A 57,132-nucleotide genomic window follows, 5' to 3' on the forward strand; every position below is an offset into this window, starting at 1 on the left:
CTGGTGAAGCGCCTCGAAGTCGAGGGGCTCGTCGCTCGACAGCGCAGCAGCGAGGACGAGCGACGCCTGGAGATCACGCTCACCGCGGCGGGCGCTGCGCTGCGCGAACGTGCTGTCGAAGTTCCGCGCCAGGTCATGGCGGCGGTGGGGATGGACATCGACCAGATCACTGCGCTCCGAGACGGCCTCGGTCCCTTCGCCGGGCGGCGTCCCGACCTCGCATGAGGATCTGCTGACCGATATCCGCGCCACAGAGCTGGCTCGTGCTGCCCCGCGCCTAGGGTAAGAGACATGTCGCGCACTGAAGCCCCGGTCGAGGTCGACCGCCGCGTCGTGGGTCTCGGTGTGATGCGTGTCCTGCTTCCGCTGATCGCCGTGGTCGGTCTGTTCGCGATTCTGATGTTCGCCGCCGCACAGCAGGGGCGTCCGCAGTTCGGTGTCCTGCCAGACGCCGAGCCGGAGCCCATCGATGCCGAGATCATCGAGCCCCTGCCGTCGGAGACCACACCGCCGCCGATGGTGCCTACCGAGGATTCGCCGCTGCTCCGCATCATCGGCATCGTCCTGGCGGTCCTCGTCGCGGTCGCGGTGCTCGCGTTGCTGTTCTCGGCCGCGCGCATACTCGTCCGCTTCCTGAGGGGACTCTGGCGGGATCGCCCCTTGACGCGGCGCGAAGCATCCGAGGTCGAGGCGACGACGGGGATGGTCGCGACGCCGGAGCCCGAGCCCGATGCGGAGACGATCAGGCGGGGGATCGACGAAGCGATCCGCACGATCGATGCTCGCCCGTCGCCGGGCGACAGCATCGTCGCAGCCTGGGTCGGACTCGAGGAGTCGGCAGCGGATGCCGGGGCAGGCCGCGGCGTGAACGAGACGCCGTCGGAGTTCACTGCTCGCATCATCGGACGTCGAGCCGGCATCGGCGCCGAGGTCGTCACCCTTCTGGGCTTGTACGAACAGGTGCGCTTCGGCGGCGTCGACGCGGATGAGGGCGATCGTGCGGCGGCGGCGTCGTGTCTGCGCGGCATCCAGGCGGGATGGCGATGAAGCGACGGTTCCTCCTCGTCGCCCTGTGCACTGCCGTCGCCGTGGGCGGAGTGGCCGCCCTGGGAGCACTGGGTGTACCGGTCGCGTTCGCCCTGTCCTGGGCGATGATCGTGCTGACGATCGTTCTCGTGAGCCGTCAGGTCTTCTTCGACGAGAGCTCGCTCTGGCCACCCGAACGCGCCCGACGTCCCGAACGCGGCTCCGAGGTGTCGCGCCTCGCCTGGTCCATCAACTCCCGAACCGGAGTGGCCGGACACGTCGTGGTGCGTCGAGTTCAGAACGTCCTCCGACGCCGGCTCGCGCTTCGCGGCCTCGACCTCGACGACCCCGATGCGCGCGATGACATCGACGCCCTCCTCGGTGCGGGGGTGCGTGACGCGCTCCACATGCGCGAGGTGCGGGCCGATGACCTCGAACGCGTGCTCGATGCGATCGAGCGCCTGCACCGCCGACCCGCTTCAGGACACGTCCCCGACCCCCGACACGCCGTCCACCGACCGGAGGAGTACCGATGAACACTGACGAGATCACGCAGATCGCCGCTCTCGGACGTCGTGTCCGAGAAAGTGTCGGCACCGCTGTCGTCGGGATGGAGGAGCCGCTCACGCTCGCCCTCGGGGCCATCCTCGCCGGCGGTCACGTCCTGTTCGAAGACGTCCCAGGGCTCGGCAAGACCCTCGCGGCCCGGAGCCTGGCGGCGGCGCTCGGACTCGACTTCCGGCGGCTGCAGTGCACCCCCGACATGCTTCCCGGAGACGTGACGGGCTCCTACGTCTATGCACCGACGACGGGAGAGTTCCAGTTCCGCCCCGGACCCATCTTCACCGGTCTCCTGCTGGCGGACGAGGTGAACCGGACCACGCCGAAGACGCAGTCCGCGATGCTCGAGGCCATGGCGGAGCACCAGGTCACCGTCGAAGGGAACAGTTTCCCGCTCCCGCAGCCGTTCCACGTCATCGCCACGTCGAATCCCATCGAGTACGAGGGCACCTATGCGCTTCCGGAGGCACAGCTGGATCGCTTCATGGTGCGACTCTCCGTCGGCTATCCCGTCGTCGAGGACGAGACGCGCATCATCCTCGATCGCGTGCGGAGAGAGACGGCGGATGTCGTCGTCGAGCAGGTCGTCGATGCGGACGGCCTTCGAGCGATCCAGCGTGCCGTGGAGCGCATCCACGTGGACGAGGATGTCGCACGGTATTGCGTGGAGCTGGTCAGAGCGACGCGAGTCGCGGCCGATGTCTCCGTGGGCGCGTCGCCTCGCGGGTCGCAGTCGTTGGTGCTGCTCGGCCGTGCTCTCGCGGCCCTGGACGGCCGCGCCTACGTCCGGCCGGATGACATCAAGCGCATCGCTGAGCCGGTACTCGCGCACCGGCTGACCCTCACACCCCAGGCCTGGGCGCAGGGCGTCGATCCGCGCTCGGTGGTCGCGAGGACCGTAGCGACCACCCCGGTGCCCCCGACCGTGTCGGCGGCCCGGTGACCGACACGCTCCGCACCACACGGCGCGCCACGCTCCATTGGCAGCGGACGCCGGTGGTGGCGGTCGGACTCGCCGGCGTCGGCCTGCTCGTGGGCGCGGGACTCGCGTTCTCCCGGCCGGACGTCATCGGCATCGCCCTGCCCCTCGCCCTCACGACGGTGTGGATGCTGCTGCGCCGACCGGAGAGTGCCGACCTGCACCTGGAGCTGCGCGCGCGGCCCGGTGGACGTGAGGGCCAGCCGGAGGCGCGGGCAGACGTCGACGTCCGCGTGGACGCGGATTGGGTGCAGCTCGCGATCGATCAGGACAAGGGCCCTGCTGGTCTCGCCGACGTCCGCCCCGGACATGCCGTGCTCGAGTCGACGACACGTCTGCAGCACTCGGGCCCGTTGGAGCTGCTGGCCGTCACAGCCCGCTGCGCCACGCTGGACGGCGCCTGGATCACGGAAGACGCGCCGCGTGTCGGGATCCACTGGAACACGCCGCCGCGGCTTCGGCGCATCAGACGGCTTCCCGTCGCGCCGCGCCTCGCGGGTCTGCACGGCTCCCACGAGGGAGGCCGACCCGGTCAGGGCGGCGACTTCCGCGACATCCATCCGTTCGCTCCCGGCGACGAGCTGCGCCGGGTGGACTGGCGTGCGACGGCACGGACCGCGCGGCGCCAGGGCGAGCTGCTGGTGCGGAGGACCAACACGCTGAGCGAATCGTCGGTCGCGATCGCCGTCGACACGATCGAGGATCTGGGCACGGCGGTGGCGAGCTGGGATGCGGCGGACCCCGACCGGTCGGGGGTCACGTCTCTCGACCTCGCCCGCGAAGCAGCGCTCGCCATCGCGACAGCGGCGGTCGAAGAGGGAGATCGGGTCACGTATCACGCACTGGCGGTAGGCGGGCGGAGCGTGCCTTCCGGGGGAGGAGCACGTCACCTCGCGCGAATAAGGGATGTCATCGCCGCGACCGGGCAGAGCGCGGACGGCACGAGCTATCGCCGGTCGCCGGTCGTGCCGGCAGGTTCCATCGTGTTCGTGCTCTCGACGTTCTTCGACGGGGTCGCCGCGCAGCTTGCGACACGATGGCGCGCAGCCGGTCATGCGGTGGTCGCCGTCGATGTGCTTCCGACGCCCGACACGGCGCGCCTCACGCGCGAACAGCGGATCGCCTTTCGGACAGTCCTGGCGGAACGCGCAGACATCCTCGTCGAACTGCGCAGGACGGGAATCGAGGTGGTGTCGTGGGCTGAGCCCGATGCGGACGCCGCGATGCGGGTGGCGGCGCTCCGTCAACAGCGGATGCGAGCGGTGCGCCGATGACCCGCCGCGTCCGCTCCATCCGGGTGCCTGGCGCGGTGCGCGGCATCACGCTCCGACTGCTCCTCGTCGCCGTCGTGGGTGTGGGGGCGGCGGTCCTCGTACCGTTCCCCCTGTGGCAGGGCGTCGCGCTTCTCGCCGCCGTGGTGTCGGTGATCATCCCTCGGTCGCTCGCCGCGTGGGCGTCGGCCGCGTGTCTCGTGTTCGGAGTTCTCCTCACAGAGCCTGCGCCCGGACGCACGGCGGTCGCGGTGCTGCTGGTGCACGCCGTGCACATCCTCGCGTCGCTGAGCCTCGCGGTGCCGATGGCATCACGCCTTGCACTGCAAGCGCTGCGTCCCACCCTCGTGCGTTTCGCGGTCGTCCAGGCGCTCTCGCAGCCGCTGGTGTTCGCTGCGTGGCTCCTGGCGCCGAGCGGCGTCGACCGCGGCATCGCCTGGCTCGCGCCGGCGGCGGCGGCTCTCCTGCTCTTCGGCGTGCTGCTCGAATTGCGCGCGGCGAAGCGGGCGGACGCGGGCGTGGAGGCGGAGTCTGAGAGCCCATCCGGAGCCGATGTCCGTGGCCCCTCGTAGACTTGTTCGGTGCCCATCGTCCCCGTTGCTTCCCCAGGAAAACTCAGTGTCCGCGGTGCCCGCGTCCACAATCTCAAGAACGTCGACATCGACATCCCCCGCGACTCCCTCGTCGTGTTCACCGGCCTGTCCGGATCGGGGAAGTCGAGTCTCGCGTTCGACACGATCTTCGCCGAGGGGCAGCGTCGCTACGTCGAATCGCTGAGCGCCTATGCGCGCCAGTTCCTCGGGCAGGTCGACCGCCCCGACGTCGACTTCATCGAGGGCCTGAGTCCTGCGGTCTCGATCGACCAGAAGTCCACGAACCGCAACCCGCGATCCACGGTCGGCACGATCACCGAGATCTACGACTACATGCGCCTGCTCTGGGCGCGTATCGGCGTGCCCCACTGTCCGGAGTGCGGAGAGCGTATCCAGCGCCAGACCGTGCAGCAGATCGCCGACCAGCTCATGGAGCTGCCGGAGCGCACCCGCTACCAGGTCGTCGCTCCGATCGTCTCGCAGAAGAAAGGCGAGTTCGTCGATCTGTTCCGCGAACTCGGCGCGAAGGGCTACTCGCGCGCGATCGTCGACGGTGACCTCATCCAGCTCGCGGAACCCCCGACGCTCAAGAAGAGCTACAAGCACGACATCGCCGTGGTCGTCGACCGCCTGGTCGCCTCCGACGACATCCTCGGCCGCGTCACCGACTCCGTCGAGACGGCCCTGGGGCTCGCCGGTGGCGTCGTGCAGATCAACTACGTCGACGGTGAGGGCGACGACGCGTGGCAGACGTTCTCCGAGAAGTTGGCCTGCCCCAACGGTCACGCCCTCACGCTCACCGAGATCGAGCCGCGCACGTTCTCGTTCAACGCACCGTTCGGCGCCTGCCCTGCATGTTCCGGACTCGGCACGCGCATGTCCGTCGACGTCGACCTGATGCTCGGCGACGAAGACCTCTCGATCCGCGAGGGCGTCATCATCCCCTGGACCACCCAGGGCAAGGGACTCTTCCAGTACTACGAACGGCTGCTCGAGGGACTCTCGCGCGACCTCGACTTCTCACTCGACACTCCCTGGCGTGAACTGCACTCCGACGTGCAGGATGCGGTGCTGCGCGGCGAGAACTACAAGGTCACCGTCAAGTGGAAGAACCGCTACGGCCGCGAGATGCGCTACGCCTCCGGGTTCGAAGGCGTCGTGCCGTACATCGAGCGCCAGTACCTCCAAGCGGAGTCCGACAACCAGCGCAGCCGATGGGGCGAGTACCTCCGCGAGGTGCCCTGCCCGGTCTGCGACGGCAACCGCCTCAAGCCCGAGGTACTCGCTGTGCAGGTGCACGGTCACTCCATCGCCGAGGTCTCGCACCTGAGCCTGGCCGACGCGCGCGCGTTCATGGAGACCCTCACGCTCACCGATCGTGAAGCGCAGATCGCGGCGCAGGTGCTCCGCGAGATCCGACTGCGCCTGGACTTCCTTCTCCAGGTCGGGCTCTCCTACCTCAACCTCAGCCGTTCGGCGGGCTCGCTCTCGGGCGGGGAGGCGCAACGCATCCGCCTGGCGACGCAGATCGGCTCCGGCCTCACCGGGGTCCTCTATGTGCTCGACGAGCCGTCGATCGGACTCCACCAACGCGACAACCGCCGTCTCATCGAGACGTTGCTCACGCTCCGCGACCTCGGGAACACGCTGATCGTGGTCGAGCACGACGAAGAGACGATCGAGGCGGCCGACTGGGTGGTCGACATCGGTCCGGGTGCCGGCGTCAACGGCGGCGAGGTCGTGCACTCGGGGCCCTACTCGGCGCTGCTCAGCGACAGCGACTCGATGACGGGCGAGTACCTCTCCGGGCGCCGTGAGATCCCGATGCCGAAGAAGCGTCGCAAGATCGACAAGAAGCGCATGTTGAGCGTCGTCGGCGCGCGCGCGAACAACCTGCGCAACGTGACCGCCGACTTCCCGCTCGGCGTGCTGACCGCGGTCACCGGCGTGAGCGGCTCCGGCAAGTCCTCGCTCGTGAACGACATCCTGTACCAGGTGCTCGCCTCGCGGCTGAACGGGGCGCGGACGGTCCCCGGCAAGCACACGCGCGTGACCGGTCTCGACAACCTCGACAAGGTCGTCCACGTCGACCAGGCTCCGATCGGCCGCACTCCGCGGTCGAACCCGGCGACCTACACGGGCGTGTTCGACCGCATCCGCACCCTCTTCAGCGAAACACCGGAGGCGAAGGTCCGTGGCTACCAGCCGGGTCGCTTCAGCTTCAACGTCAAGGGTGGTCGCTGCGAGGCGTGCTCGGGCGACGGCACGATCAAGATCGAGATGAACTTCCTCCCCGACGTGTACGTGGACTGCGAGGTCTGCCACGGCAAGCGCTACAACCGCGACACGCTGGCCGTGCACTACAAGGGCAAGAACATCGCCGAGGTGCTGGAGATGCCGATCGAGGAGGCCGCGGAGTTCTTCGAGCCGATCCAGGCGATCCACCGCTACATGAAGACGCTCGTCGACGTCGGCCTGGGCTACGTACGGCTCGGGCAGTCTGCGACGACGCTGTCGGGGGGAGAGGCCCAGCGCGTCAAGCTCGCGACCGAGCTCCAGCGGCGCAGCAACGGCCGCAGCATCTACGTGCTCGACGAGCCGACGACCGGTCTGCACTTCGAAGACGTCCGCAAGCTCCTCGAGGTGCTCAACGGTCTGGTCGACAAGGGCAACACGGTGATCGTCATCGAGCACAACCTCGATGTCATCAAGTCGGCCGACTGGGTGATCGACCTCGGTCCCGAGGGCGGCTCCGGCGGAGGCCAGATCATCGCCACCGGCACCCCGGAGCAGATCGCGCGTGTCGAGGAGAGCCACACCGGGCTGTTCCTCGGCGAGATCCTGGGTGAGGGGCGCGCCGCGCGGAAGGCCAGCTGATGGCCGACGTCCTGCCGTACAAGCCACGGCCGGGGGAGATCCCCACCGATCCTGGGGTGTATCGCTTCCGCGACGCCTCCGGCCGGGTGCTGTACGTCGGCAAGGCGAAGAACCTCCGGCAGCGACTGTCGAACTACTTCGCACCGCTGCGGACACTGCACGAACGCACACGCCGCATGGTCACCACGGCGGCGTCGGTGGAGTGGACCGTCGTACCGACGGATGTCGACTCCCTCCAGCTGGAGTACATGTGGATCAAGGAGTTCGATCCGCCCTTCAACGTCCGGTACAAAGACGACAAGTCGTATCCGTTCATGGCGGTGACGCTCGCCGACGAGGCACCTCGCGTGATCGTCACCCGCAATCGCCGGATCCCCGGGGCGCGGTACTTCGGTCCCTTCCCGAAGGTGTGGGCGGTGCACGAGACCATCGACCTGATGATCAAGGTGTTCCCGATCCGCACGTGCAGCGACTCCAGCTACCGTCGCGCCATGCAGACCGGGAGGCCGTGCTTCCCCGGTCAGATCGGCAAGTGCGGCGGACCGTGCTCGATGACCGTGACGATCGAAGAGCACCGCGCGATGGTCGACGACTTCGTCGCGTTCATGGCCGGCGGCGACGAGCGCTTCACGCGAGACCTCACGAAGCGGATGCTGGCCGCGTCCGCGGCGATGGACTACGAGGCCGCGGCGAAGTACCGCGACAAGCTGTCCGCGATCGAGGCCGTGCTCGGCAAGAGTGCGCTCGTGCTCCCCTCCGACGAGGATGCCGACCTGTTCGGCATCGCCGAGGACGAGCTGGCCGCCGCCGTGCAGCACTTCGTGATCCGCGGTGGGCGAGTACGCGGCGTCCGCGCTCTGACGATCGAGAAGGAGATCGACATCTCCAGCGGTGAGCTCGTCGAGCAGGTCCTGCAGCAGGCGTATGGCGAAGCGCAGGATGTTCCTCGACGGATCCTGGTGCCCACGCTGCCCGAGGACGCCGTCGAACTGGAGCTGTGGCTGCGCGAACGACGCGGCAAGAAGGTCGAGATCGCCGTCGCACAGCGAGGTCAGCGAGCCGATCTGATGCGCACCGCTACCCTCAACGCCCAGCAGGCGCTCATCAGATACAAGACGCGGCGCACGACGGACTACGTCGCACGCACCCAGGCGTTGACGGATCTGCAGGAGGCGCTGGGGATGACCGAGGCTCCGCTGCGCATCGAGTGCTTCGACATCTCGCACCTCGGCGGAACGAACGTCGTCGCGTCGATGGTGGTCTTCGAAGACGGGCTTCCTCGCAAAGACCAGTACCGTTCGTTCAACATCGCCGAGACGACCGACGACACCGACTCGATGTATCAGGTGCTGCGTCGTCGGCTCGCCCATCTCGACCGCCCCGAGGAGATCGAGGTGATCGACCCCACCACGGACGAGATCGTCGGAGAAGACCTCGGTGAGGCTACCGTGCGGCGCAAGCCCCGCTTCGCGTACCCGCCGCAGCTCCTCCTCGTCGACGGCGGCAAACCTCAGGTCGAGGCCGCGGCCAGAGCGCTCCGAGACGCCGGGCACACCGAGATCGCCGTGTGCGGCATCGCCAAGCGCCTCGAAGAGGTGTGGCTGCCCGGCGAGGATTTCCCGGTGATCCTGCCCCGCACGAGCGAGGCGCTGTACCTGCTCCAGCGTCTGCGTGACGAAGCACACCGATTCGCGATCACCCACCAGCGCAAGAAGCGGCGGAACGACATCGGCTCGATCCTGTCCGAGGTGCCGGGGCTGGGGGCGTCGCGCATCAAGGTCCTGCTGAAGCACTTCGGCTCGGTGACCGCGCTCCGCGCGGCGGAACCTGGCGAGATCGAACAAGTCCAGGGAATCGGGCCGGTACTCGCCCAGAACATCCATACGCACCTCTCCACTCGCTAGGCTGGAGCCAGAGGGGGAGAGGGAGCGCTGAGAGAGATGGCTGACGGGGAGAAGGGCGAGTTCCTCATCGTCACGGGGATGTCCGGCGCGGGTCGGACCACGGTGGCGAACGCGCTCGAGGATCTCAGCTGGTACGTCGTCGACAACCTGCCCCCGCAGATCCTGCGCCCGCTCCTCGACCTGACCGACATGGGCGGCGACGCGCTTCCGAAGGTCGCCGCCGTCGTCGATGTCCGTGGGCGAAACCTGTTCGACGACTTCCCCGGCGTGGCGCGGGCGCTGCGCTCGCGTGGATCCGTCCGGGTCCTGTTCCTCGATGCGTCCGACGACGTGTTGGTGCGCAGGTTCGAATCCGTGCGTCGACCGCATCCGCTCCAGGGCGGGGGCACGCTGCTCGACGGCATCCGCACCGAGCGGACCAGGCTCGCGCCGATCCGCGAGGCCGCGGATCTGGTCATCGACACCTCGGGCCTGAACATCCACCAGCTGGCCACGAAGGTGTCCGACATCTTCTCCGAAGAGGGCGAGGCCCGTCATCGGGTCACGCTTCTCAGCTTCGGGTTCAAGTACGGGCTGCCAACCGACGTCGACATCGTCGCCGATATGCGGTTCCTCCCCAACCCGTTCTGGAACGAGGAACTGCGCGGACTCACGGGCCAGGATGAGACCGTCCGGGATTACGTCCTCTCGCGCGACGGTGCGATGGAGTTCCTCGACGCCTATTCCACGGCCCTCGTGCCCGTGCTGGAGGGCTACCAGCGCGAGAACAAGAGCCACTCCACGATCGCGATCGGGTGCACGGGCGGCAAGCACCGCTCCGTGGCGATGTCGGAGGAGCTCGCTCGGCGGCTCGCCGCCATCCCCGGGGTGGCCGTGACCGTCCGTCACCGGGACCTCGGCCGAGAGTAGCGGGCCGCCCGGCCGAGTAAGCTGGACGTTTGCGCCGCGATCCGGCGCGTGAACGTGAAGGAGTGTCGTGGCACTAACCACCGACGTCAAGGCCGAGCTGGTCAGCATCCGCAACGCACCCCCGACGGTGCGCGTCGCGGAAGTGACCGCGATCCTCCGGTTCGCCGGCGGGCTGCATTCGATCGCCGGTCGCGTGGCCGTCGAGGCGGAGGTGGACGCGGAGACGCTCGCGCGGCGGGTAGCCAGGGACCTCGCGGAGATCTACGGCGTGCGCCCCGAGATCGCGCAGGTGCAGTCGAGCACCGCGAACGAGGGGGCACGCTGGGCCGTGCGCGTCATCGCCCAGGGGGAGACGCTCGCCCGCCAGACCGGACTCCTCGACCAGCGTCGTCGCCCCGTGCGTGGACTGCCGAATCGACTCACCACGGGCTCCCGCGCGGAAGTCGCGGGTCTGTGGCGCGGTGCTTTCCTTGCCGCAGGCACGCTCAGCGAGCCGGGCCGATCGGCGATGCTCGAAGTCGTCTGCCCCTCGTCGGAGGCCGCGATGGCGCTGGTGGGCGCCGCCCATCGTCTCGGCGTGGCGGCCAAGGCGCGGGAGGTGCGTGGCATGCCCCGCGTCGTGGTCCGTGAGGGTGAGGCGATCCGCACGATCCTGAACGAGATGGGCGCGCAGAAGACCGCCGTCGCGTGGGAAGAGCTGCGCCAGCGACGCGAGGTGCGTGCCGGCGTCAACCGCCTGGTCAACTTCGACGATGCGAACCTGCGGCGCTCGGCGCAGGCCGCCGTTGCCGCATGTGCGCGCGTGGAGCGCGCACTCGAGATCCTCGCCGACGAGGTGCCGGATCACCTGAAGGTGGCGGGAGAGCTTCGTCTCGCACACCGTGACGCCAGCCTCGACGAGCTCGGGCACCACGCTGACCCGCCGCTCACGAAAGACGCCGTTGCGGGACGCATCCGTCGCCTGCTGGCCATGGCCGACAAGCGTGCGCAGCAGGAGGGCATCCCCGGCACCGAGGCGGCTGTCCCGGTCGGTCTCGACGTCTGAGGGCACGGCGTCCGGCGGGCTCGGCATCCGGTCGATGAGCTCGGATCGCAGCTCTCGCCGACCAGGATGACTCGATGTGTCAACCCCTGGAAGGATCCCGTCCGACGTCGCGTTGTCGTCAGTAGGATGAGAGACGTCCGCTCTTCGTCGCACATCGGCGGCGCGGAGGATCGGCAAGCGCCGCGGCGCGGCGCGGATTGGATGAAAGCGACATGGCGACCTACACGCTCCCCGACCTTCCCTACGACTTCGCAGCCCTCGAGCCGCACATCAGCGGCAAGATCATGGAGCTGCACCATGACAAGCACCACGCGACCTATGTCGCCGGCGCGAACACCGCGCTCGAGCAGCTCGCCGAGGCCCGTGAGAGCGGCAACCTCGCGAACGTCAACAAGCTCGAGAAGGATCTCGCCTTCAACCTCGGCGGTCACGTCAACCACTCGATCTTCTGGACCAACCTGTCGCCGAACGGCGGCGGTCAGCCCGAGGGCGAGCTGAAGGCCGCGATCGACGAGTACTTCGGCTCGTTCGAGAAGTTCCAGGCGCACTTCACTGCTGCGGCGACCGGGATCCAGGGCTCCGGCTGGGCGGTGCTCAGCTGGGACTCGATCGGCTCGCGCCTGATCATCCAGCAGCTGTTCGACCAGCAGTCGAACACCGCGCAAGGCACGATCCCGCTGTTCCAGCTCGACATGTGGGAGCACGCCTTCTACCTCGACTACCTGAACGTGAAGGCCGACTACGTGAAGGCCGCGTGGAACATCGCCAACTGGGAGAACGTGGCTCAGCGTCTCGAGGTTGCCCGCAAGCAGACGAACGGCCTGCTGGTACTGTCGTAATCGGGTCGCGTCCCGACGGGCCACGGCTCGTCGGGACGCCCTCTCAGCCAAAAAATCCGCGTATGACGCATGCTGCCAAGCTGCGCACAGCGCACGAGAAACAGGGAGACCTGAGTGTCTGTCAAGATCGGTATCAACGGCTTCGGCCGCATCGGACGCAACTACTTCCGCGCGGCTCTCGCGCAGGGCGCAGACCTTGAGATCGTCGCGGTCAACGACCTCACCGACAACAAGACCCTGGCGCACCTGCTGAAGTACGACTCGGTCGGCGGCGTCCTCGACGCCGAGATCAGCTACGACGACGACAGCATCACCGTCAACGGCAAGGCGATCAAGGCCTTCGCCGAGCGCGACCCCGCCAACCTCCCGTGGGGCGAGCTGGGCGTCGACATCGTCATCGAGTCGACCGGCTTCTTCACGAAGGCGGAGCTGGCCAAGAAGCACATCGAGGCCGGCGCCAAGAAGGTCCTCATCTCGGCCCCCGGCACGGGCGTCGACGGCACGTTCGTCATGGGCGTGAACGAAGACACGTACAACCCGGAGACCGACCACATCATCTCCAACGCGTCCTGCACCACCAACTGCCTCGCGCCGCTGGCTCAGGTCTTCAACGACGCGTTCGGCATCGACCGCGGCTTCATGATGACGGCACACGCGTACACGGCCGACCAGAACCTGCAGGACGGTCCGCACAGCGACCTCCGTCGTGCCCGAGCAGCCGCGATCAACATCACCCCGGCTTCGACCGGTGCGGCCAAGGCCATCGGCGAGGTGCTCCCGGAGCTCCAGGGCAAGCTGAGCGGCTCGTCGTACCGTGTTCCGGTTCCCACCGGATCGATTGTCGACCTCACCCTCATCACCGACCGCGAGAACCTGACGGTCGACGAGGTCAACGAGGCCTACAAGAAGGCCGCTGCCGAGGGCCGCCTCGCCGGGTACCTGCAGTACAACGAGGACCCGATCGTCTCGAGCGACATCGTGCACAACCCGCACTCGTCGATCTTCGACTCGACGCTGACCAACGTCAGCGGCAACCTCATCAAGGTGTCCAGCTGGTACGACAACGAGTGGGGCTACTCCAACCGTCTCGTCGACCTGACCGAGTACGTGGCCGAGCGCCTCTAAGCTCAGACACATGACTCTGCGCACCCTGGACACCCTGGGGTCGCTCGAGGGCAAGCGCGTCATCGTCCGTTGTGATCTCAACGTCCCCCTCCGGGACGGGATCATCACGGACGATGGCCGCGTTCGCGCCTCGTTGCCGACCCTCAACGCACTCATCAACGCGGGCGCCCGCGTCGTCGTGTGCTCTCACCTCGGGCGACCGGATGGCGCGCCCGATCCGCAGTACAGCCTCGAGCCGGTCGCTCAGCGGCTCTCCGAGCTGCTCGGCGCTCCGGTCGCGTTCGCGCGCGACACGGTCGGCGAGTCGGCGCAGGAGGCTGTGGCCTCGCTCGAGGACGGCGGGGTCGTCGTCCTCGAGAACCTGCGCTTCAACCCGGGGGAGACCTCGAAGGACGAGACGGAGCGAGGCGCGTTCGCGGCTGAGCTCGCGAAGCTCGGCGACGTGCTCGTCTCGGACGGTTTCGGCGTGGTGCACCGCAAGCAGGCCAGCGTCTACGAGCTCGCCGAACTGGTGCCATCGGCGGCCGGCCTGCTGATCGCGACCGAACTCGACGTGCTCGACCGCCTCACCGAGAACCCCGAGCGTCCGTACGCGGTCGTCCTCGGCGGCTCCAAGGTGAGCGACAAGCTCGGCGTGATCTCGCACCTGCTGCCGCGGGTCGACAAGATCCTCGTCGGCGGCGGAATGCTGTTCACCTTCCTCAAGGCGCAGGGTCACGACGTGGCCTCGAGCCTGCTGGAGGAGGACCAGCTCGACACCGTTCGCGGTTACATCGCAGAAGCGGCCGAGCGTGGTGTGGAACTCGTCCTCCCGACCGATGTCGTCGTCGCAGCCTCGTTCGGCGCTGATGCGGCACACGAGGTCGCTGCAGCAGACGCGATCGGGTCGACTCCGTTCGGCGCCTCCGGCATCGGACTCGACATCGGCCCGGAGACGGCTGCCCGTTTCGCCGAGGTCATCCGCGCGTCGAAGACGGTGTTCTGGAATGGCCCGATGGGCGTGTTCGAGTTCCCGGCGTTCGCGGCGGGCACCAAGGCCGTGGCGCAGGCGCTCACCGACGTCGATGGTCTCAGCGTCGTCGGCGGCGGCGATTCCGCGGCTGCAGTGCGTCAACTGGGCTTCTCGGACGACCAATTCGGTCACATCTCGACCGGCGGCGGCGCGAGCCTCGAATTCCTCGAGGGCAAGAAACTACCTGGGCTGGAGGTCCTCGGATGGGCGTGAACTCCCGTACCCCGCTGATCGCGGGAAACTGGAAGATGAATCTCGATCACCTTCAGGCGGTCGCATTCGTGCAGAAGCTGCACTGGACGTTGAAGGACGCGAAGCACGAAGACGGTTCGGTCGAGGTGGCGGTCTTCCCCCCGTTCACTGACATCCGGAGCGTGCAGACGCTGATCGACGCCGACAAGATCCCCTTCGCGCTGGGTGCGCAGGATGTGTCGGCACACGACTCCGGCGCATACACGGGCGAGGTCTCCGGGGCGTTCCTGGCGAAGCTCGACGCGAAGTACGTCATCATCGGGCACTCGGAGCGTCGCGAGTATCACGCCGAGGGCGACGACGTCGTGGCGGCGAAGGTGCAGGCGTCGCTCAAGCACGGCCTCGTGCCGGTGATCTGCGTCGGCGAGACCGCCGGCGACCTGGAGAAGTTCGGAGCCAGCGCGGTTCCGGTGTCGCAGCTCGAGGCTGCGCTCCAGGGCGTCTCGCCGAAGGCGGACATCGTCGTGGCGTACGAGCCCGTGTGGGCGATCGGATCCGGTCAGGCGGCGACGCCGCAGCAGGCGCAGGACGTCTGCGCCGCCCTGCGCGCCGTCGTCGGGAAGGTCCTGGGCGACGAGGCCGCCGCGCGCACGCGCATCCTCTACGGCGGTTCTGTGAAGGCGGCGAACATCGCCAGCTTCATGCGCGAGCCCGATGTCGACGGCGCTCTCGTCGGCGGGGCGAGCCTCGTCGTGGACGAGTTCGCCGCGATCATCCGCTTCGAGAAGCACGTCGGCGTGTGAGTGCAGCGGGGCTGCGGCCCCGCTGCACCGTATACTTGACCGTTACGGGGGCGCTCCGGCCCCAGCGAAAGGCTCTTTCTCGTGGCAATTCTCGAGTTCGTCCTGCAGGTCGTGCTGGGCATCACCAGCGTTCTGCTGACCCTCCTCATCCTTCTGCACAAAGGTCGCGGCGGTGGTCTGTCCGACATGTTCGGCGGCGGCATGACCTCCGCGGTCGGGTCCTCCGGGCTCGCGGAGCGGAACCTGAACCGCTTCACCGTCATCCTGGCTCTGACGTGGTTCATCTCCATCGTCGCCCTGGGCCTCATCACGAAATTCGAGGTCATCTGATGGCTACCGGTGGAAACGCGATCCGTGGAACCCGCGTGGGTTCCGGCCCCATGGGCGAGCAGGACCACGGCTACCACGCCGACCGCATCGCGGTCTCCTACTGGGACGGTCTCGGCAACGAGACCGTGCGCTACTTCGCCGCCGGCCTCCCGGAAGACGAGATCCCCGAGATCATCGATCACCCGCAGAGCGGTCTCCCGGCAGGTCGCGACAAGGAGAACCCTCCTGCTCTCGCGAAGGCCGAGCCGTACAAGACGCACCTCGCCTACGTGAAGGAGCGTCGCACCGACGAGGAAGCCGTCCAGCTGCTGGACGACGCGCTGACCCAGTTGCGCGAGCGCCGGGGGCAGTGACCTCCACCTGACGTCGAAGAAGCCGCCGCGAGTAATGTCGCGGCGGCTTCTTCCGTCCCGGCATGGCGTCTCAGCGGCAGCCGGCTGCCGCGTCGATGTAGTTCTGGGGCGGGTAGCCGTATGCCCACACCCCGTTGGCGTCGTCCGTGAATCCCATGCTGATGGCCCAGGCCGTCGCCCATTTCTCGATGCTGTCCTGGGTCGACGAGTCGTACATGCCCTCGCATTTCACGCTGATCGCATGACCGACTTCATGCGCGACGAGGGCCCTGCTCCGTTCTGCCGGCCACTGCTCGGCGACGGAGTCGGAGAGTTCGATCGTGGCGCGCCCTGGATCATCCCACCACCACGTCGTGTATCCGCCCATGCTGCCGTCGTAGCCGGCGCCGTTCACGACGGGAGACCAGTCGAACTCCAGCAGCACCCCCGGCGCGAGCGAACGGGCGAACGCCTCGATCTCCAACCGCTGGGTCTTCAGCGGCCCCGACTTCTCCGCCATCTCCTCCGCCTCGGTGGAGACGACCTGTGCCGCCGCCGCCTGAAGGGCGAGGTATGCGGTGGCCGCGGTGTCGTCCAACACCGTCGCCTCCATCGCGTCGGAGGCCGCACTCCGTAGAGCGATCACGGCCTCGTTGCGGGCCGAGCGATGAGCTTCCTCGAAACCGGGGGCGGCCTCCGCCGCTGCGGAGACGAGCGAAAGACCGCCCTGCGTGACGCGGTCGTCCGCCGAGGTCAGGTCGGTGATCGCCGTCCGCAGGTCGTCGTCGAGCTTCTCCACCTGGGTGAGACGTCGCTCCCAGAGCTCGGTGGCGCCGAACAGCTCCCAGAACCAGACGGGCTTCTCTTCCATCGTCGGCACGTCGCTTGCGGAGGCGGCCTCCGCACTCGTCGCTGCGCTCTCCGCATCGGCCACGGCTTCGCTCAGCGCGGACTCGAGTTCCGGATCGATGGGGATGGGGCGCGTCTCCGTGCTGAGGATCTGCGATGCGGCGCCCGTGGTGACGCGCAGATCGGCCGCTTCCCGTTCGGTCTGCGTCGTCGTTCCTCTCGCGGTCGTCGCGGCGTCGTCGTACCGCGCTGCCACGCTGTCGTACCCGAGGTTAGCCGTCACCTGTGTCACCACGATGGCGGCGATCACCGCCAGGCCGCAGAGCAGCCCGATGACGAGGTTCCTGGCGGGCCTGCGGCGCGTCCGCAGCCGGGCGGGGGAGTGCGCGCCGGAAGTGAACCGCTGCGGCAGTGCGTGGTCGCCAGCGGGCGGGAGCGATGGCTCGTCGCCCTGGCGCGGACGGGATGGGGCGATCACGTCGTGCCCATTCGGAGTGCCTTCCGGTCGGAGACTGCGTACGTCAATGCTGTCAGGCTTTGCGACCACCCGACACCGGAATGCGAGAAGGCCCCCACCGTGTGGTGGGGGCCTTCTCGAGCGGAGGGGCTGACGGGAATCGAACCCGCATCATTAGTTTGGAAGACTAAGGCTTTACCACTAAGCTACAGCCCCGCGTCCCCGCGAAACTCCGGGGAACTGGCCGGAATCTCATCTCCGGACTCATCGATCATAGCGGACTGTCAGGGGTGTTCACGTCCGTTAGACTCGGTGGGGCTGAATCCGCGTGCGGATTCCCCGGGGCGTAGCTCAGTTTGGTAGAGCGCCCGCTTTGGGAGCGGGAGGTCGCAGGTTCAACTCCTGTCGCCCCGACACGGCCCCCACGGACCTTACAGCCGCGATACCGCGCGGAAATCACGAGGAGAACACACCAGCATGGCGAACAGCACCGTCGAGAAGCTGACCCCGACCCGGGTCAAGCTCAGCATCACGGTCACCCCTGACGACCTCAAGCCCAGCATCGCTCACGCGTACGAGCACATCGCTCAGGACGTCCAGATCCCCGGCTTCCGCAAGGGCAAGGTCCCGGCGCCCATCATCGATCAGCGCATCGGGCGCGGCGCCGTCATCGAGCACGCGGTGAACGAGGGCCTGGACAAGTTCTTCCGGGATGCGACCGCGGAGCACAAGCTGCGCGTGGTCGGCCGTCCCTCCGCCGACATCACTCAGTGGCCGAACGAGAAGGACTTCTCGGGAGACCTGCTCGTCGACGTCGAGGTCGATGTCCGCCCCGACATCGAGCTTCCCTCCTACGACGGGATCACCGTGACGGTCGACGCCGTCGAGGCCGACGACGCCGCGCTCGACGCCGAGCTCGACAACATGCGTGCGCGCTTCGGCACGCTGGTCCCGGTCGACCGCCCCGCAGCGAAGGGCGACTTCGTCGAGCTCGACCTCGTCGCCACGATCGACGGCGCCGAGATCGACCGCGCAGAGGGCGTCTCCTACGAGATCGGCTCCGGCGAGCTGCTCGAGGGCATCGACGACGCGATCGAGTCGCTCACCGCCGGTGAGGACACCACGTTCCGCTCGGCTCTCGTCGGCGGCGACCACGCCGGCTCCGAGGCCGAGGTCTCCGTGACCGTCAAGGCCGTCAAGGAGCGCGAGCTCCCCGACGCCGACGACGACTTCGCGCAGATCGCGAGCGAGTTCGACACGATCGCCGAGCTCCGCGCGAGCCTGGCCGAGCGGGTCGCCCAGCAGGGCGTCTTCACGCAGGGCTCTGCCGCGCGTGACAAGCTCGTCGAGGTGCTCCTCGAGCAGATCGAGATCCCGGTCCCGCCGCAGCTGATCGAGGACGAGGTGCACAACCACCTCGAGGGTGAGGGTCGTCTCGAGGACGACGTGCACCGCGCCGAGGTCACCGAGGCGAGCGAGAAGCAGTTCCGCACGCAGGTGCTGCTCGACACGATCGCCGAGCAGGCCGACGTGCAGGTCTCGCAGGAGGAGCTCAGCCAGTACCTCATCCAGTCCGCTGCCCAGTACGGCATGGCGCCGCAGGAGTTCGTCGAGGCACTGCAGTCCTCCAACCAGCTCCCCGCGCTGGTCGGCGAGGTCGCCCGCAACAAGGCGCTCGCCATCGCCCTCGGCAAGGTCAAGGTCGTCGACAGCAACGGCAAGGCCGTCGACCTGTCCGACTTCATCGTCACCGACGATGAGGCGGCTGACGCTGAGGCTGAGACCGAGGAGAAGCCGGCCAAGAAGGCCCCCGCCAAGAAGCCCGCTGCCAAGAAGGCTCCGGCGAAGAAGGCCGCTGACGCTGCTGACGCCGACGAGGCTGCCGCCGAGAAGCCGGCCGCGAAGAAGCCCGCTGCCAAGAAGGCTCCGGCCAAGAAGGCTGCCGACAAGGCCGAGTGATCGACACGATCCAGTGAAGAGGGCGGGTGCTGCGGCATCCGCCCTCTTTTCCATCCGAGGAGAGAGCAGCGATGAAGACGTGGGATGAGCGCATCGACGAGGTGTGGGACGATGCGAGCGGCGAAGAGGTCGGCGACGACACGATCGCGCGCATCGACGCACTGGCGGCCGAGCGCGGTGTGGACGACGCCCGCGCGGAATTCGAGCGTGCGGGCGCGCGGGACTCGGCAGGGCGGCCGGCAGAGGCCGTCGTGCTGTATCGGAGGGCCCTCGAGCTCGGACTCGACGACGAATACCGTCCGCAGTGCGTGATCCAGCTGGCGAGCTCGCTGCGCAACCTGGGGCAGTACGACGATGCCCTCGCCGTGATCCGGGCGGAGGAGGAGCTGTCGGCTGACGGGCCGTACCGTGACGCGGTCGCGACGGTCCACGCGCTCATCCTCGCCAGCGCCGGCCGGCCCGCGCAGGGTCTCTCGGTGGCGCTGCTGGCGCTCGTGCCGCACCTCCCGCGCTACCACCGGTCGATGACCGCGTATGCCCACGAGATCGCCGACGCCGACACCTGATATGCCGACGGCGAACACGGCCTGGGTGCTGCGTTGTCGCCGGTAGATTCGAAATCACTGAAACACGGAACCAGGAGCTGACATGGCTGAACCCCTCGTCGCGACAAGCGTCTTCGACAGGTTGCTGAAGGACCGCATCATCTGGCTCGGCTCGGAGGTGCGAGACGAGAACGCGAACGAGATCTGCGCGAAGATCCTTCTTCTCGCCGCAGAGGACTCCGAGCGAGACATCTACCTCTACGTGAACTCACCCGGTGGCTCGATCACCGCGGGCATGGCGATCTACGACACGATGCAGTTCGTGCCCAACGACATCGTCACGGTCGGCATCGGAATGGCCGCCTCCATGGGGCAGCTGCTGCTGACGGCCGGCACCAAGGGCAAGCGGTACATCACGCCGAACGCGCGAGTGCTGCTGCACCAGCCGCACGGCGGCTTCGGCGGTACCTCGAGCGACATCCAGACCCAGGCGCAGCTCATCATGTCGATGAAGAACCGCCTGGCCGAGATCACCGCCGCCCAGACCGGCAAGTCGGTCGAGCAGATCAACGCCGACGGTGACCGCGACCGCTGGTTCACCGCCGAAGAGGCGCTCGAATACGGCTTCGTCGACCACATCCGCGAATCGGCCTCCGACGTCATCGGCGGCGGCGGAACCGACCAGGACACCGAGTAACGGAAAGCGAAAGGACACTCATGTACACACCCACCTTCCGCTCAGCCGGCGACCTGCCCTCCAGCCGCTACGTGCTCCCGCAGTTCGAGGAGCGCACGGCCTACGGCTTCAAGCGTCAGGACCCGTACAACAAGCTGTTCGAAGACCGCGTGATCTTCCTCGGTGTGCAGGTCGACGACGCTTCGGCAGATGACGTGATGGCGCAGCTCCTCGTGCTGGAGAGCCAGGACTCCGAGCGCGACATCACCATGTACATCAACTCGCCCGGTGGCTCCTTCACCGCGATGACGGCCATCTACGACACGATGCAGTACGTCGCGCCGCAGATTCAGACGGTCGTGCTCGGTCAGGCGGCGTCGGCGGCGTCGGTGCTCCTCGCCGCCGGTGCTCCGGGCAAGCGCCTCGCTCTGCCCAACGCCCGCGTGCTGATGCACCAGCCCGCGATGGGGGAGGCCGGTCACGGGCAGGCCTCCGACATCGAGATCCAGGCCGCGGAGATCCTCCGCATGCGCACGTGGCTCGAGGAGACCATGGCTCGTCACACCGGCAAGCCGGTGGAGCAGGTGAACCGCGACATCGATCGCGACAAGATCCTCTCGGCCAAGGAAGCACACGAGTACGGCATCGTCGACCAGGTGCTCACCTCGCGCAAGCGCGCCTGAGCCCGTTCGATCCCGAAGGGCGTCCGTCATCTCGACGGGCGCCCTTCGTCGTACCCGGCGGATGTGCAGGGCATCCCGTCTCAATGCGCATATGAGCAACATGATGCGCGAACGCGAGATCGGGCTTACGCTGGAACGAGGAAGGAGGCTGCCGTGGAAGATGATCTGCTCATGGTCCGGGTCGCCGAGCTCTACTACGACGAGGACAAGACCCAGGATGAGATCGGCGGGCTCCTGAAGGTCTCCCGGTGGAAGGTGGGCCGTCTGCTCACGCAGGCCAAGGACCGCGGCATCGTGCGCATCGAGATCGTGCATCCGCGGGCGCGTCGACTCGGCCTGGAACGGCTCCTCGTGGAGCGGTTCGGCCTGAGGGACGCCGTCGTCGTCCCGGCTCCCGACGGAGACGACGGAACTCTGGAGCGGGTCGCGCAGGCCGCAGCAGACTTCCTGACTGCGTTGCGGCCCGTCCCACGGACCCTCGGAGTCAGCTGGGGTCGCACGCTCCGCGCGGTCGCCGAAGCGCTCCCCGACGGCTGGGCCAACGGCGTCACGGTGGTGCAGCTCAACGGGGGAGTGAGTCTGAACCGGCGATCCGGTGGCGCAGCAGGGCTCGCCGTCACGATCGCGCAGCGGGCCTCGGGCCAGGTCTCGCTTCTCCCGAGCCCCGCCATCCTCGAACGCGTCGAGACGAAGCAGGCCATCGAGTCCGACCGCACCGTCGCCGCCGTGCTCGAGGAAGCTGCCGAGGCACAGGCCTTCCTCTTCACCGCCGGCCCGTGCGACGCCTCGTCCGCGCACGTCGAGAACGGCTACCTCACCACGGAGGAGGTCGAAGAGCTCGCGCGTCGCGGCGCCGTCGGAGACGTCCTCGGGCGGTACGTCGACGCCGAGGGCAACATCGTCGACTCGCAGCTCGACGCACGCACCGTCGGCGTCTCGCTCGACAGGTTGCGGGGAGCCCCGCGAGCGATCTTCGTCACGGCGGGCCCCGCCAAGCACGACATCGCACGGACAGTGGTGACCAGTGGCCTGTGCGGCGTACTGGTGACCGATGAGACCACAGCACGAGCATTGTTGGAGGAACAGTGACCACCACAGCACTCAGCCGCAGGACGGCGGTGGATGTCCTCGGCGGAGAACCTGACGACGCCACTCTCCGGCGTTTTCTGCACGGACTCCCCGGCGTGGACGCCGTCGGACTGGAGCAGCGCGCAGCCGGACTCGGAACCCGGTCGATCAAGACCACCTCGAAGGCGTGGGCGCTCGACACGATCATCAGACTGATCGACCTGACCACACTGGAAGGGGCCGACACCCCCGGCAAGGTGCGCTCGCTCGTCGCGAAGGCGAAGACTCCGGATGCCGCCGACCCGTCCGCGCCTCGCGTCGCGGCCGTCTGCGTCTACGGAGACATGGTCGGCGACGCGGTCTCCGCGCTGGGCAGCCTGCACGGGGATCCCGACGACGGCCTCATCTCGGTGGCGGCCGTAGCCACGGCGTTCCCTAGTGGGCGCGCGTCCCTGGCGATCAAGCTCGCAGACACCGCGGAGGCGGTGGCCGCGGGCGCCGACGAGATCGACATGGTGATCGATCGCGGCGCGTTCCTCTCCGGCCGCTACGGCATGGTGTTCGATCAGATCGCACAGGTCAAGGAGGCCTGTCGCCGTGCGGATGGCTCGTACGCCTCGCTCAAGGTGATCCTCGAGACCGGTGAGCTCAACACCTACGACAACATCAAGCGCGCGTCGTGGCTCGGGATCCTCGCCGGCGGCGACTTCATCAAGACCTCGACGGGCAAGGTGCAGCCCGCGGCGACCCTGCCGACGACGCTGCTGATGCTCGAGACCGTGCGCGACTGGTACCGCGGCACGGGGGAGAAGATCGGCGTCAAGCCGGCCGGCGGCATCCGATCCTCGAAGGACGCCGTGAAGTACCTCGTCACCGTCGCCGAGACCGTCGGTGAGGAGTGGCTGCAGCCGCACCTGTTCCGCTTCGGCGCCTCCAGCCTCCTGAACGATGTGCTCCTGCAGCGGCAGAAGCTCACCTCCGGCCACTACTCGGGCCCCGACTACGTCACGATCGACTGACGGGAAGACGAACATGTCATTTCTGGAATACGCTCCCGCACCGGAGTCCACCGCGATCCTGAATCTCAAGGACAGCTACGGCCTGTTCATCGATGGAGAGTTCGTCGACGGCTCCGGCACTCCGTTCACCACGATCTCGCCGGCGACCGAGAAGCACATCGCCGAGATCGCCTCCGCGAGCGACGAGGACGTCGATCGTGCGGTCGCCGCTGCTCGTCGTGCCTATGACAAGACCTGGTCGAGGATGAGCGGCCGCGACAGGGGCAAGTACCTCTTCCGCATCGCGCGCCTCGTGCAGGAGCGCGCGCGCGAGCTCGCCGTCGCCGAGAGCCTCGACAACGGCAAGCCGATCAAGGAGAGCCGCGACGTCGACGTGCCTCTGGTCGCCTCCTGGTTCTTCTACTACGCGGGCTGGGCCGACAAGCTCGATCACGCCGGACTCGGCGCGAACCCGCAGGCCCTCGGCGTCGCAGGGCAGATCATCCCGTGGAACTTCCCGCTGCTGATGCTGGCGTGGAAGATCGCGCCCGCCCTCGCCGCCGGCAACACGGTCGTCTTGAAGCCCGCGGAGACCACGCCGCTGACGGCTCTGATCTTCGCGGAGATCCTGCAGCAGGCCGACCTCCCCGCGGGAGTCGTCAACATCGTCTCGGGAGCCGGCGCCACGGGGTCGACCCTGGTGCGCCACCCCGACGTCGACAAGGTCGCCTTCACGGGCTCGACCGGTGTCGGACGAGACATCGCGCGCGCCGTCGCCGGCACGAAGAAGAAGGTGACGTTGGAGCTGGGCGGCAAGGCCGCGAACATCGTGTTCGACGACGCGCCGATCGATCAGGCCGTCGAGGGCATCGTCAACGGCATCTTCTTCAATCAGGGACACGTCTGCTGCGCCGGCAGCCGGCTGCTCGTGCAGGAGTCGATCCACGACGAGGTCGTCGACCGGCTCAAGACGCGCCTGTCGACGTTGCGTCTCGGCGACCCGCTCGACAAGAACACCGACATCGGCGCGATCAACTCCGCGGCCCAGCTCGCCCGTATCCGTGAACTCAGCGACATCGGGGAGGCCGAGGGCGCCGAGCGGTGGACCGCGGAGTGCGCGATCCCGGAGCAGGGCTTCTGGTTCGCCCCGACGATCTTCACCGGCGTCGAGGCGTCGCACCGCATCGCCCGTGACGAGGTCTTCGGCCCCGTGCTCTCGGTGCTCACCTTCCGTACACCGGCGGAGGCGGTCGCGAAGGCGAACAACACGCCGTACGGCCTCTCCGCGGGCATCTGGTCGGACAAGGGATCGCGCATCCTCGCCGTCGCCGACCGCCTGCGCGCGGGAGTGATCTGGGCCAACACCTTCAACCGCTTCGACCCGTCGAGCCCGTTCGGCGGCTACAAGGAATCCGGATACGGTCGCGAGGGCGGTCGTCAGGGACTCACCGCCTACCTCAAGGGAGCCGCAGCATGAGCAAGCGTCTGACCGTGCCGAAGACGTACAAGCTCGCGATCGGAGGCGCCTTCCCGCGCAGCGAGTCCGGCCGCACGTACGAGGTCCTCTCGCCGAAGGGCGCATTCCTCGCGAACGCCGCCAAGGGGTCGCGCAAGGATGCCCGCGACGCCGTGGTCGCCGCCCGTGCCGCGGTCAAAGGCTGGTCGGGTGCGACCGCCTACAACCGCGGGCAGGTGCTCTACCGCGTCGCCGAGGTGCTCGAGGGTCGCCGTGCCCAGTTCATCGACGAGATCGTCGCGCAGGAGGGACTGTCTTCCTCCGCCGCAGCAGCGCAGGTCGACGAGGCCATCGACCTCTGGGTCTGGTACGCCGGCTGGTGCGACAAGTACGCACAGGTCGCCGGCAATGCAAACCCTGTGTCCGGTCCGTACTTCAACATCTCGGTCCCCGAGCCGACCGGCGTCGTGGCGATCGTCGCGCCGCAGGACTCCGCACTGCTGGGGCTGGTCTCGGTCGTCGCCCCCGCGCTGGTCGCCGGGAACACGGTCGTCGTCATCGCGAGCGAGCCGCATCCGCTCTCGGCCATCAGCCTCGCGGAGGTGCTCGCCACGAGCGACGTTCCCGGTGGTGTCGTCAACGTGCTGACCGGTTCGCCCGCCGAGATCGCCCCCTGGCTGGCCTCGCACCAGGACGTGAACGCCCTGGACCTGGCGGGAGCGGGCGATCTCGAGTGGGTCGACATGCAGATCGCGGCCGCCGACACCCTCAAGCGCGTCCTCACTCCTGGTGATGTCGTCGCCTCTCCGGAGCGTATCGGCGCCTTCACCGAGGTGAAGACCGTCTGGCACACGAAGAGCATGGTCTGACGCGTTCCGCCGATCTCGTGAGGGGTCGGGAATCGTCGCCCCGGAACCGGAGACAGCGGCGGTTCCTGGCCCCTCACGTGTCACGACCCGATGTCGAGTGCCTCCAATGCGGCCCGGTGTCGTATGCAGCGGTTAGGCTCGAAGGACGATCTCTGATCCCCCATAGGAGGACGCGCATGGCCCGCATCGGTGAAAGCGCTGACCTGTTCAAATGTTCTTTCTGCGGAAAGAGCCAGAAGCAGGTGCAGCAGCTCATCGCCGGCCCCGGCGTGTACATCTGCGATGAGTGCGTCGAGCTGTGCAACGAGATCATCGAGGAGCGGATGGCGGAGTCGTCCGCCGACGGCGTCGCCGAGTTCGAGCTGCCGAAGCCCCGAGAGATCTTCTCCTTCCTGGAGGAGTACGTCGTCGGCCAGGAGCCGGCGAAGCGCGCTCTCTCCGTCGCCGTCTACAACCACTACAAGCGCGTGCGCGCGCACGGCACGCTGCAGACGGCGGAACAGCGCGCCGAAGAGGTCGAGATCGCGAAGAGCAACATCCTGCTCATCGGTCCGACCGGCTGCGGCAAGACGTATCTCGCACAGACCCTCGCCAAGCGATTGAACGTGCCCTTCGCGGTCGCCGACGCCACCGCGCTCACCGAGGCCGGCTATGTCGGTGAAGACGTGGAGAACATCCTTCTCAAGCTCATCCAGGCCGCCGACTACGACGTCAAGCGCGCCGAGCAGGGCATCATCTACATCGACGAGGTCGACAAGATCGCCCGCAAGGCCGAGAACCCCTCGATCACCCGCGACGTGTCGGGCGAAGGTGTGCAGCAGGCTCTCCTGAAGATCATCGAGGGCACGGTCGCCTCCGTGCCGCCGCAGGGGGGTCGCAAGCACCCGCATCAGGAGTTCCTGCAGATCGACACCTCCAACGTGCTCTTCATCGTCGCCGGGGCCTTCGCGGGTCTCGAAGACATCGTCTCCGCCCGCGTCGGCAAGCACGGCATCGGTTTCGGGGCCCCGCTGCACGACAAGGGCAAGGATCTCGACCTCTTCAGCGAGGTTCTGCCGGAAGACCTGCACAAGTTCGGGTTGATCCCCGAGTTCATCGGCCGTCTTCCCGTCGTCACGAACGTCTCGCCCCTCGACCAGACGGCGCTGATCGACATCCTCACCGGACCGCGGAACGCGCTCGTGAAGCAGTACCAGCGCATGTTCGAGATCGACGGGGTGCAACTCGAGTTCGAAGAGGAAGCCCTGCGTTCCATCGCCGACCTCGCAGTCGAGCGCAAGACCGGGGCGCGGGGTCTGCGGGCGATCCTCGAAGACGTCCTCGGCCCGATCATGTTCGAGATCCCTTCGGCGGAGGACGTCGCGAAGGTCATCGTCACCCGCGCGGCCGTCGACGAAGGCGCACCGCCCACCATCGTGATGGAGCGCAAGCGCAAGAGCGCATGACCTCTCGCCGTTCGCCGGGGCAGGGAGTCGCGACACTGCTTGCGATACCGGCGGCGGCGATCGTGCTCGCGGGGATCGTGCTCGTCACCGTCTTCCTGGTCTCGACGCGGGACAAGGACGGCGATGATGTGGCCGACGGCACCGTCGAGCACGTGGCGGGTGCACTGGCCGATGACCTGCGCGGCGCGCGCGACCTCACGGATGCCGCGACCGTCGCTGCCGAGATGTTCCACTCCCGAAGCGCGACCGTGGAGCCGCTGACCTGGAGCGGCACGCTCAGCGACGACGGCGGCATCGTGATCGAAGCCCGCATCAGCGCCGTCGTCGAGGAGAGCAGCAGTGGGGCGCTCTTCGCACCGTCGACGTCGGCGGGATCCTCCGAGCGGTGCTACCGGTACGTGGTGACCGCGTCGGGGAAGGTCGCCCACGAGGAGGTCCCGTGCGCGGGGATCGCGGAGCCGGTGGCTCCGCCCGCGTCGACCCGTCCCGAACTGCCGCCGGACACGGCGGAACGCGTGGATCGGGTGCTCGCCGCCTCGGGCGGAGCCGACCCGACCGATGCATTGCGGGATGAGTTCCCCGACGCCCACGTCACCGTGCAGGTCGAGCAGAGCGCCGACGGCGAGTGGGTCGCCGCGGTCGGTGTGACCCCCGGGACCGACTGCGTCCTCCGCGTGTGGCGGACGACGGGAGACGTCGTGTCGCCCCCCTATGATCGGATCTGGCTCGAGCCAGGGGAGACCGGATGCTCGCCGGCGCTGTACACCGCACCGCCGCGCTGACGCGGCCGTGGCAGAGCCACGGTACCGCGCCAGGATCGGTCACCTGCGTGTCGACCCGGAGCTGACGAGTTCTCTCTCAGGTGTCGAGTCCACGGCGTTTCAGCAGTGGCTCGATGGCGGCGTCGCGACCGCGGAAGTCCCGATACGCCTCGAGCGGATCCTTCGAACCGCCGACTCCGAGGAGACGCTCGCGGAACCGGTCGCCGTTCGCCCTCGTCAGCCCGCCGTTCTCTCGGAACCACTCCACCGTGTCGGCGTCGAGCACCTCACTCCAGATGTACGAGTAGTAACCGGCGCTGTAGCCACCGGAGAAGACGTGTGCGAAGTACGTCGACGAGTAGCGCGTGGGTACGGCGGGATCGTCCAACCCGATATCGGCCAGCGCGGCAGCCTCGAACGCGGCGACGTCGTCGATGTCCTCGTCGGCCGTCACCCGGTGCCATGCCTGATCGAGCCAGGCTGCGGCGAGGTACTCGCTGGTCGCGTGCCCTTGATCGAAGGTCTCGGTCGCACGCAGCCGTCGTACGACGGCCGGGTCGAGCGGAGCGCCCGTCTCGAAATGACGCGCGTAGTTGTCCAGCACCTCCGGCCAGAGGATCCACATCTCGTTCACCTGGCTCGGGAACTCCACGAAGTCACGGAACACGTTGGTCCCGGAGAAGTGCGGATACGTCACCGTCGCGAAGAGACCGTGCAGCGCGTGACCGAACTCATGGAAGAGCGTGGTGACCTCGTCGAGCGTCAGCAGCGTCGGTTCGCCCTCGCCGGGCAGGGGCACGTTGAGGTTGTTCACCACCACGGGGGAGGTGCCGCGCAGCCGGGATTGGCTCACCATCGCGTTCATCCAGGCCCCGCCGCGCTTGGAGTCGCGGGTGTAGAGGTCGAGCACGTAGAGGCCCACCGGCGAGCCGTCCTCGTCGCGCACCTCGAACACGCGGGCGCCGGGGTGGTATGCGACGAGGTCGTCCCTCTCCGAGAAGGTGATGCCGTACAGTCGGGTCGCTGCGAAGAAGACGCCGTCTCGCAGCACCCTCTCCGCCTCGAACCACGGGCGCAGTGCGCTCGCGTCGAGGTCGTATCTGGCGGTGCGGATCCGCTCGGTGTAGAACGCCCAGTCATGGGACTCGATCTCGAAGCGTTCGGCTTCGGTGTCGTCCACGATGGCCTGAAGGGCCTCGCGCTCGGCCCCGGCGTTGCGAGCCGACGGTCCAGCCAAGCGTCGCAGCATCTGCTCCACGGCTTCAGGAGCCCCCGCCGTCTCGTCGGCGGTGACGTAAGCGGCGTGCGAGTCGTAGCCGAGAAGGCGGGCGCGCTCAGCCCGCAGCCGCACGATCTCGCGCAGCACGGCGCGGTTGTCGTTCGTGTTGCCCCGCGAAGCCCGCGCGAGCGAGGCCGCCATGATGCGCCGCCTCGACTCCCGCACGCGCAGTTGAGCGAGGGCGGGATGACCGGTGAACAGGGGGAGCGTGAGGAGGAGTCTGCCGTCGAGCCCGCGGTCCGCCGCCGCACGTGTCGCGGCCGACAGCTCGCCGGCGCTGAGCCCGTCGAGCTCGTGGGCGGAGTCGAAGACCACGGCCAGATCGTTCGTGTCGTTCAGCAGGTTGCGCTCGAACGTGTTGGTCAGCGTCGAGAGTCTCTGGTTCAGCGCGGTCAGCTTCGCTTTGGCATCGTCACCGAGCCCGGCCCCGGCGTGCGTCATCTCGCGGTGGTGGCGCTCCACCAGATATCGCTGTTCGGCGTCGAGGTCCAGGGCGTCCCGCTGCTCCCACACCTGCTGGACCCGCCAATACAGCGCGCCGTCGAGCGTGATCGCGTCCTGATGCGCAGCCATGAGCGGCGCAAGGTGCTCATCGATCTCCTGGATCTCGGGCGTCGCGTCCGCCGAGCTGACGGTGTAGAACGTGTGCGCGACGCGATCGAGCAGCTCGCCCGATCGTTCCAGCGCCTCCAGGGTGTTCTCGAACGTCGGCATCGACCGCACCATCGTGATGCGGGCGACCTCGCGCAGCTGCTCCGCGAACCCCGCCTGGAAAGCAGGGAGATAGTGCTCGGGGCGGATGGCTCCGTAGTCGGGGAGCCCGAAGGGGAGGTGCGACGGCTGCAGGAGAGGGTTCGTGGCGTCGGTCATGCTCCGAGCCTAGCCACCCGCCCCTCCCCGAATCCGGGGCGAGGCGCATGCGGAACGAGGATGTCGACATGATGCAGAGAAATCCTTGCAAAGAGTTGTTTGCAAGAGTATCTTTGCATTCATGGACAACGAGACCCAGGTGCGGACACTCGACGCCGGAGCCCTGAAAGCGCTGGCGCATCCGTTGCGCGTGAAGATCTTCGACCTTCTTGCGGCACGCGGACCACAGACCGCCAGTTCGCTGGCGGCGCTCGTCGGCGAGAACTCGGGATCGACCAGCTACCACCTCCGGGCCCTCGCTGCGCATGACCTCATCCGCGAGGTCGAGGGAAGAGGCACGGCACGGGAGCGGTGGTGGGAGCGTCCCAAGGGGCGCATCGACGTGCCGGGGCCCGATGAGATGACATCGCCGGCGAACCGCGCCGCGGCGCAGATCGTGACCTCGGAGTTCTTCCGCCTGCGGCACGAGACGCTGATGGCCTATCTCAACCGGTCGAGCGCCGATGTCCCCGAAGAGTGGCGAAACGTCGGCATGACGATGACGACACATCTCGACCTCACACCCGCTCAGGCCCTGGCGCTCAGGGAAGAACTGGAGACGACCATCGAGCGGGCCATCGAGCGCTTCCGTGGGCAGACCGGTTCCGACGTGCGGCGGGTCTCCCTCCGCGCCGAGCTCTTCGACCTGCCGACGCCTCAGTCAGCGCCTGCCGGGACGCCGGACGACGAGCGGACGGCATCATGACCAGCGCAACACTTCAGCTGTCCTCTCCGACCCAGGCGGAGCGCGGTCTGCTGCGCCTGGCCGCACGCCTCACGGTGTACGTGGAGCACCGCATCGCCCGGCGTGCCACGAAGCGGACTCTGGCGCTCGACCTGCTCCGCGAGCAGCAGGCGCGCCGAAACGACCCGCGGGCCGTAGACCATCTGCTCGCGCAGATGGGACTGAACCGGCGCTGACGAGTCGCTCGACGGCGGGAGATCAGTCTTCGAAGGGACGAGCCACCACGTCGCCCGAGGCGGTCTGGAAGACCTCCCAGCCCGCATCGAGTTCGGCGATCGGCCGCCCCTCGAGCCAGGTCAGGGTCCAATGCCCGGTGAGGCCCTTCGACTCCACGTCGGCGATCGCGGGTCGCAGCGACGCGGGGACCGAGGCCGGAGCCTCCGAACCCGTCGCCCACCTCGTGCCGAGCTGCATCAGGAGGCCTCGACCGGGGCGAGCTCGATCGCGGTGACCGCGAACTCCTCGGCCTCGGTGATCTCGAGCTCTGCGATCCGGCCGACCGCGCGGAGGTCGTCGGCCGCCGCGCGGAGAGACTCGACCTTCGCCGCCGGAGCCGCGATCGCTGCCAGGGAGACCGGGGTCTTCTGCGACGCCTTCGCCTCGGTCTTCGCGCGACGGATGCCGATGAGCGCCTCGCTCGCCACCGCCAGCACGGCAGGGTCGCCCTCGATGCCGAGCGCCTCCGGCCAGGCGGCCGTGTGCACGGAGCCCTCCTCGAACCACGACCAGGCCTCCTCCGTGGCGAAGGAGAGCACCGGCGCGAGCAGTCGGAGCAGCGTGGACAGCGCCAGACGCAGCGCGAGAGCGGCCGACGCCTGACCCACGTCGGTCTGGTTGTAGGCGCGCTCCTTCACGAGCTCCAGGTAGTCGTCGCAGAACGTCCAGAAGAACGCCTCGGTCACCTCGAGGGCACGGGCGGCGTCGTAGCGGTCGAAGGCCTTGGTCGCCTCGGCCACCACACCGTCGAGAGCCGCGAGCATCGAGGCATCGAGCGCGTGGGTGACCTGAGCGCCGGCGGGCACGGGGAACGACAGCACGAACTTCGCCGCGTTGAGCACCTTGATCGCCAGGCGGCGGCCGATCTTCACCTGCGTCGGGTTCTGCGGGTCGAAGGCCGCGTCCATGCCCAGACGACTCGACGCCGCCCAGTAGCGCACCGCGTCCGAGCCGTGGGCGTCGAGCACGTCGGCCGGAGTGACCACATTGCCCTTCGACTTCGACATCTTCTTGCGGTCGGGGTCGACGATGAAGCCGGAGATCGCGGCGTTGCGCCACGGAGCACGGCCGTCCTCGAGCGTCGAGCGCAGCATCGTGGAGAACAGCCACGTACGGATGATGTCCTGTCCCTGCGGGCGCAGATCGAACGGAGCGATGAGCTGCCACAGTTCCTCGTCGCGCTGCCATCCGCCCGCGAGCTGCGGAGTCAGCGAAGAGGTCGCCCAGGTGTCGAGGATGTCGGCCTCGGCGTCGAAGCCGCCAGGCACGCCGCGCTGGTCTTCGGTGTAGCCCGCGGGGACATCCGTCGTGGGGTCGATCGGCAGCGCAGCCGCATCGGGGGTCAGCACCCGCTCGTAGTCGCGGTCGCCGTTCTCGTCGAGGCCGTACCAGAGCGGGATCGGCACACCGAAGAAGCGCTGGCGGGACACGAGCCAGTCGCCGGTCAGGCCGCCGACCCAGTTCTCGTAACGCACCCGCATGAAATCGGGGTGCCAGGCGAGCTCCTGTCCGTGAGCGAGGAGCCGATCGCGCAGCTCGCTGTCACGCGCACCGTTGCGGATGTACCACTGGCGGGTGGACACGATCTCGAGCGGCCGATCGCCCTTCTCGAAGAACTTCACTGCGTGGTTGAAGGGTTTGCCGACGGCGGTCATGTCGCCGGTCTCCTGCAGCTTCTCCACGATCGCCTTGCGGGCGCTGAACACGGTCTTGCCCGCCACGTTCTCGGCATACCAGGCGCGCGCGTCGGCGTCGGCGACGATCGACGGCGCCCCGGAGAGGAAACGACCGTCGAGGCCGATCGCGGTCATGTTCGGCAGCGACTCGCCGCCGGCCGTGCGCAGCTCGCGCCACCAGATGATGTCGGTCACGTCGCCGAAGGTGCAGACCATCGCCGCACCGGTGCCCTTGTCGGGCTGTGCGAGGTGGTGACCGTGGATCTCGATCTCGGCGCCGAAGAACGGCGTACGCACCTTCGTGCCGATGAGGTGCTTGTGCGGTCCATCGGGGTGGGTCACGATCGCGATGCACGCGGGGAGGAGCTCGGGGCGCGTGGTGTCGATCGCGATGGAGCCTGAACCGTCTGCGAAGGGGAACTCGATGGTGTGGTACGCGGCCTGCTGGTCGCGGTCCTCGAGCTCGGCCTGCGCGATGGCGGAGCGGAAGTCGATGTCCCACAGCGTCGGGGCGAGCGCCTGGTACGCCTCGCCGCGCTCGATGTTGCGCAGGAATGCGAGCTGGCTCTGGCGGATGGTGTCGTCGGAGATGGTGCGGTACGTCTGGGTCCAGTCGACGCTGAGCCCGAGCTGGCGGAACAGCGCCTCGAACTGCTTCTCGTCCTCGATCGTGAGGCGCTCGCACAGCTCGATGAAGTTGCGGCGGCTGATCGGCTGCTGGTCGGCGGCGCGGCTCGACTTGTTGTCACCGCCCTCGAACGGCGGCGTGAAGTCCGCGTCGTAGGGGAGCGAGGGGTCGCAGCGCACCCCGTAGTAGTTCTGCACGCGGCGTTCGGTCGGGAGTCCGTTGTCGTCCCAGCCCATGGGGTAGAACACCGTCTTGCCGCGCATGCGCTCGTACCGCGCCTTCACGTCGGTGTGCGTGTAGGAGAACACGTGACCGATGTGCAGGCTCCCCGAGGCCGTGGGCGGCGGGGTGTCGATCGAGTAGACGCCCTCACGGCCGAGTTCGGCGGCGCGCAGACGGTCGAACAGGTGCGTTCCCTGATCCGCCCACGCCGCGTCCCACTTCGCTTCGAGACCTTCGAGTGCGGGCTTGTCGGGAATCGGGTTCTGGGCCGTTTCGTAAGCAGGCATGGAGGTCTCCTCGAGCGATGTATGCGGCACTGTGTGAGCGTGCCTGAGTGTGGGTGGTGCCGCCCAGTCTACCGAGCGGCACGGCGGCACGCTCGACCGGCGCCGACCACGCGGCGCGGCGCCGGTGAACGCCGTCGCACGACTGGGAGGATCGGAGCATGACGTCGTCGTCGCCCTCCTCCTCCCGTGCCCGCCTCGCCGACCTCGGTGTCCCCTCCGGTGCATTCGCGCGCGGCGCGGAGAACGCCATCACCGATGTCGTGGGAGTGCGTGTCGGGCACGCCACCGTGCACGGCGACGGCCTCCACACGGGCGTCACCGCGATCGTGCCCGATGCGCTGGACGCCGAGCGCCGCAGCCTCCCGGCGAACCTCGCGGTCGGCAACGGATACGGCAAGCTCGTCGGCGCCACACAGCTGCAGGAACTGGGAGCCATCGAGACGCCGATCCTGCTGACCTCGACGCTCTCGGTGTTCCGCGTCGCCGACGCGTTCCTCGGCCACCTGCTGGCGACGCCCGCCCACCGCGCCACCACGACCCTGAACCCCATCGTCGGAGAGACGAATGACGGTTTCCTGTCGGACATCCGGCGTCGTGCCGTGGGGGAGGAGCAGGTCGAACAGGCACTGGCCTCGGCCTCGGCTGGCGCCGTCGCGGAGGGAGGCGTCGGCGCGGGTGCCGGCACGGTCGCCCTGGGTTACAAGGGCGGAATCGGCACGGCGTCACGCGTGCTGACGCTCGACGGGGTGCAACGCACGGTCGGGGCTCTCGTGCAGACGAACTTCAGCGGGACGCTGCGCATCGCCGGTGTGGCGCTTCCTGCCGAAGAGCTTCTCGCCGGCTCGCCCGCGGTCCCGGTCGGCAACTCCTGCATGATCGTGGTCGCGACGGACGCCCCGGTCGACGGGCGTCAGCTCGGGCGTGTGGCCAACCGCGCCGTGTTCGCCATGCGCGGGGTCGGGGCGGACTATGCGCAGGGCAGCGGCGACTATGCGGTCGCCTTCTCGGTGCACGACCTCGCCGACGCGGGGCCCGTGCCGGACGATGCCCTGTCGCCGCTCTTCGCTGCCACGATGGATGCCGTGGAGGAGGCGCTGATCAACTCGGTCCTCGCCGCGGAGACCACGGTCGGCCCGGAAGGGCGCACCGCTCACGCCGTGCCCCTCGACCTCGTGCGCGAGCGGCTGACGGCAGCGGGAGTCCGCTGAGGGAACGCCTCGTCCTGCGTGACGAATCGTGTTCCGGGTTCAGTCGACGAGCGCCGTGCGGATGCCGTCGCCGATCGCGCGCATCGCGGCGAGCACCGGGCCGCGGCCGTCTGCTCCACGGTCCCAGGTGGCCAGCACCGCGTAGGCGATCCTGCGGGTAGGTGACATCACGATCCCGGTGTCGGCGCGGACGCGGGAGATCGTCCCGGTCTTGTTCAGCAGCCAGATGCCACGGTCGAACCCCCAGTGGGCCAGCGGGTCCAGCTCGAAGGCCGACGCGACCATCGACAGGTCCATGCCGGCGCCGAGCCAGCGGCGCAGCGTGTCGGCCGACGCCGGGGAAAGATCGGCGCCGTCGGCGAGACGCGACATGAAGCGCACGAGTTCCGTGGCGTTCGCGTGCGACAGCGTGCGCGGGGCGCCGGGCGGGATCGGCCAGCGCACGATGTCGTCGAGCGCGGAGGCGGAGTACCCGAGAGCGCGCGTGTGCTCCTGTACCTGGGGGATGCCGATGACGCGGCCCAGCGTGTTGGTCGCCGCATTGTCGCTCACAGCGCCGATGAGCGCGGCCACGTCGTAGAGGGACAGCTCGTCGGCCTGCAGCAGGTACCAGAGGCCGGAGTCCTCGATCGCCTCGACCGGGCGGCGCGTGACGCGCTCGTCGAGTGTGCGTGTCCCCGCGTCGACCTCGGTCAGGAGCCGATGCAGGAGGAAGATCTTGCCCACGCTCGCCGTGTCCTGGACGAGTTCCGGATCGTGGCGCAGCAGCACCTCGCCGGAGTCGATGTCCTGAACCAGCACCGACCACACGGTGCCGTTCTCGGCGGGCAGTTCGACCTCGATCGCGCTCATCCGGCTGCCTCGTCCCTGGCGCGCCCGGTGACGTGGGCGCGGATGCGTTCGCCGATCGCCCGCATGCCGTCGAGCACCGGTGCGCGGAGATCCACCGGCGACCCCTTCCAGTTCGCGGCCACCGCGTAGGCGATCGCGGCCTCCGGGCCGCGCAGGAGTCCCACGTCGACGCGCGCGAAGCTCACGCTGCCTGTCTTGTGGCGCAGCACCAGGCCCTGGTACTCGGCCTCGACATGGGCGAGGGGATCGAGGAGGAACGCGTCGGCGGTCATCGAGGTGTCGGTGTCGGCGGCGAGCCAGTCCAACACGCGCGCGCTCACCGCGGGAGAAAACGCTTCACCGGTGCCGAGGCGCCGCATGATGTCGGAGAGTTCGGCCGCAGTGCCGTATGACGGGGTCCACGGCAGGTCGGGTGTGCGCTCGTTGCGGATGTAGTCGTGGAGCGAGGTCTCGCGATAGCCGAGCGCCTGGGCCACGGACCGCACCTGCTCGAGGCCGCACAGATGGATCAGTGCGTTGGTGGCGAGGTTGTCGCTCACCGCGCAGACGAGCAGGGCCGCGTCGTGCACCGTGACGCGCTGGTCGTGCATCCGGTACAGCAGCCCCGAATCCTCGACACGGTGCTCGTCGGGGATCTCGATGCGGTCGTCCGGTGCGAGGGTGCCGTCCTCGAGCCGCCTGGCGACCTCGAGGAGCAGGAAGATCTTGCCGATGCTCGCGGTCTCGCACTGCGTGTGCGGATCGTGCTCTGCCAGGGTGTCTCCGGTGTTCGCATCCAGCAGCCGCACCGACCACGTGGCACGCGGATCGAGGGGCGGCAGCGCGATCATGCGGCGAGCCCGACGGTCAGGCGCGGCACGTCTCCGGTCGCGTCCAGCACCCCGTCCACACCGAGCGGGATCGTCAGCGCGTTCGGGTCGTGCCCGAAGCCCTGCTCCCAGAGCACCGGTACACCCGCGTCCTCGAACTCCTCGCGCATCAGCGCGTGCACGAGCTCCAGGTCGCCGCATTCGTGCCAGGAGCCGAGCACCACGCCGGTCGCCTGCGCCAGGCGCCCCGCCCGCCGCAGCTGGGTCACGAAGCTGTCGAGCCGGTACGGCTCCTCGGTGATGTCCTCCAGGAACAGGATGCCGGGTGCCGCGACGCCCGCCTCCGGTGCTCCGAGCCCGGCCGCGAGCAGGCTGAGGTTGCCACCGGTGAAGCGGCCTTCGGCCCGACCCCGGGTCATGATCTCGGTCTTCGGGCCGACGAGCTCGCGTGCGCGCCAGGGCTCGAACAGCCACCGCTGCACGTCGTCGCGCACCTGCCCGGAGTCGCGGAACACGTTGTTGCCCGCCATCGGGCAGAACAGGGTCGCGACGTCGAGGTGCGCGCGCCACGTCTCGTGCAAAGCGGTCACGTCGGATGAGCCCGTCAACAGCTTGGGTCGCCCGTCGCGACGGAGGGCGCCGCGACGCATCTCGGTCCAATCGATGCCGTCGAGCAATCGCAGCGCACCGTATCCTCCGCGCGCCGCGACGACCGCATCGACGTCGGGATCGGTCCACGCCGCGACGAGGTCTGCGCGGCGCAGGTCGTCGGGGCCGGCGAGGTACAACGCGCGGGGATGCGGCGTGAGCACGTGCTCTCCGACGCGGACCTTCAGGCCCAAGGACTCGTAGTACCCGACGGCGCGCTGCGTGTTCTCCTCGTTGCCCGGCCCGGACGGCGACACGATCGCCACCGTGTCGCCGGGCTGCAGGGGCGCCGAGTCGAGGTAGGGCGAGACCGTGCCGCTCACGCCGACTTCTCCTCGATGCGGGGCGCCGCCGACAGCAGGTGCTTGGTGTAGGCGTGCTGCGGGTTCAGGAGGACATCTTCGGTGCTGCCGTGCTCGACGATCTCTCCGTGGTACATCACCGCCACGCTGTGCGCGATGTTCCATGCGAGTCCGAGGTCGTGCGTGATGACCAGGGCGGACAGCCCGAGGCGACGACGAAGGTCGAGCAGGAGGCCGAGGATCTCCCCGCGCACCGAGGCATCGAGAGAGGCGACCGGTTCGTCGGCGATCAGCATCTGAGGCTGTACGGCGAGCGCGCCCGCGATCACGACGCGTTGCCGTTGGCCCCCGCTGAGCTCCTGCGGGATGGCCCCGAAGTAGCGCTCCGGCGGTGTGAGCTCGGCATCGGCCAGGCTCTGCGCCACGCGCTCCCGCTCGTCGCCGGCGAACCGCTGCACCCGAAGCCCCTCGGCCACGGACTCGTACACGCTGTGCTTGGGGTTCAGCGCCGCCCACGGGTCCTGCAGCACGAGCTGCACCTGTGACCGGAAGTGCGCGAGGTCGCGTCCCTTCGTCGGGATGGGGGTGCCGTCGAAGAGGATCTGCGACCCTGCGTCTGCGGGTTGCAGGCCCATGAGCGCGCGCGCGAGCGTCGACTTCCCCGACCCGGACTGCCCGACAAGGGCCACGATCTCGCCTCTGCGCACCGAGAGGTCGACGTCGCGCACCGCATGCACAGGCCTGCCGCCGGAGCGATAGGTGACGTTGACGCCCCTCGCCTCCAGGAGCACCGCGTCTTCGTGTGCGATCTCGGGCACCTCATCGGCGCCACGGCCATGCCGGGTCACGGGGGCCATGCGCGACGCGGGGTCGCCGATGGTCGGGAACGCGTCGGCGAGCTGGCGGGTGTACGCCTGCGCGGGCGTCGTGCACACCGCGTAGCTCTCACCGACTTCCACGAGCTCGCCGTCACGCATGATCGCGATGCGGTCGCAGGCCGTCGCGAGGACGGAGAGGTCGTGGCTGATCATGAGCATGGAGATGCCGCGCTCCGACACGAGTCGGGAGATCATGTCGAGGATCTGCTTCTGCACGATCACATCCAGCGCGGTGGTCGGCTCGTCCGCGATGATGACCTCGGGGTCGCACGCGAGCGCCATGGCGATCATGACGCGCTGCTTCTGCCCTCCGGAGAGCTCGTGCGGGTACGACTCCGACTTCTGCGCCTGGAGGTCGACGATCTCGAGGAGCTCCAGGGCGCGCGCCTTGCGCGCCTTCTCGGTCTTCCACCGATCGCCGGCGTGCAGCTCGAGCGCTTCGAGCAGCTGCCACCCGACCGTGCGCACCGGGTTGAGCGAGTGCATCGCGCCCTGGAAGACGATCGACGTCTTCGCCCAGCGCACGGCTCGCAGCTGTCCGAACGAGAGCGTCGCCACGTCCTGATCTCCGAGCAGCACGCGGCCGCTCAGCGTCGCGTTGCGGGGCAGCAGCCGCAGCACGCTCATGGCCAGCGTGGACTTGCCGGAGCCGGACTCGCCGGCGATGCCCAGGGTCTGGCCGGCCGGGAGGGTCAGGGAGACGTTGCGCACGGCGGCGACTTCATCGCGCCCCGACCGGCCGGAGGTGCGGTACGTGACGGAGACGTCGTCGAAGGTCAGATCGGGCATCTCAGCGGCTCCTCAGCGTCGGGTTGGTGATGTTCTCGACGGCGCGGCCCATCAGGGTGAACGACAGTACGACCAGGACGATCGCGACACCCGGGACGAGCACGTACCACCAGTACCCGCTCGTCGCGGCGGAGACATCCATCGCGTTCTTCAGGATCGACCCCCAGGACTGCAGGGTGGTGTCTCCGAGCCCGAGGAACGCCAGGGTCGACTCGGAGATGATCGCCGACCCCACGGTGAGCGTGGTGTTGGCGAGCACCAGGGGCAGGACGCCCGGGAGCAGATGCTTCATGATGATGTGCCAGTGCCCGGCGCCGAGGGCCCTGGAGCGCTCGATGTAGTCGCGCGACTCCACGGACAGCGTCTGGGCGCGCACGACCCTGGCCGTGCCGGCCCACGACGTGAGTCCGATGGCGATGATGATCGTCCAGACGCCGCGGCTCAGCACCGACGACAGCACGATCGCGAGGATCAGGGACGGCAGCACGAGGAAGAAATCGATGATGCGCATCATCAGGCCGCCGAAGAAACCGGTGAAGTGGCCCGCGGCGATGCCGACCAGGGTGCCGATGATCATCGACATCGCGGTGGCGGCGAGTCCGACGAGCAGGGACACGCGCGCTCCCCACACCATGCGCACCCAGATCTCGCGACCCTGATGATCGGTGCCGAGAGGGTGCTCCCACGATGGCGGGGCGAATCGCTGGACGTCGACGAGCTTCGTCACGTCGAGCATGCTCGAGGGGGCGATCACCGGGGCGAAGATCGCGACCAGGGCGACGACGGTCAGGAAGACGAGCCCGACCATGCCCGCCCTGTGGTGGGCGAACTGGCGGCAGAAGTCGGCGAAGGCCGTACGGCGACGGTGCCAGGCCAGGGCTCTGGGGGAACGGATGGTCGGGGATGCCGTGGTCATGCGCGCCTCACCCTCGGGTCGAGCTGACGGTAGATGAGGTCCGCGACGAGGTTCATCGCGATGATGATGGTCGAGAACACCACGAAGGTGCCCTGCAGGAGGGGAAGGTCCGGTCCCGAGATGGCTTCGAACGTGAGCTTGCCGAGACCGGGCCATGAGAACACGGTCTCGACCGTGACCGCCCCGGCGATCAGACCGCCGATGTGCATGAACACGAGGGTGACCGTGGGCAGCAGGGCGTTCGGCACCGCGTGGCGACGGCGCACGAGGTCTTCGCGGAGCCCCTTGGCACGGGCGGTCGTGAGGTAGTCGGCGCCCATCTCCTCGAGCAGGGAGCTGCGCATGACCATGAGGTACTGCGCGTACACGACCGCGACCATGGTGATCACCGGCAGGACCATGTGCGAGATGACGTCGAGCACCGCGCCGACCGGATCGGTGGGTGGGTTGGGGGAGACCATGCCGCCCGTGGGGAACCAGTGCAGCGTCCCGCCGAAGATCATGAGCAGCAGCAGTGCGAGCCAGAACGTCGGGACCGACCAGAACACGAGCGAGGTGCCCGAGACGATGCGGTCGAACGTGGAGCCGTGCTTCCATGCCGCCTTCTGGCCGAGCCAGAGGCCGAGGGCGATGGCGATGACGGCTGCGGTGCCCGTGAGCAGGATCGTGTTCCAGAAGTAGTCGCCGATGAGTTCGGACACCGACGTGCGGTAGACGTAGCTCGTGCCGAAGTTCAGCGTGAACACATTGCCGAGGTAGTCGAAGAACTGCTGCCACAGCGGCTTGTTCAGACCGAGCTGCTCGCGCAGCTGTGCGGCCTGTTCCGCGCTCATGCCGCGCTCGCGAGCGATCGATGCGACCGGGTCGCCCGGCAGGATCTTGAAGGCGAAGAACCCGAGCAGGATCACCATCGCGAGGCTGATGGCCGCGCCGCCGAGCTTGACCAGGACGTAGCGGAGGGCGCCGACTCCCTTGGGTTGCTCCTCGGCCGCGGCGCTCGTGGCGATGGCGGAGGTGGAGGGGGGAACCGCGTTGGACATGGGGGTCTCCTTACAGCGGACCGGGAGACGCCGCGGGGGCGGTCGCCCGCCACCCGCGGCGTCTCGCTGGGCTCATTCGACGTCGGCGATGTTGCGGCGTCGGATCAGGAAGAAGACCAGTCCTCCGATGAGGACCACTCCCACCACGATGCCTCCGATGATGAGTCCCGTGTTGGTGCCGGTGCCACCGGCGGTCGCGCCCTCGACGGGTTCGACCGTGAGGTAGCCCCAGTACCCCGCCTGGTTGGCGATGATGCCGCCGTCCTTGGGCTGGAGCGTGAAGCCGGTGAAGCGGTCGGAACGGTAGGCCTCGAGCGAGTTCGCGTACCAGGTGGCGACCTGTGCCGTGTCGGTGTAGTTCAGCGCGAGCATGTCGTGCACGATCTCCTGGCGCTTCTCCTCATCGGTCTCGGAGCGCTGCTGGGCGTACATCTCGTCGAACTCGGGGTTGCAGTAGCCGTCCTGCGTGGTGCCGCCGGTGCCGTCGGTCGCGGTCGGGAGGTTCATGCAGGTGTTGATGCCGAGCTGGTAGTCCGGGTCGGGGTTGACAGACCATCCGCTGAAGTACAGGTCGTAGTCGCCGGACGTGGCCTTGGCGCTGATCGTGTCGGAGTCGGTCGATTCGACCGTGATCTCGATGCCGATGTCCTTCATCCACGGGACGAAGAAGTCGGCGATGGACTGCTCGTTCGAGTCGTCGGCATCCGTCAGCAGTCGCAGCGCGAGGCGCTGTCCGTCCTTCTCGCGGATGCCGTCAGCTCCGGCGGTCCATCCCGCGTCTTCGAGCGTGGCCATCGCGGCCTCGGGGTCGAAGCCGACGATCACGTCGTCGTCGTCGGCCAGGTGCCACTTCGGGAACGACGCGGGGATGAAGCTCGTCGCCAGGACGCCCTCGCCGGTGAGGACCTTGTCGAGCAGCGTCTTGGTGTCGGTGCCGAGGCGGATGGCCTGACGCACCTCGAGCTCCTTCAGGGCCGCGTTGCCCGTGCCGTAGGGCACGTTGTCTCGGGTCTGCTGGCCGACGTTGATGCTGATCGAGTGGTAGCGGCGGCCTTCACCGGAGTGCGTCGTGATGCCGTCGACACCGTCGAGCGCCTCGAACTGCGTCGGCGTGAGGCCGGTGACGAGGTCGACGTCTCCCGCCTTGAGCGCCTGCACCTGCGCGTCGGAGTTCGTGTAGTACACGTACTGGATCGCGTCGATCTTGGGGGCGCCGCGCCAGAAGTTCTCGTTCGCCTTGAGCTCGATCGACTGGTTCGCCGAGTAGCTGTCGAGGACGAAGGGGCCGGAGCCGACGACGTCGGAGTCGTTCGCGAAGGTGGTCGGGTCGTCGACGGCCTCCCAGATGTGCTTCGGAACGATCGGGATCTCCGAGCCGGGGTTCGGCGCCTGCGGCGTCTTCAGCGTGATGACGACGGTCTTGTCGTCCGGCGCCTCGACCGTGTCGAAGTTGGAGACCAGGTTGCCGTTCGCGGTGCCGAGCGCCGGAACGGTCATCATCTGGTCGTAGGTGTACTTGACGTCGGCGGAGGTGATGGGCTCCCCGTCCGACCACGCCAGGTCGTCCTGCAGCGTGAAGGTCCACGTCTGTCCGCCGTCGGTGGGCTCCCACGAGTCGGCGAGGCCCTTCGTCGGCGATCCGTCTTCGGCGTCGTTCTGCACGAGGGACTCGTAGACGTATCGGATGATGTTCGTCGGCGTCAGGTAGATCGAGATGAACGGGTTGAACGTGTCGACGAACCCGGAGGTCGCGATCCGCAGCGTGGTCTCGGACGCGGGGGATTCGGTCGCCGCGCTCACCGACTGCGCCTGGGCGGCGCCGGCGGGAGCGGCGATGAGGAGCGCGGAGGCGATCGCGGCGGCGGTCAGACTTCGCGCAGTTCTGGAGCGGGGGGCAAGACGCATGGAAGAAGTCCCTTCGGGCGCCGCCCGGATCCACTGTGAAGCCGGGTCGGTGCAGACCATGCAAGCGGAAGACGGCCTCCGGGTCAAGGGATCTGATGCGTATCGCCGAAGAAAAATCGAAAGAAGGCGATGAGATGCGCGCGGATCATGCGGTGTAACACGGCGGAAACACGCGGGTGTAAGGATGCGCGACACCAACACCTGATGATGAAGACGCACGCAATGAGACTGACATCCGGAACGTATCCCTGCTGTGGGAGCGCGGGCGCGCGAAGGGGAAGCGTATCGTCACGCCGCGGGGATCGTGAGCACGGCGCGCAGGAGATCGACGCGTTCCCGCAGAGCGGATCGCAGGAAGTGCTCATCCACGGCGTGGGCGCCGCCGCCACGGGGGCCGAACCCGTCGACCGTCGGCAGACCGAGGGCGCCCAGGAGGTTGGTGTCTCCCGCTCCTGCTGCCGGCCGCCCCGTGATCCGCTGGCCGAGGCCGTCACCGATCGTGGCGATCCGATCGAGCAGAGCGGCATCGTCCGGGGACGCCTGCCAGGCGGGCCTCGCGCTGAGCACTTCGATGGCGAGGATCGCGCCGTCGCGCACCGGCGTCAGGGCGCTGAGGGCGCGCAGCACCGTGGATTCGGTGGCGGGGTCGGTGAACCGGAGGCCGATCTCGGCCTCCGCGTGCGCGGGCACGACGTTGGTGCGCGCCCCGCCCGTGATCGTCCCGACGTTGCTCAGCACGGGGCCGGGCAAGCCGGGGTCGGAGACGATCTCCCGCAGCCGCAGCAGCTGGTCGACGAGTTCGTCCACCGCGGAGATGCCGTGCTCGGGGTCGAGCGCTGCGTGCGCGGACCGTCCTGTCACGGTGAGTCTGACGCGGGCGCTGCCGCGGCGGCCGATCTTGAGGGCCCCGTCGGGGTGCGGCGACTCGAATCCGATGGCGGCGGCGGCCCCGCGCGCACGCTCGGCGAGAAGAGGTCCCGACTCCGGGGAACCGATCTCCTCGTCCGCGACGAGGACGACGCGGACCGCTCGTCGGCGATCGAGGGGCAGGGGCTGCAGCGCCCGCAACGCTTCGAGCATCACGACGATGCCGGCCTTCATGTCGTACGCGCCCGGTCCACGCACGACATCGCCGTCCACCGACCACGGCACGGCGCCCTCGAGCGTGCCGACGGGCCAGACGGTGTCGGTGTGTCCGATGAGCAGCACCGGCGCACCGGTTCCCGGAACGTCGATCACCAGATCGACCCCGGCCGAGGTGGGTGCCTGGTGCACGGCGCCGCCCACCTCGGTGAACCAGCCCGCGAGGAGCTCGGCGATACGCGCGCTCGCCGCCGAGTCTCGGCTCGGCGTCTCGAGCAGCACGAGTTCCCGCACGAGTGCGATGATGTCGTCAGAAGAGTCGCCCAGTGCACGATCCGCCAGATAAGTCGTCACGGTTACGAACCGTATCTGCCTCTTGATTGCACCGCAACCCGCCGATAACATCGCTCAGAGCAATAGAACTCGTCGATCTTAGGAAACGTATCGTGCCTCATTCCTCGGTGGCCGCCGACGCGGGCGTCGGCTTCGGCTGCCGCGATCTCACCCAGTACGCGGAGTTCCGAGAGGCGTCGGCACTGTACGCGCGGGTGTTCGCCTACACCGAGAGCGAATACGCGCTCAATGCCAATCTGCTCACCGCTCTGGCGCGCAACGGAGGGTCGGCGGTCGGCGCGTTCACGGACGACGGCGCCCTCATCGGGTTCGCGTACGGCTTCGCCGGTTGTGACCGGCGCGGCGAGCTGTTCCACTACTCCCAGGCTGCAGCGGTCGACGAGGCGCACCAGGGGAGAGGGGTCGGACAGGCGCTCAAGCAGGCCCAGCGCGAGGTGGCACGGCGCTGGGGACAGCGGAGCATGCGCTGGACCTTCGATCCGCTCCTGGCCCGTAACGCGCACTTCAACCTGAACTCCCTCGGCGCGGTGGGCATCGCATTCGAGCGGGACTACTACGCCCGCCCCGATACCGACCGCCTCGTGGTCGCCTGGGACCTCACCGCCGAGCCTCCCGTGCTCTCCGCTCCGGTGGTCCCGCCCGCGCTCGGTCGCGACGACTGGGGGCGCGCGCTCCACGTCGACGGCGACACCTGGATCGCCATCCCCGCGCGGCCGCGAGAACTCCGCGCCGGGGAACGTGACGCGCTGCGATCCGACCTCGACCGGGCGATGACCGATGTCTTCCGCCGCGGTGGAGTGCTGGTCGCCGCGGCACGCATCGACGACGAGACGGCCGCCTACCGCGCGATATCAGGGGAGAGCACGACATGAGCGACCAGAACCACGAGGACCGCGATCTCGTCTCGCCGCGGGACCGCTTCGGCGAGCGCATCCGCACCAACCTCTCGGCGGAGAGCATCCAGGCGCGCATCATCGAGACCGAGCAGCGCTCGCTCGCGCAGACCTTCGAGGAGCTGAGCCGTTCGGCCCAGGTGCCGCAGGCGGCGGCGCTGCTGCTGGGAGCACGACGCCGGTACATCGCGGGCGAGGGGAAGGCGGCAGCCTATGCCCAGCTGCTCAACGCCGATCTGTCGGCGACGTTGTCGAACGTGTTCCTGGTCGACGGCCACGCCCTGCAGCCGCTCACGGTCCTGACCGACGTGCGGGCCTCCGACGTGCTCATCGTGTTCTCCCTGCGCCGCTATCGCGAGGAGACCGTCCGGCTCGGGCGCCTGTTCCATGAGGCGGGCGGACAGCTCGTCGTCATCACCGACAGTGAGGACGCGCCGCTCGCGTCGATCGCGACGTCGCTGATCCGCGTGCGCACCGGATCGGCCTCGTACGCGGATTCTCCGACGCCGGTCGCCGCCGTGTGCCACCTGCTGAGCGCCCTGACGACCGCGAGTGCGAAGGGGGCACGTCGGCGGTTGGCCGAGCGCGACCGTCTGGTCGCCCGCCTGGGACTCTACGGGCCGGAGCAGCCGCGGCCGCGAGCCGGCGGGGAGGTCGACGCGTGAGGATCGAACGGATCCGGTTGTTCGTGCTGCGCCAGGACCTGCGCCACAGCTTCGAGACGAGCTCGCATCGCAAGTCGGGCATCGAGCACATCCTCGTCGAGCTCACCGACGCCGAGGGACAGACAGGCTGGGGCGAGGTCGCCGCGCCGAGCGACCCGTACTTCGGCGCGGAGACCACGGTCACGGCATGGGAGATCGCCACGCGCTACCTGGTCCCGGCCCTGCTCGGCGCCGAGGGGGAGGAACCCGCTGACCTGGAGGCCGTGTGGGAACGGATCCGCGGTCATGAGTTCGCCAAGGCCGGCTTCTCTGGTGCGGTGTGGGATCTGTACTCCCGCACCAGGGGCCTCGCGCTCGCCGCGGCCCTCGGCGGCACGCGCGACGAGGTCGTCGCGGGTGTGTCGCTGGGGATCGAGCCTTCGATCGATGACCTGCTCGCGCAGGTGGAGGTCCAGCGGGCAGCGGGGTATCCGCGCGTGAAGCTCAAGATCGCGCCGGGGTGGGACGTCGAGCCGGTACGCGCCGTGCGCGCGGCGCATCCCGACCTCGACCTGCACGTCGACGCGAACGGCGCCTACCCGGACGATGCGGACTCGGCCGCGGTGTTCGCCCGCCTCGACGGCGAGGGTCTGACGATGATCGAGCAGCCGTTCGGACCGCGCGAGCTCGTCGCGCACGCCGTGCTGCAGTCGCGCATCGGCACGGACGTGTGCCTCGACGAATCGGTCGTCGCTCTGGGCGATCTGCGTTCGATGATCCGCCTGGGGGCCGGCCGCGTCCTCAACATCAAGGTCTCGCGGATGGGTGGTCTGAGTGTGGCGCGCGCGGCGCATGACATCGCGGTCGACGCCGGCATCCCGGTCTGGTGCGGGGGCATGCACGAGTTCGGTGTGGGGAGGGCCGCGAACGTCGCGATCTCGTCGCTGCCGGGCTTCCTGCTCCCCTCCGATGTCTCCGGGTCCGACAAGTACTACGCCGCCGACATCGTCGACCCGCCGGTGCGCGCGGAATCGGGACTTGTGACGGTTCCGAGCGCTCCCGGCATCGGGCACGAGGTCCTCGTCGAGCGCATCGAGCGCGAGTCGTCCCGCACCTTCGACACCGCAGCGGCGCACGTCCACGGCTCCGCCCTCGCTCGCGGCTGACACCTCCTCTCCCGGATCGGATCCCCATGCGCGCACTGCTGCTGTACCAGCTCGACCTGTCGGGCACGGCGTCCGTCGCCGACAGCATCCATCCCGTCGATCCTCGCGAGCCGATCGTGCGGGCGACGGACCTCGGAGTGAACCGGGGCGATGGCGTGTTCGAGACGGCCGTCGTGCGGCACGGCAGACCGCAGGCCCTCGAGGCGCACCTGACCAGACTCGAGCGCTCCGCGGCCCTTCTGGAGATGCCGTCGCCGCGGCTCGACCTATGGCGCACGGCGGTGCTCCGGGCCGCTGCAGCGGTCTCGGCGCCGGACGTGCTGCGGGCGGATGAGCTGGCATCGATCAAGTTCGTGATGACGCGGGGCGACGAGATCGACCGTGCAGACCCGACCGGGTGGGTGCTCGGCTTCGCGGGTAATGACCCATCGGCGGTCAGGGCGACGGGGACCAGTGCCGTCGTGCTCGATCGGGGCTACCGGCACGATGTGATGCAGACCTCGCCGTGGCTGCTGCAGGGCGCGAAGTCCCTCGCGTACGCGGTGAACGAGGCTGCACTGCGAGAAGCGGTACGCCGCGGCGCCGATGATGTCGTCTTCGTCAGCAGCGACGGATTCGTCCTGGAGGGTCCGCGCTCGACGCTGATCGCGCGCATCGACGGGCGGCTCGTGACACCCCCGACCGAGTTCGGCGTGCTCCCCGGGACGACCCAGGCCGACGTCTTCGGGGGGATCGCCGATCTCTCCGTCGGCACGGCGGCGCTCGTGCGGGAGGATCTGGATCGGGCGGATGCCCTGTGGTTGTGCTCCAGCACACGCGGTGCCGTTCCCGTGCGGGAGCTCGACGGCGTGGCGAGGACGAGGGATCTCGCGCTGACGGCGCGGATGAACGCGGTGCTGGATGCACGCGAGGACTGACCGGAAGGTGTGGAGCAGATGATCGACGGCGTGATCGACGGACACAACGACCTGGCGTGGGCGAGCAGGACGCTCCTCGGATACCGCGTGGCGGAGCTCGGCGGCGACGTGCCGACGACGCAGACCGATTTGCCCAGGCTCACGCGCGGCGGAGTGGCCGGTCAGTTCTGGTCGGTCTGGGTCGACCCCGTGCTGGAGGGTGCAGAGCAGGTCGTGGCCACGCTCGAGCAGATCGACTTCGTGCGTCGACTCGTCGACGCGCATCCTGAGCGGTTCGCGTTCGCCAGGACGGCCGCCGATGCGCTTGCGGCCATGAAGGACGGTCGGATCGCCTCGCTGATCGGCATCGAGGGCGGCGACCAGCTGGGCGGTTCGCTGGCGGTGCTGCGGCAGTTCGCCCGGCTCGGGGCCCGGTACATGACGCTCACGTGGTCGCGGACTATCGCGTGGGCGGACTCCGCCACGGACGAGGCGCGGCACGGGGGACTCACGGCCTTCGGGCGCGAGGTGGTTCGTGAGATGAACCGCATCGGGGTGCTGGTCGACCTCTCGCATGTGGCCCCCAGCACAATGCGCCATGCGCTCGAAGAGACGACGCGCCCCGTGATCGTCAGCCATTCGGGAGCGCTGGCCCTGTGCGATCACCCCCGCAACGTCCCCGATGACGTCCTCGCCGCGATCGGCGCGCAGGGCGGGGTCGTCATGGTCCCGTTCGTCCCGACCTTCCTCTCCCAGGCCCGCCGCGACTGGTGGGAAGCCGGGGGCGAGGGAGACGCCCCGCGTGTCGGGGTGCGCGACGTGGCCGATCACCTCGACCACATCCGCCGGGTCGCCGGCGCGCACGCGGTCGGTATCGGCGCGGACTACGACGGCTCCGACGCGATGCCGGAGGGCCTCGCAGACGTATCGGGGTATCCGACGCTGTTCGCGGAGCTGCGGGCCCGCGGTTGGTCGGACGCAGACCTCGCCGGCCTCGCGAACGAGAACGTGCTGCGTGTGCTCGCGGCGTCCGACCAGGACCACGAGGCGTTCCTCGCGGGGACGGCAGGGGAGCCGGCCCCCGCGGCGCTCGTCCCCGCCGTCGACACGGCGTCTCGCGAGGGAGCGCTGTGAGCGCGCGTGTGCTCGTCGTCGTCAACTCCGCAGCCTCGGGGCCGCGCCGTCTGGGAGTCTGGCTCGCCGATCGCGGAGTGGCGGTCGAGGCGGTCGTCGGTGCCCAGCAGGAGCTCCCCGCTTCGCTCGAGGCGTATGCCGGGCTGGTGCTCCTCGGCGGCGGCCTCATGCCAGACGATGACGACCGCGCTCCGTGGCTCGCTCCGGAGCGCGCACTCGCGGCAGAGGCGATCGAACGCGATCTTCCCACGCTGGGCATCTGCCTCGGCGGCCAGCTCCTCGCCCACGTGGCGGGGGGAGAGGTGAAGGCGAAGACCGGGCCGGTCGAGCGGGGCGCGACGCCCATCCACCCCACGACGGCGGGACGACAGGATGCCGTCCTGTCGGTGCTCGGCGACGGTGCCCCGATGATCGAGAACCACCAGGACATGATCACGCGCCTGCCGTCGGATGCCGTGCTGCTCGCCTCGAGTGATCTCGTCGAGAACCAGGCGTTCCGGCTCGGAGCGCACGTCAGGGGCGTGCAGTTCCACCCCGAGGCCTCCGCCGCGGATCTCGCCCGATGGGACGATGCGGCTCTGCGCGGCGAAGGCCGATCGCTGCCCGACCTCATCGCGGCCGCCGAGCGCGTCGACCCGCACAACACCGCGGTGAGTCGAGGCCTCGTCGACGCCTTCGCCGACGAGGTGCTCGCCGGGGTCGACGCATGACCGCGGGCAGCGGGTCCTCTGCGGTGACGGCAGTGGCGGACGGTGTGCTCGAGAGCGCCCTCGACGACCGGGCTGGACGGGTCGCGCCCGCATCGATCGTGGCCGTGTGCGAACGCGGAGAGGTCCGCGGTGTGCGCACGCACGGTCATCCGCGCGGTGACGACGGCTCGACCACGCGCGAGACCGTGTTCCGGATCGCCTCGATGTCGAAGAGCTTCCTCGCGGCGACCGTGCTCGCTCTGCGCGACCGCGGGCTGCTCGACCTGCAGGCGCCGATCACGGAGTATCTGCCGGATGTGCGGGCACGGTATCGAGGCGACTCCGCGGTGTTGACCGGTGAACTCCTGCTGTCGAACCGCTCGGGGCTCGGGGAGGACAACGCCTGGGTCGATCGACACCTCGGTGCGACCCGCGAGGACATCGCCGCGGTCTTCGCCGAAGGGGTGCTCCTCGCGGCCGCGCCCGGCACGACGTATCAGTACTCCAACCTCGGACAGTCGCTGCTCGGCAGGGTGGTCGAAGTCGTCACCGGTCGTGCCGTCGAAGACGTCGTGCGCGACACGCTGATCGTGCCGCTCGGACTGCACCGCACGGCGCATGCGCCCGACCCATACCGTGCCGAAGACCTCGCCGGCGGATTCCGCACCTTCGACGACGGGGCGACCTTCCTCTCCGAGCCGTTCGTCGGCTCCGGTGCGCTGGGATGCATCGGCAGCATGTTCAGCACGGTCGACGACATCGCGACCTGGATGTGGTTCCTCGGCTCGGCCTTCGCCGATGAGCCTCTCGCCCCGGAGGTGCTGGCGCCGTCGTCGCGGCGGGAGATGCAGCAGCCGCGGACGCCCATCCCCGTGCCGTCGGCGATGTTCGACGGGCGTGACCTCGCCGGAGCGGGCTACGGCTACGGGCTCTTCGTCGAGGAGGACCGCCGCTTCGGCCGCGTGGTGCAGCACTCGGGAGGTCTTCCCGGATTCTCCGCGCACATGCGATGGCACGCGGCGACCGGTACGGGGGTCGTGGCCTTCGGCAACTCGGACGAGTTCGCGGCACGGAGGGTCGCGGGTGCGGCGCTCCAGGCCGTGCTCGAGCGTACTGATGCACCGTCCGCTGTGGTGCACCCCTGGACGGAGACGGTGCGCGCCGCACAGGCCATCGACGCCGCGATGCTCGACGGGCTGTCCGCGGCGGACTACCCGTTCCTGGCAGGGCACGTGCTTCAGGATGTGCCGGCGAAGGTGCGTGATGCGCGGCTGGGGGCACAGCAGGCAGAGGTCGGCGGCGTGCGGGCATATCAGCCGCCCTTCGCCGAGCGCGTGGTCACCGCAGCGAACGAGGCCGAACTGCGCTGGCGGATCCTCGGAGAGCGCGCGGACCTCCGCGTCGAGGTGCGGCTGGTGGGCATCGCCGTGCCCCTCGTGCAGAGCGTGAACGTCGTGGTCGTCGGCTCCGGGGAGAGCCTGACAGTCGACGAGCTTCCTGCCGCCGCAGATCACCATCGCGTGGTGCTGCCGACCTGGTGAGTGGAGCGGGACAGGGGTTCGTCGCTTTTCGACCCCGTCCAAGAAATGCCCATAGACTGGAGGCATCCCGACCGCTTTCTGAGGAATCGTCATGCCCGCAAAACCCGTGCGTCGTCTCCTGCCCTTCGCCGCGCTCGCCGCCGCCAGTGCCCTCGTGCTCAGCGCATGCGCCGCTCCCGGCTCGGAAGACGACAGCGGGGGAGAGCTGGTGTGGTCGATCGAGGGCGCGAACCTCGCAGCCGGCCACATGGACCCGCAGGTCAGCCAGCTCGACGTCTCCGGGCTCGTGCAGAGGGCCGTGCTCGACTCACTGGTGTTCCAGGAGGCTGACGGCACGTTCAGCCCGTGGCTCGCGACGGACTGGGACGTCTCCGATGACGGCACCGCCTACACGTTCACGCTCCGCGACGATGTGACCTTCACCGACGGCGAGCCGTTCGACGCGGCAGCGGTCAAGGCGAACTTCGACCGCATCGTCGACCCCGAGACCGCCTCGAAGCAGGCGGCGAGCATGATGGGCGCCGACTACTACGAGGGCACCGAGGTCGTCGACGACCACACCGTGAAGGTCACTTTCACCCAGCCCTATGCGCCGTTCCTGCAGGCCGCGAGCACCCCGCAGCTCGGCTTCTACTCTCCGGCCGTGCTGGCGGAGTCGGCCGACCAGCTCGCGGCAGGTGGTCCCGGCATCACGGTGGGCACAGGACCGTTCGAGCTGACGGAGTACACCCCCGACCAGGAGATCGTGTACACCCGCAACGACGACTACGCCTGGGGCCCGCATGACGAGAAGGCGCCGTCGATCGAGACCCTCCGCGTCGAGATCCAGCCCGAGGCGTCGGTGCGCACCGGGGTCGTGGAGAGCGGAGAAGCAGACCTCGCCAGCAACATCCCGCCGAACCTCGCCAAGGACCTCGGCGAGGGCATCACGGTCGACTCGATCGAGTACCCGGGACTGCCGTACTCGCTGTACCTGAACGAGAAGTACGGCGTCTTCGCCGACGAGAAGGTGCGGCAGGCGTTCGCCAGGGGCATCGACATCGACGCCGCGGTGGAGGAGATCTACTTCGGACAGTTCCCCCGAGCCTGGAGCGTCCTCGGATCGACCACCCCCGGGTACGACGCCTCGCTCGAAGACAGCTGGCCCTTCGATCAGGATGCCGCGAACGCGCTGCTCGACGAGGCGGGATGGACCGAGCGCGATGCGGACGGCATCCGGATGAAGGACGGCGAGCGCCTGTCGGTGCGCTGGATCGCCTGGACCCCGGTCCCGGACGACCGGGCCGCCCTCGCGAACGCCATCCAGTCCGACCTCAAGGAGATCGGGTTCGAGGTGAAGCGCGAGGTGCTCGAGCCGGGTGCGTACAACGCGCAGTACGAGCCGAAGACGTTCGACCTGACCGACTGGGGCTTCTCGGGCGTCGACGCGGACTTCCTGCGCGCTCACCTGCACACCGACGGCTTCCAGAACGCGTCGCAGGTGAGCGACCCGAAGATCGATGCGCTCCTGGAGCAGGCGGTCGCGAGCAGCGACCAGGACGAGCGCAACGAGCTGTACACCCAGCTGCAGCAGTGGAACGCGGAGTACACGGCGATCGTGCCGTTGTACACACCGTCGGCGATCACCGCGGTCGGCGAGCGCGTCGAAGGACTCGAGTACGACCTGTACGGACGGCCCCTGTTCTACGATGTGACCGTCGGCTGATCCGTCGGCTGAGCGGAGGGCACGAGTGGTGAAGGCTGCTCTCGTCCGTGTCGCCGGTCTCGCCGCATCCGTCGTCATCGTCCTGTGGGGCGCGGCCACGGTCGCGTTCCTCGCGTTCCGGGTCATCCCCGGCGACCCGGTCTCGGTGATGCTGGGACCTCTGGCCCAGGTGAGCGATGAGGTGAAAGACGGGATCAGGGCGGAGCTGGGGCTCGATCGGCCGCCGCTCGAACAGTACGTCGTCTTCATCGGACAGCTGGCCAGGGGCGACCTCGGCGAGTCGTACCAGCTGCGGATGCCGGTGACCGATGTCATCGGAAGGCAGCTCGGTGCGACGGTGCAGCTCTCCCTCCTGGCACTGCTGATCGCGGTCGTGCTCGCGCTGGCGGTCGCGGTGCTCGTCCGCGGTCGCATCGGTCGCGCAGTCGCCTCCGGGGTGGAGCTCATCGTGCTGTCGTCCCCGGTGTTCTGGATCGGTCTCGTGCTGCTGAGCGTCTTCGCGTTCGGGCTCGGATGGTTCCCCGTGTCGGGCGCGCGCAACCCGGCGACGCTCGTGCTCCCGGCGATCACCCTCGCGCTACCGGTCGCCGCACTGCTCAGCCAGGTGCTGCGCGACGGGCTCACCCAGGCGGAACGGATGCCGTTCGCCGAGACGGTGCGTGCGCGGGGAGCGAGCCCGTCGTGGTTCACTCTCCGACACGGCCTGCGTCACGGCGCGGCGTCGGCAGTGACCCTCGCCGCGTACCTCACCGGTTCCGTGCTCGGAGGCGCCGTGCTCGTGGAGACGGTCTTCGCCCGTCCTGGCCTCGGCAGAGTGACCCTCGCGGCGATCAGCGACCGGGACCTGCCTGTGCTCACCGGGATCATCCTGCTGAGCGCCCTCGTCTTCGTGGCGGTCAACCTCGTCGTCGAACTCGTGCACCCGCTGATCGACCCCAGGGTGCGCGTGCTCGGGGCAGGGGGCGTCCGGTGAGGGTCGCGCAACGCGTGCTGCTCGGAGCGGCCGTCGCCGTCCTCGCACTGATCGCCGTGGCGGCGCTGTGGCCGGATCTTCTCGCGACGGCCGATCCGTTGCAGACAGACGTGCGGTCAGCCCTGCTCCCGCCGAGTTCCGAGCACCTCTTCGGCACCGACCAGAGCGGGCGCGACGTGTACTCGCGCGTCGTCCACGGGGCAGGGAGATCCGTCGGCATCGGACTCCTCGCCACCGGGATCGCGCTCGCGGTCGGCCTCGTCATCGGCGCCGTCGCCGGAACGGCACCGCGGGGCGTCGACACCGCCGTGATGCGCGTCAACGACGTGCTGATGGCCTTCCCGGAGTTCCTCGTCGCGTTGGTGGTGGTCGCGGTGCTGGGTCCGGGGCCGGTGAACATCGCCATCGCGGTGACGCTCGCCGCCGTCCCCGTGTACGTCCGACTCGCGAGAGTGCAGACCCAGACGCTCCGGGTCGCGGAACACGTCGAGGCCGCGCGGATACTCGGAGTCCCTCGTGTGCGCGCGTTCACCCGACATGTGGTGCCCGGCGTGTTCGGCGCGCTGAGCGTGCTCGCGACCATCGGCATCGGATCGAGCATCCTTGCGGCGGCAGGACTCAGCTTCCTCGGACTCGGGCCGTCCGAGCCGACGCCGGAATGGGGACTCATGCTCTCCGGCGGACGCAACGTGCTCGGGCAGGCGTGGTGGATCTCGGTGTTCCCCGGCATCGCGATCACCCTCACCGTCGTGTCCGCGACGGTCGTCGGACGGATCCTCCGGGCACGCGCGGACGGGAGCACGACGTGACCGCGGCGCTCGAGGTGCGAGGACTCCGGATCGCCTTCGAGGGGACAGCGGTGGTCGACGGTGTGTCCTTCGCCGTCGCTCCAGGTGAGTGCGTCGCGATCGTCGGCGAGTCCGGGGCGGGCAAGTCACTCACGGCCAGGGCGCTGCTCGGCCTCACGCCTGCGAACGCTGCCGTCGCCCTCGACCGGCTGGCCATCGGCGGGACGGACGCGACGTCGCTCTCGGAGCGCGCGTGGCGACGTCTGCGGGGAGCGGGCATCGCGCTCGTCTCGCAGGACGCCCTCGTCTCCCTCGATCCGCTGCGTCGGATCGGAGCCGAAGTCGCCGAGCCGCTGCTGCTGCACGGCATCGCCCGAGGTCGTGCGGCCAGGGCGGCGCGCGTGCAGGAACTTCTCGGCAGGGTGTGGATGCCGGACGCCGCGCGCCGGGCGCGACAGCATCCGCATGAGCTCTCCGGCGGTCTGCGGCAGAGGGCGCTCATCGCCTCCGCGCTCGCCGGCGACCCGGCGGTCCTCGTGGCCGACGAGCCGACGACCGCCCTCGACGCGACCGTGCAGGCCCGGATCCTCGGCCTGCTGCGGGAGATCACGGATGCGGGAACCGCACTCGTCTTCATCAGTCACGATTTCGCTGCCGTCCGCAGGGTCGCCGACCGCGTGCTGGTGATGCGCGGCGGGGTCGTCGTGGAGTCGGGGCCGGTGGGCGAGGTCCTGCGCGATCCTCGGCACGAGTACACGAGACAGCTCATCGCAGCGTCCATCCACGAACCCCGCGCCACGGCCCCTGCGAGTTCGGCCCCCGTGCTGGTGGCCACCGGGGTCTCGCGCAGCTTCGACGCCGTTCCCGCCGTCGTCGACGCCTCCTTCACCGTGGCCGACGGTCGGACACTGGGCATCGTGGGAGAGTCCGGCTCGGGCAAGACCACACTCGCCCGCATGATCGTGGGCGTCGACGCGCCGGACGACGGGACCCTGGACTGGGTGCAGCAGCGGCGGGTGCAGCTCGTGCACCAGAATCCGCTCGGTGCGTTCGACCCCCGATGGACCATCGGCCGTTCGCTGCGGGAAGGGCTCGAAGCCGGAGGAGTGCCCCGCGCACAGCGGCGCGCTCGCGTGGCGGAGCTCCTGGCCGAGGTCGGTCTCGGGCCGGAACTCGCTGCCAGGCGGCCGGCTGCGCTCTCCGGGGGACAGCGACAGCGTGCTGCGATCGCCCGGGCACTGGCTGCCGACCCCGAGGTGCTGGTGCTGGACGAACCCGTGTCAGCGCTCGACCCCTCGGTACGCGAGCGCGTGCTGCGGCTGCTCGCACGGCTGCAGGAGGAGCGCCGGCTCACGATGATCCTCGTCTCGCACGATCTCGACGTGGTCGGCGCCGTCGCCGACGAGGTGCTCGTGATGCAGGAAGGCCGGGTCGTCGAGCAGGGCGTCACCGCGGAGGTTTTCGCTGCTCCCCGGCATCCCTTCACGAGAGAGCTGCTTGCGGCGAGCGGTCCCGTCAGTCCTTGACCTGGATGCCGATGCCGGCCGCGAGGATCGGCGCCAGCTGCTGCACCTGGAACGAGGTGAGCGTGGCACCACGGAGGCTGTTGGCGTCGAGATAGGCGAGGGCGTCGAGGCCGCGCAGATCCAGGTCCTTCGCCCGCATGCCGCGGGTGTCGACCTCGTCGCTCGACGTGGAGTCGAACCGCACACGGGTGAGCTCGGCCTGCGGCATGTCGATCGTGCGGATCGCGCAGCCGGAGACATCGAGGTCCGTCACCTTCGCGGCGCCGAGGTTCAGGTAGTCGATCCGCACGTCCCGCAGCTCCAGTTCCGCGATGCTCGCGGTGCTGAGGTCGAGGGTGCCGATCCGGCCGCCGCTGATCCGCATCCGTCGGACTCTGGCATCCCGAAGGCGCAGCGAGGCGATGCGCACTCCTGGCAGGTCGACGTCGACCACCGTCCCGCCGGTGAGGTCGACCGTCTCCGCATCGGCCCTCACGACGCACTGCTCGAGTGTCGAGTATGCGAGATCGACCGTGCCGGTCAGATCGAGTCGAGCCGCGATCACGTCTGCGCGGCGGCCCGGTGCTGCGGACTCCAGCACGGGCGGCAGGTCGGGAGCGGAGACACGGGGAGCGGCGGGGGAGTCGGCAGTGCGGGGCATTCCTCGAGGCTATGCCCTGCCCCCGACGCCCGAGCCGTGAGCCTGCCTGCGCGTGGGGTCGCAGATTCGGGAATGGGGGAGAGCGGGCGTGCGCACCTGCGTACAATGGAGGCACGAGCATCGATCCGGCATCACCGGGGAGCTCTCGGAAGAACAGCTCGGCGACGGGCCCAGTAGAACCGAGCGGGGCAGGCCCGTCACAGCCGCAGTGAGAGTGGCGCGAACCG

At 68.9% G+C, this 57,132-nt stretch carries 53 protein-coding genes and 2 tRNA genes (1 of these 55 cut by a window edge); 41 read left to right on the forward strand and 14 right to left on the reverse strand.

What is annotated here, in order from left to right:
- From AB0E56_RS09365 to AB0E56_RS09440, 16 genes are all read left to right on the forward strand, one after another.
- Positions 1-225, forward strand: the 3' portion of a protein-coding gene (locus tag AB0E56_RS09365; RefSeq protein WP_359798419.1) for a MarR family transcriptional regulator. Its footprint begins 219 nt before the window's first position; the window shows 225 of its 444 coding nt (coding positions 220-444); its start codon lies off the left edge, out of view; the stop codon is at positions 223-225.
- A gap of 66 nt (positions 226-291) precedes the next feature.
- On the forward strand, positions 292-1,047 hold the full coding sequence (locus AB0E56_RS09370; protein ID WP_359798421.1) for a DUF4129 domain-containing protein: 756 nt from the start codon (positions 292-294) through the stop codon (positions 1,045-1,047).
- Positions 1,044-1,562 (forward strand): hypothetical protein, encoded by a 519-nt coding sequence (locus AB0E56_RS09375; RefSeq protein WP_359798423.1) that lies wholly within the window; start codon positions 1,044-1,046, stop codon positions 1,560-1,562. The genes AB0E56_RS09370 and AB0E56_RS09375 overlap by 4 nt, the downstream gene beginning before the upstream one ends.
- Positions 1,559-2,530, forward strand: coding sequence for a MoxR family ATPase (locus AB0E56_RS09380; RefSeq protein WP_359798425.1), 972 nt, complete (start codon positions 1,559-1,561; stop codon positions 2,528-2,530). Before AB0E56_RS09375 ends, AB0E56_RS09380 begins: the two co-directional genes overlap by 4 nt.
- Positions 2,527-3,840 carry a DUF58 domain-containing protein gene (locus tag AB0E56_RS09385; RefSeq protein ID WP_359798426.1) on the forward strand — a complete coding sequence of 438 codons (1,314 nt, stop codon included), beginning with the start codon at positions 2,527-2,529 and terminating at the stop codon, positions 3,838-3,840. Before AB0E56_RS09380 ends, AB0E56_RS09385 begins: the two co-directional genes overlap by 4 nt.
- Complete coding sequence (locus AB0E56_RS09390) at positions 3,837-4,409, forward strand: hypothetical protein (RefSeq protein ID WP_359798427.1); 573 nt, start codon at positions 3,837-3,839, stop codon at positions 4,407-4,409. The genes AB0E56_RS09385 and AB0E56_RS09390 overlap by 4 nt, the downstream gene beginning before the upstream one ends.
- 9 nt (positions 4,410-4,418) lie before the next feature.
- Positions 4,419-7,307: an excinuclease ABC subunit UvrA gene (gene uvrA / locus AB0E56_RS09395; RefSeq protein ID WP_359798429.1), complete on the forward strand. Its 2,889-nt coding sequence runs from the start codon at positions 4,419-4,421 to the stop codon at positions 7,305-7,307.
- A complete protein-coding gene (gene uvrC, locus AB0E56_RS09400; RefSeq protein WP_359798430.1) occupies positions 7,307-9,211 on the forward strand; it encodes an excinuclease ABC subunit UvrC in 1,905 nt (634 codons plus the stop codon). The genes uvrA and uvrC overlap by 1 nt, the downstream gene beginning before the upstream one ends.
- A 36-nt stretch (positions 9,212-9,247) precedes the next feature.
- Positions 9,248-10,120 carry an RNase adapter RapZ gene (gene rapZ, locus AB0E56_RS09405; RefSeq protein WP_359798431.1) on the forward strand — a complete coding sequence of 291 codons (873 nt, stop codon included), beginning with the start codon at positions 9,248-9,250 and terminating at the stop codon, positions 10,118-10,120.
- 67 nt (positions 10,121-10,187) lie between these two features.
- Positions 10,188-11,165 carry a DNA-binding protein WhiA gene (whiA, locus tag AB0E56_RS09410; RefSeq protein ID WP_359798433.1) on the forward strand — a complete coding sequence of 326 codons (978 nt, stop codon included), beginning with the start codon at positions 10,188-10,190 and terminating at the stop codon, positions 11,163-11,165.
- 212 nt (positions 11,166-11,377) lie between these two features.
- The gene (locus AB0E56_RS09415) at positions 11,378-12,004 is read left to right on the forward strand and encodes a superoxide dismutase (RefSeq protein WP_017202787.1); all 627 of its coding nucleotides are present in this window, start codon (positions 11,378-11,380) and stop codon (positions 12,002-12,004) included.
- Between the two features lie 114 nt (positions 12,005-12,118).
- Positions 12,119-13,129, forward strand: a complete 1,011-nt coding sequence (gene gap / locus AB0E56_RS09420; RefSeq protein WP_183150259.1) for a type I glyceraldehyde-3-phosphate dehydrogenase — start codon at positions 12,119-12,121, stop codon at positions 13,127-13,129.
- A gap of 10 nt (positions 13,130-13,139) precedes the next feature.
- Complete coding sequence (locus AB0E56_RS09425) at positions 13,140-14,354, forward strand: phosphoglycerate kinase (protein WP_359798434.1); 1,215 nt, start codon at positions 13,140-13,142, stop codon at positions 14,352-14,354.
- Positions 14,345-15,136: a triose-phosphate isomerase gene (gene tpiA / locus AB0E56_RS09430; protein WP_359798436.1), complete on the forward strand. Its 792-nt coding sequence runs from the start codon at positions 14,345-14,347 to the stop codon at positions 15,134-15,136. The genes AB0E56_RS09425 and tpiA overlap by 10 nt, the downstream gene beginning before the upstream one ends.
- A gap of 81 nt (positions 15,137-15,217) precedes the next feature.
- The gene (gene secG / locus AB0E56_RS09435; protein WP_183150257.1) at positions 15,218-15,466 is read left to right on the forward strand and encodes a preprotein translocase subunit SecG; all 249 of its coding nucleotides are present in this window, start codon (positions 15,218-15,220) and stop codon (positions 15,464-15,466) included.
- The gene (locus AB0E56_RS09440; protein ID WP_183150256.1) at positions 15,466-15,819 is read left to right on the forward strand and encodes an RNA polymerase-binding protein RbpA; all 354 of its coding nucleotides are present in this window, start codon (positions 15,466-15,468) and stop codon (positions 15,817-15,819) included. Before secG ends, AB0E56_RS09440 begins: the two co-directional genes overlap by 1 nt.
- 70 nt (positions 15,820-15,889) lie before the next feature.
- On the opposite strand, the gene AB0E56_RS09445 is transcribed toward AB0E56_RS09440, so the two are convergent.
- Both AB0E56_RS09445 and AB0E56_RS09450 read right to left on the reverse strand, forming a co-directional pair.
- Positions 15,890-17,125, reverse strand: coding sequence for a hypothetical protein (locus AB0E56_RS09445; protein WP_359798437.1), 1,236 nt, complete (start codon positions 17,123-17,125; stop codon positions 15,890-15,892).
- A 124-nt stretch (positions 17,126-17,249) separates the two neighbouring features.
- Positions 17,250-17,320, reverse strand: a tRNA-Gly gene (locus AB0E56_RS09450).
- A 124-nt stretch (positions 17,321-17,444) separates the two neighbouring features.
- Between AB0E56_RS09450 and AB0E56_RS09455 the strand changes: the two genes are divergently transcribed.
- The 11 genes from AB0E56_RS09455 (at position 17,445) to AB0E56_RS09505 (ending at position 27,585) form a co-directional block, all read left to right on the forward strand.
- Positions 17,445-17,518 (forward strand) — tRNA-Pro (locus AB0E56_RS09455).
- 63 nt (positions 17,519-17,581) lie between these two features.
- Positions 17,582-19,063 (forward strand): trigger factor, encoded by a 1,482-nt coding sequence (gene tig, locus AB0E56_RS09460; protein ID WP_359798438.1) that lies wholly within the window; start codon positions 17,582-17,584, stop codon positions 19,061-19,063.
- A gap of 71 nt (positions 19,064-19,134) precedes the next feature.
- Positions 19,135-19,629 (forward strand): tetratricopeptide repeat protein, encoded by a 495-nt coding sequence (locus AB0E56_RS09465; RefSeq protein ID WP_359798440.1) that lies wholly within the window; start codon positions 19,135-19,137, stop codon positions 19,627-19,629.
- 82 nt (positions 19,630-19,711) lie between these two features.
- Positions 19,712-20,305: an ATP-dependent Clp protease proteolytic subunit gene (locus tag AB0E56_RS09470; RefSeq protein ID WP_183150251.1), complete on the forward strand. Its 594-nt coding sequence runs from the start codon at positions 19,712-19,714 to the stop codon at positions 20,303-20,305.
- A 20-nt stretch (positions 20,306-20,325) separates the two neighbouring features.
- Entirely contained in the window at positions 20,326-20,967 is a 642-nt protein-coding gene (locus AB0E56_RS09475) for an ATP-dependent Clp protease proteolytic subunit (protein ID WP_183150250.1), read from the forward strand.
- Positions 20,968-21,120: 153 nt separating this feature from the next.
- Positions 21,121-22,056 (forward strand): sugar-binding transcriptional regulator, encoded by a 936-nt coding sequence (locus AB0E56_RS09480; RefSeq protein ID WP_359798442.1) that lies wholly within the window; start codon positions 21,121-21,123, stop codon positions 22,054-22,056.
- Complete coding sequence (gene deoC / locus AB0E56_RS09485) at positions 22,053-23,054, forward strand: deoxyribose-phosphate aldolase (RefSeq protein WP_359798444.1); 1,002 nt, start codon at positions 22,053-22,055, stop codon at positions 23,052-23,054. The genes AB0E56_RS09480 and deoC overlap by 4 nt, the downstream gene beginning before the upstream one ends.
- A gap of 13 nt (positions 23,055-23,067) precedes the next feature.
- Complete coding sequence (locus tag AB0E56_RS09490; RefSeq protein WP_359798446.1) at positions 23,068-24,510, forward strand: aldehyde dehydrogenase family protein; 1,443 nt, start codon at positions 23,068-23,070, stop codon at positions 24,508-24,510.
- A complete protein-coding gene (locus AB0E56_RS09495) occupies positions 24,507-25,358 on the forward strand; it encodes an aldehyde dehydrogenase family protein (protein ID WP_359798447.1) in 852 nt (283 codons plus the stop codon). Before AB0E56_RS09490 ends, AB0E56_RS09495 begins: the two co-directional genes overlap by 4 nt.
- A gap of 176 nt (positions 25,359-25,534) precedes the next feature.
- The gene (gene clpX, locus AB0E56_RS09500) at positions 25,535-26,803 is read left to right on the forward strand and encodes an ATP-dependent Clp protease ATP-binding subunit ClpX (RefSeq protein ID WP_183150248.1); all 1,269 of its coding nucleotides are present in this window, start codon (positions 25,535-25,537) and stop codon (positions 26,801-26,803) included.
- Positions 26,800-27,585 carry a hypothetical protein gene (locus AB0E56_RS09505; protein WP_359798448.1) on the forward strand — a complete coding sequence of 262 codons (786 nt, stop codon included), beginning with the start codon at positions 26,800-26,802 and terminating at the stop codon, positions 27,583-27,585. The genes clpX and AB0E56_RS09505 overlap by 4 nt, the downstream gene beginning before the upstream one ends.
- 76 nt (positions 27,586-27,661) lie before the next feature.
- Here the strand turns inward: AB0E56_RS09505 and AB0E56_RS09510 are convergent, their stop codons facing one another.
- The gene (locus AB0E56_RS09510) at positions 27,662-29,713 is read right to left on the reverse strand and encodes a M3 family metallopeptidase (RefSeq protein WP_359798450.1); all 2,052 of its coding nucleotides are present in this window, start codon (positions 29,711-29,713) and stop codon (positions 27,662-27,664) included.
- 121 nt (positions 29,714-29,834) lie between these two features.
- On the opposite strand from AB0E56_RS09510, the gene AB0E56_RS09515 reads away from it, so the two are divergent.
- Both AB0E56_RS09515 and AB0E56_RS09520 read left to right on the forward strand, forming a co-directional pair.
- On the forward strand, positions 29,835-30,458 hold the full coding sequence (locus AB0E56_RS09515) for a helix-turn-helix domain-containing protein (RefSeq protein ID WP_359798451.1): 624 nt from the start codon (positions 29,835-29,837) through the stop codon (positions 30,456-30,458).
- On the forward strand, positions 30,455-30,673 hold the full coding sequence (locus AB0E56_RS09520) for a hypothetical protein (RefSeq protein ID WP_359798453.1): 219 nt from the start codon (positions 30,455-30,457) through the stop codon (positions 30,671-30,673). The genes AB0E56_RS09515 and AB0E56_RS09520 overlap by 4 nt, the downstream gene beginning before the upstream one ends.
- Positions 30,674-30,695: 22 nt before the next feature.
- Here the strand turns inward: AB0E56_RS09520 and AB0E56_RS09525 are convergent, their stop codons facing one another.
- Positions 30,696-30,911, reverse strand: a complete 216-nt coding sequence (locus AB0E56_RS09525; protein ID WP_359798455.1) for a hypothetical protein — start codon at positions 30,909-30,911, stop codon at positions 30,696-30,698.
- Complete coding sequence (gene valS / locus AB0E56_RS09530; RefSeq protein WP_359798456.1) at positions 30,911-33,526, reverse strand: valine--tRNA ligase; 2,616 nt, start codon at positions 33,524-33,526, stop codon at positions 30,911-30,913. Before valS ends, AB0E56_RS09525 begins: the two co-directional genes overlap by 1 nt.
- A gap of 158 nt (positions 33,527-33,684) precedes the next feature.
- On the opposite strand from valS, the gene AB0E56_RS09535 reads away from it, so the two are divergent.
- The gene (locus AB0E56_RS09535) at positions 33,685-34,734 is read left to right on the forward strand and encodes a P1 family peptidase (RefSeq protein WP_359798458.1); all 1,050 of its coding nucleotides are present in this window, start codon (positions 33,685-33,687) and stop codon (positions 34,732-34,734) included.
- 39 nt (positions 34,735-34,773) lie between these two features.
- Here the strand turns inward: AB0E56_RS09535 and AB0E56_RS09540 are convergent, their stop codons facing one another.
- The 8 genes from AB0E56_RS09540 to AB0E56_RS09575 form a co-directional block, all read right to left on the reverse strand.
- A complete protein-coding gene (locus AB0E56_RS09540; RefSeq protein ID WP_359798459.1) occupies positions 34,774-35,586 on the reverse strand; it encodes a serine hydrolase in 813 nt (270 codons plus the stop codon).
- On the reverse strand, positions 35,583-36,416 hold the full coding sequence (locus AB0E56_RS09545) for a serine hydrolase (protein ID WP_359798461.1): 834 nt from the start codon (positions 36,414-36,416) through the stop codon (positions 35,583-35,585). The genes AB0E56_RS09540 and AB0E56_RS09545 overlap by 4 nt, the downstream gene beginning before the upstream one ends.
- A complete protein-coding gene (locus AB0E56_RS09550) occupies positions 36,413-37,366 on the reverse strand; it encodes an LD-carboxypeptidase (protein WP_359798462.1) in 954 nt (317 codons plus the stop codon). The genes AB0E56_RS09545 and AB0E56_RS09550 overlap by 4 nt, the downstream gene beginning before the upstream one ends.
- Complete coding sequence (locus AB0E56_RS09555) at positions 37,363-39,012, reverse strand: ABC transporter ATP-binding protein (protein WP_359798463.1); 1,650 nt, start codon at positions 39,010-39,012, stop codon at positions 37,363-37,365. The genes AB0E56_RS09550 and AB0E56_RS09555 overlap by 4 nt, the downstream gene beginning before the upstream one ends.
- Before the next feature lies 1 nt (position 39,013).
- A complete protein-coding gene (locus AB0E56_RS09560) occupies positions 39,014-39,928 on the reverse strand; it encodes an ABC transporter permease (RefSeq protein ID WP_359798465.1) in 915 nt (304 codons plus the stop codon).
- Positions 39,925-40,968 (reverse strand): ABC transporter permease, encoded by a 1,044-nt coding sequence (locus AB0E56_RS09565; protein ID WP_183150241.1) that lies wholly within the window; start codon positions 40,966-40,968, stop codon positions 39,925-39,927. The genes AB0E56_RS09560 and AB0E56_RS09565 overlap by 4 nt, the downstream gene beginning before the upstream one ends.
- Positions 40,969-41,040: 72 nt before the next feature.
- Positions 41,041-42,873 (reverse strand): ABC transporter substrate-binding protein, encoded by a 1,833-nt coding sequence (locus tag AB0E56_RS09570; RefSeq protein WP_359798467.1) that lies wholly within the window; start codon positions 42,871-42,873, stop codon positions 41,041-41,043.
- Between the two features lie 288 nt (positions 42,874-43,161).
- Positions 43,162-44,310 carry a M20/M25/M40 family metallo-hydrolase gene (locus AB0E56_RS09575; RefSeq protein WP_359798469.1) on the reverse strand — a complete coding sequence of 383 codons (1,149 nt, stop codon included), beginning with the start codon at positions 44,308-44,310 and terminating at the stop codon, positions 43,162-43,164.
- Between the two features lie 92 nt (positions 44,311-44,402).
- On the opposite strand from AB0E56_RS09575, the gene AB0E56_RS09580 reads away from it, so the two are divergent.
- The 11 genes from AB0E56_RS09580 (at position 44,403) to AB0E56_RS09630 (ending at position 56,265) form a co-directional block, all read left to right on the forward strand.
- On the forward strand, positions 44,403-45,182 hold the full coding sequence (locus AB0E56_RS09580) for a GNAT family N-acetyltransferase (protein ID WP_359798471.1): 780 nt from the start codon (positions 44,403-44,405) through the stop codon (positions 45,180-45,182).
- A complete protein-coding gene (locus AB0E56_RS09585; RefSeq protein ID WP_359798472.1) occupies positions 45,179-45,868 on the forward strand; it encodes an SIS domain-containing protein in 690 nt (229 codons plus the stop codon). The genes AB0E56_RS09580 and AB0E56_RS09585 overlap by 4 nt, the downstream gene beginning before the upstream one ends.
- A complete protein-coding gene (gene menC, locus AB0E56_RS09590; protein ID WP_359798473.1) occupies positions 45,865-47,013 on the forward strand; it encodes an o-succinylbenzoate synthase in 1,149 nt (382 codons plus the stop codon). The genes AB0E56_RS09585 and menC overlap by 4 nt, the downstream gene beginning before the upstream one ends.
- Before the next feature lie 26 nt (positions 47,014-47,039).
- On the forward strand, positions 47,040-47,930 hold the full coding sequence (locus AB0E56_RS09595) for an aminotransferase class IV (RefSeq protein WP_359798475.1): 891 nt from the start codon (positions 47,040-47,042) through the stop codon (positions 47,928-47,930).
- Between the two features lie 18 nt (positions 47,931-47,948).
- Positions 47,949-49,043 (forward strand): dipeptidase, encoded by a 1,095-nt coding sequence (locus tag AB0E56_RS09600; protein ID WP_359798477.1) that lies wholly within the window; start codon positions 47,949-47,951, stop codon positions 49,041-49,043.
- The gene (locus AB0E56_RS09605) at positions 49,040-49,753 is read left to right on the forward strand and encodes a type 1 glutamine amidotransferase (RefSeq protein ID WP_359798478.1); all 714 of its coding nucleotides are present in this window, start codon (positions 49,040-49,042) and stop codon (positions 49,751-49,753) included. The genes AB0E56_RS09600 and AB0E56_RS09605 overlap by 4 nt, the downstream gene beginning before the upstream one ends.
- Complete coding sequence (locus tag AB0E56_RS09610; RefSeq protein WP_359798480.1) at positions 49,750-51,273, forward strand: serine hydrolase domain-containing protein; 1,524 nt, start codon at positions 49,750-49,752, stop codon at positions 51,271-51,273. The genes AB0E56_RS09605 and AB0E56_RS09610 overlap by 4 nt, the downstream gene beginning before the upstream one ends.
- 91 nt (positions 51,274-51,364) lie before the next feature.
- Entirely contained in the window at positions 51,365-52,978 is a 1,614-nt protein-coding gene (locus AB0E56_RS09615; protein ID WP_359798482.1) for an ABC transporter substrate-binding protein, read from the forward strand.
- Positions 52,979-53,003: 25 nt separating this feature from the next.
- Positions 53,004-53,951 (forward strand): ABC transporter permease, encoded by a 948-nt coding sequence (locus tag AB0E56_RS09620; protein WP_359798483.1) that lies wholly within the window; start codon positions 53,004-53,006, stop codon positions 53,949-53,951.
- A complete protein-coding gene (locus AB0E56_RS09625; RefSeq protein ID WP_359798485.1) occupies positions 53,948-54,760 on the forward strand; it encodes an ABC transporter permease in 813 nt (270 codons plus the stop codon). Before AB0E56_RS09620 ends, AB0E56_RS09625 begins: the two co-directional genes overlap by 4 nt.
- On the forward strand, positions 54,757-56,265 hold the full coding sequence (locus tag AB0E56_RS09630) for an ABC transporter ATP-binding protein (protein WP_359798487.1): 1,509 nt from the start codon (positions 54,757-54,759) through the stop codon (positions 56,263-56,265). The genes AB0E56_RS09625 and AB0E56_RS09630 overlap by 4 nt, the downstream gene beginning before the upstream one ends.
- Here the strand turns inward: AB0E56_RS09630 and AB0E56_RS09635 are convergent.
- Positions 56,255-56,905, reverse strand: coding sequence for a pentapeptide repeat-containing protein (locus tag AB0E56_RS09635; RefSeq protein ID WP_359798489.1), 651 nt, complete (start codon positions 56,903-56,905; stop codon positions 56,255-56,257). The genes AB0E56_RS09630 and AB0E56_RS09635 overlap by 11 nt on opposite strands.
- Positions 56,906-57,132: the final 227 nt, after the last annotated feature.

Origin of the sequence: Microbacterium sp. NPDC028030, from assembly GCF_040637855.1 — a bacterium.
Lineage (GTDB): Bacteria > Actinomycetota > Actinomycetes > Actinomycetales > Microbacteriaceae > Microbacterium.

Excerpts from the sequence above, each read along its gene's own strand:
- AB0E56_RS09370 (WP_359798421.1), top strand. The coding sequence starts at position 292 with ATGTCGCGCACTGAAGCCCCGGTCGAGGTCGACCGCCGCGTCGTGGGT.
- AB0E56_RS09375 (WP_359798423.1), top strand. The coding sequence starts at position 1,044 with ATGAAGCGACGGTTCCTCCTCGTCGCCCTGTGCACTGCCGTCGCCGTG.
- AB0E56_RS09380 (WP_359798425.1), top strand. The coding sequence starts at position 1,559 with ATGAACACTGACGAGATCACGCAGATCGCCGCTCTCGGACGTCGTGTC.
- AB0E56_RS09390 (WP_359798427.1), top strand. The coding sequence starts at position 3,837 with ATGACCCGCCGCGTCCGCTCCATCCGGGTGCCTGGCGCGGTGCGCGGC.
- uvrC (WP_359798430.1), top strand. The coding sequence starts at position 7,307 with ATGGCCGACGTCCTGCCGTACAAGCCACGGCCGGGGGAGATCCCCACC.
- rapZ (WP_359798431.1), top strand. The coding sequence starts at position 9,248 with ATGGCTGACGGGGAGAAGGGCGAGTTCCTCATCGTCACGGGGATGTCC.
- AB0E56_RS09415 (WP_017202787.1), top strand. The coding sequence starts at position 11,378 with ATGGCGACCTACACGCTCCCCGACCTTCCCTACGACTTCGCAGCCCTC.
- AB0E56_RS09425 (WP_359798434.1), top strand. The coding sequence starts at position 13,140 with ATGACTCTGCGCACCCTGGACACCCTGGGGTCGCTCGAGGGCAAGCGC.
- tpiA (WP_359798436.1), top strand. The coding sequence starts at position 14,345 with ATGGGCGTGAACTCCCGTACCCCGCTGATCGCGGGAAACTGGAAGATG.
- AB0E56_RS09440 (WP_183150256.1), top strand. The coding sequence starts at position 15,466 with ATGGCTACCGGTGGAAACGCGATCCGTGGAACCCGCGTGGGTTCCGGC.
- tig (WP_359798438.1), top strand. The coding sequence starts at position 17,582 with ATGGCGAACAGCACCGTCGAGAAGCTGACCCCGACCCGGGTCAAGCTC.
- AB0E56_RS09465 (WP_359798440.1), top strand. The coding sequence starts at position 19,135 with ATGAAGACGTGGGATGAGCGCATCGACGAGGTGTGGGACGATGCGAGC.
- AB0E56_RS09470 (WP_183150251.1), top strand. The coding sequence starts at position 19,712 with ATGGCTGAACCCCTCGTCGCGACAAGCGTCTTCGACAGGTTGCTGAAG.
- AB0E56_RS09475 (WP_183150250.1), top strand. The coding sequence starts at position 20,326 with ATGTACACACCCACCTTCCGCTCAGCCGGCGACCTGCCCTCCAGCCGC.
- AB0E56_RS09490 (WP_359798446.1), top strand. The coding sequence starts at position 23,068 with ATGTCATTTCTGGAATACGCTCCCGCACCGGAGTCCACCGCGATCCTG.
- AB0E56_RS09495 (WP_359798447.1), top strand. The coding sequence starts at position 24,507 with ATGAGCAAGCGTCTGACCGTGCCGAAGACGTACAAGCTCGCGATCGGA.
- clpX (WP_183150248.1), top strand. The coding sequence starts at position 25,535 with ATGGCCCGCATCGGTGAAAGCGCTGACCTGTTCAAATGTTCTTTCTGC.
- AB0E56_RS09505 (WP_359798448.1), top strand. The coding sequence starts at position 26,800 with ATGACCTCTCGCCGTTCGCCGGGGCAGGGAGTCGCGACACTGCTTGCG.
- AB0E56_RS09510 (WP_359798450.1), bottom strand. The coding sequence starts at position 29,713 with ATGACCGACGCCACGAACCCTCTCCTGCAGCCGTCGCACCTCCCCTTC.
- AB0E56_RS09515 (WP_359798451.1), top strand. The coding sequence starts at position 29,835 with ATGGACAACGAGACCCAGGTGCGGACACTCGACGCCGGAGCCCTGAAA.
- AB0E56_RS09520 (WP_359798453.1), top strand. The coding sequence starts at position 30,455 with ATGACCAGCGCAACACTTCAGCTGTCCTCTCCGACCCAGGCGGAGCGC.
- AB0E56_RS09525 (WP_359798455.1), bottom strand. The coding sequence starts at position 30,911 with ATGCAGCTCGGCACGAGGTGGGCGACGGGTTCGGAGGCTCCGGCCTCG.
- valS (WP_359798456.1), bottom strand. The coding sequence starts at position 33,526 with ATGCCTGCTTACGAAACGGCCCAGAACCCGATTCCCGACAAGCCCGCA.
- AB0E56_RS09535 (WP_359798458.1), top strand. The coding sequence starts at position 33,685 with ATGACGTCGTCGTCGCCCTCCTCCTCCCGTGCCCGCCTCGCCGACCTC.
- AB0E56_RS09540 (WP_359798459.1), bottom strand. The coding sequence starts at position 35,586 with ATGAGCGCGATCGAGGTCGAACTGCCCGCCGAGAACGGCACCGTGTGG.
- AB0E56_RS09545 (WP_359798461.1), bottom strand. The coding sequence starts at position 36,416 with ATGATCGCGCTGCCGCCCCTCGATCCGCGTGCCACGTGGTCGGTGCGG.
- AB0E56_RS09555 (WP_359798463.1), bottom strand. The coding sequence starts at position 39,012 with ATGCCCGATCTGACCTTCGACGACGTCTCCGTCACGTACCGCACCTCC.
- AB0E56_RS09560 (WP_359798465.1), bottom strand. The coding sequence starts at position 39,928 with ATGACCACGGCATCCCCGACCATCCGTTCCCCCAGAGCCCTGGCCTGG.
- AB0E56_RS09565 (WP_183150241.1), bottom strand. The coding sequence starts at position 40,968 with ATGTCCAACGCGGTTCCCCCCTCCACCTCCGCCATCGCCACGAGCGCC.
- AB0E56_RS09570 (WP_359798467.1), bottom strand. The coding sequence starts at position 42,873 with ATGCGTCTTGCCCCCCGCTCCAGAACTGCGCGAAGTCTGACCGCCGCC.
- AB0E56_RS09585 (WP_359798472.1), top strand. The coding sequence starts at position 45,179 with ATGAGCGACCAGAACCACGAGGACCGCGATCTCGTCTCGCCGCGGGAC.
- AB0E56_RS09595 (WP_359798475.1), top strand. The coding sequence starts at position 47,040 with ATGCGCGCACTGCTGCTGTACCAGCTCGACCTGTCGGGCACGGCGTCC.
- AB0E56_RS09600 (WP_359798477.1), top strand. The coding sequence starts at position 47,949 with ATGATCGACGGCGTGATCGACGGACACAACGACCTGGCGTGGGCGAGC.
- AB0E56_RS09610 (WP_359798480.1), top strand. The coding sequence starts at position 49,750 with ATGACCGCGGGCAGCGGGTCCTCTGCGGTGACGGCAGTGGCGGACGGT.
- AB0E56_RS09615 (WP_359798482.1), top strand. The coding sequence starts at position 51,365 with ATGCCCGCAAAACCCGTGCGTCGTCTCCTGCCCTTCGCCGCGCTCGCC.
- AB0E56_RS09635 (WP_359798489.1), bottom strand. The coding sequence starts at position 56,905 with ATGCCCCGCACTGCCGACTCCCCCGCCGCTCCCCGTGTCTCCGCTCCC.